Genomic DNA, 57,671 nt, shown 5'->3' with positions numbered 1-57,671 from the left:
CCTGAACCTGGCCGCACCGGACCTGGACGAGGCCTTCGAGCGGATCGTGGCACGGGGCGCCGAGGTCGTGCAGGAGCCCACCGACCAGCCCTACGGCGTCCGCGACTGCGCCTTCCGCGACCCGGCCGGGAACCTGATCAGGATCAAGGAGGACCGTTGACCGTCGGGGAGCCGACCGCGCCGCATCCGGCGGACGTCCACGACCTGATCCGGGTGCACGGCGCGCGGGAGAACAACCTGCGGGACGTGAGCATCGAGCTGCCCAAACGCCGCCTGACGGTGTTCACCGGGGTCTCCGGGTCGGGCAAGAGCTCGCTGGTGTTCGGCACGATCGCCGCCGAGTCCCAGCGGATGGTCAACGAGACCTACAGCAGCTTCGCGCAGGGGTTCATGCCGTCGATGCCCCGCCCCGACGTGGACGTCCTCGACGGGCTGACCACCGCGATCATCGTCGACCAGGAGCGTCTGGGCGCCGACCCGCGCTCCACGGTGGGGACGGCGACCGACGCCAACGCGATGCTGCGCATCCTGTTCAGCCGCCTGGGCCAGCCGCACATCGGCTCTCCGCAGGCGTTCTCCTTCAACGTCGCCTCGGTCCGGGCCAGTGGCGCCATCACGGTGGAGCGCGGCGATCAGAAGACGGTGCGGCAGACCTTCACGCGTACCGGCGGCATGTGCGTCAACTGCGAGGGCCGGGGCAAGGTCACCGACTTCGACCTGCGCGAGCTCTACGACGACTCCAAGTCGCTCTCGGAGGGGGCGTTCACCATCCCCGGCTGGAAGTCGGACGACTGGTGGACGGTGCGCACGTACAAGGCGTCGGGCTTCTTCGACCCGGACAAGCCGATCCGCGAGTACACCGAGCAGGAGAAGCGGGACTTCCTGTACCACGAGCCGGTGAAGGTGAGGGTCGAGAAGTCGAACCTGACCTTCGAGGGCCTCATCCCCAAGCTGCGCAAGTCGTTCCTGTCCAAGGACAAGGAGGCCATGCAGCCGCACATCCGGGCGTTCGTCGAACGCGCGGTGACCTTCACGGACTGCCCCGTGTGCGACGGGACCCGGCTCAGCGAGGCGGCCCGTTCCTCGCGGATCGGCGGGGTGAACATCGCCGAGGTGTGCGCGATGCAGATCAGCGAACTGGCGGCGTGGGTGCGCGACCTGGACGAGCCGTCGGCGGCGCCCCTGCTGGAGGCGCTGGGGCGGACGCTGGAGTCCTTCGTGGAGATCGGGCTGGGCTACCTCTCGCTCGACCGCGCGGCGGGAACGCTCTCGGGCGGCGAGGCCCAGCGCACCAAGATGATCCGCCACCTGGGGTCCTCGCTCACCGACACCACGTACGTCTTCGACGAGCCCACCGCCGGGTTGCACCCGCACGACGTCGAACGGATGAACCGGCTGCTGCTGCGGCTGCGCGACAAGGGCAACACGGTGCTGGTCGTGGAGCACGAACCGGACACCATCGCGATCGCCGACCACGTCGTCGACCTCGGCCCCGGCGCGGGTTCGCAGGGCGGGACCGTCTGCTTCGAGGGCACGGTCGAGGGGTTGCGGAGCAGCGGCACCACCACCGGCCTCCACCTCGACGACCGGGCCGCGCTCAAGGAGGAGGTGCGCGCACCCACCGGGCGCTTCGAGGTCCGCGGCGCGAACACCCACAACCTGCGCGACGTGGACGTGGATATCCCCCTGGGGGTGCTCACGGTGGTCACCGGAGTGGCCGGTTCGGGCAAGAGCTCCCTCGTGCAGGGGTCGCTCGTGGAGGGGGCGGCGGCCGCCGACGCGGGGGTGGTGTCCGTCGACCAGAGCCCGATCCGCGGTTCGCGGCGCAGCAACCCGGCGACCTACACCGGACTGCTCGACCCGGTCCGCAAGGCGTTCGCGAAGGCCAACGGGGTCAAGCCCGCGCTGTTCAGCGCCAACTCCGAGGGCGCCTGCCCGGTCTGCAAGGGCGTGGGCGTGGTCTACACCGACCTCGGGTTCATGGCCAGCATCGCCTCCACCTGCGAGGAGTGCGAGGGTCGGCGGTTCGACCCCTCGGTGTTGGAGTACCGGCTGGGCGGGCGCGACATCAGCGAGGTGCTCGCGATGTCGGTGTCCGAGGCAGCCCTGTTCTTCGGCGCGGGCGAGGCCCGGACCCCGGCCGCGCACCGCGTCCTGGAGCGGCTGTCCGAGGTGGGGCTGGGCTACCTGCGGCTGGGTCAACCGCTCACCACGCTGTCGGGCGGTGAGCGCCAGCGCCTCAAGCTCGCCGTGCACATGGGGGAGAAGGGCGGGGTGTACGTCCTGGACGAGCCGACCACCGGCCTGCACCTGGCCGACGTGGAACACCTGTTGGGCCTGCTGGACCGTCTGGTCGACTCCGGGAAGTCGGTGATCGTGATCGAGCACCACCAGTCGGTGATGGCGCACGCCGACTGGATCATCGACCTCGGCCCGGGGGCGGGCCAGGACGGTGGCCGGGTGGTCTTCGAGGGCACTCCGGCCCAGCTCGTGGCCGACCGTTCCACGCTCACCGGCCAGCACCTGGCGGACTTCGTCGGCGGCTGACGGCGGGGCCGGGGAGCGGCGGGGGCGTCCCGGGTCCGGCGCACGGCCGGCCCGGGGACCGGCCCCCGGCCCGGGGTTCACGAGGAGACCTCCGGGACGCCTGTCTCCAGGAGCGATCGGCCCGCTCAGTCCACCGGCACCGCCCGGTGGTGTCGGCCGAGAGGGAGCATCAGCGGCTTCCCCGAGGTGGGGTCGGTGATGACCTGGCTCTCCATGCCGAACACCGCACGCACCGTCTCCGGGGTGAGCACCCGCTCCGGCGGGCCCGCCGCGTGCAACCCTCCCCCAGCGAGCGCGATCAGGTGGTCGGCGTAGCGCGCCGCCAGGTTGAGGTCGTGCAGGACCAGCACGACCGTGGTCCCGCGCGCGACGTTGAGGTCGGTGAGCAGGTCCAGGACCTCCACCTGGTGGCTCACGTCCAGGAACGTGGTCGGCTCGTCCAACAGGAGCAGGTCAGTGCGCTGGGCCAGCGCCATCGCGATCCACACCCTCTGGCGCTGCCCGCCGGAGAGCTCGTCCACGGGCCGGTCGGCGAGCTCCACCGTCCGCGTCGCCTCCAGGGCCTCGGCGACCGCTTCGTCGTCCCTTCCGCTCCAGCGGGTGAACAACCGCTGGTGGGGGTGGCGTCCGCGACCCACGAGGTCGCTCACCGTGATGCCCTCCGGGGCCACCGGCGACTGCGGGAGCAGGCCCAGGGTCCGCGCGACCTCCTTGGGCGGCATGAGGTGCACCTCCCTGCCGTCCAGCAGGACCCGGCCGGAGCGCGGCGCCAACAGCCGCGACATCGAGCGCAGCAGGGTGGACTTGCCGCACGCGTTGGCGCCGACGATCGCGGTGATCCGGCCCGGCGGCACGGCCAGGTCCAGGGAGTCGATGACGTCGCGGTCCTTGTACCCGAGTGTCAGGTCCTCGACGAGGAGCGAGTGGTCCGTGGTCACAGGGAGCCTCCCACGCGGTTGCTGCGGATGATGAGGTAGACGAGGTAGGGGGCGCCGAGCACGCCGGTGACGACCCCGACCGGGAAGCGGGTCCCGAAGGCGAACTGGCCGCAGAAGTCGGCGACCAGGACCAACAGGGCGCCCACCAGGGCGGAGGGCACCAGCAGCGAACCGTCCGAACCCACCAGGCGGGCGGCGATCGGCCCGGCCAGGAAGGCCACGAACGCGATCGGCCCGGACGCGGCGGTGGCGAAGGCGATGAGCCCGACCGCTCCGACGACCACCAGGAGCCGGGTGCGGTCCACCCGGACCCCCAGGGCCGAGGCGGTGTCGTCGCCCAGTTGCAGCGCCGCCAGGTTGTCGGACTGCGCCAGGAGCAGCGGTGTGATCAGGACCAGGGCGGCCACCACCGGAAGCGTCTGGTTCCATCCGGCTCCGTTGAGGCTGCCGGTGAGCCAGCGCATCGCCTCCTGGTGGTCCCAGGTGGCCGCGCGGTCCAGGATGTGGGAGGTGATGCTGTGGAGCATGGCCGCGACGCCGATCCCGATCAGGATGAGCCGGGTGCCCGAGACCCCGTCCTTGTACGACAGCAGGTAGATCACCAGCGCCACTCCGAGCCCGGCGACGATCGCGAAGACCGACACTCCGGCCCCGTCCAGCGAGAGCACCACGATCGCGAAGGTCGCCGCCGCGCTCGCCCCGGCACTGATACCGATGATGTCCGGGCTGGCCAGGGGGTTGCGCAGCATGGTCTGGAAGGTGACTCCGGCGAGCCCGAAGCACGCCCCGGCGGCGATCGCGAGCACGGCGCGGGGCAGGCGGAGCCGTCCGACCGTGAAGGAGGCGCCGGGGACGTCCTGGCCGAGGACCACCCGGACGACGTCGCCCGGCGGGTAGAAGGTCTGTCCCACCATGAGCGTGACGGAGAAGCCGACCACGAGCAGGAGGGCGAGGACGACGATCACGGCGTTCCGTCGGCGCGCCCGGCGCGCGCGACCGCGCGTGACGGTCGCGACGGTGGAGATGGTCACAGGGAACGAACCTTCTGACGTCGGACGATGTAGATGAAGAAGGGGGCGCCCACGAGTGCGGTCACGATCCCCACATCGATCTGCCCCGGGCGGGCCACCACGCGGCCGACCACGTCGGCGGCGGTCAGCAGCGAGGCGCCGGTCAGGGCCGAGAACGGCAGCAGCCAGCGGTGGTCGACGCCCACGAGCAGGCGGCACACGTGCGGGATCACGAGACCGACGAACCCGATCGGGCCGGTGACGGCGGTGCTGGCGCCGCACAGCACGACGGAGCCGACCGAGGCGGTGACCCGCGAGATCGCGACGCGCTCGCCCAGGCCCGCGGCGAGGTCGTCGCCCAGCGCCAGGAGGTTGAGGCCCCGGGCGGAGAGCAGGCACACGACGAACCCGACCACCAGGAAGGGCAGCACGTGGGAGATGGACGCGAACGTGCCGCCGCCCACACCGCCGATCTGCCAGGAGCGGACCCCGTCGGCGATGTCGTTGCGGGGCAGCACGACGGCGCTGATGAACGAGGACAACGCGGCGGAGGTGGCGGCACCGGCCAGGGCCAGCTTCAGCGGACTCGCGCCGCCCCGGCCCAGGGAGCCGATGACGTGCACGAACAGGGCCGTGACGGCCGCGCCGACGATACCGGCCCAGATGAAGCCGGTGGCCGTGGCCAGACCGAGGTGGGCCATGCCGATGACGACGGCCAGCGAGGCGCCCATGTTGACGCCCAGGATGCCGGGGTCGGCCAGCGGGTTGCGGGTCACGCCCTGCATGACCGCGCCGGAGACCCCGAGCGCCGCTCCCACGAGCACGGCGAGCAGGGTCCGGGGGATGCGCTTGGCCACGGCCGCCTCGTCGAAGCCCTCGACCGATCCGCCGAAGGCCGCCACGATGTCGGCCCACTGGACGTCGCGGGAGCCGACCGACACGGAGAGGAACATCAGGGCCAACAGGACGGCCAGGACCAACAGGAGCCAGAGGGGTCGGCCCCGGCGCGGGGACCGCACGGTGGCGGTCCCCGCCTCGGGGGTTGCGGTTCGGGTGGTCACTTCGCTCCGTCAGCGGCCTCGGCCAGGAGCGACAGGTAGTCGTCGAGAATCCACGAGATCGACAGCGGGGTCGGGTTGGCGGCGGTGCCGAGCGGGCTGTCGCCGGGCAGGTTGACCACGGCCCCGTTCTCGACGGCGGGCATCTGCGACAGCAGCGGGTCGCCCTCCAGCGCCTCGACCAGCTCCTCGCCGCCATAGGTGACGATGATCTCGACGTCGTCGAAGGCGTCGGCCCGCTCGGCGCTGTGGGTGAGGGAGAACTGGTCGGTCTCGGCGGATGCGGTGGCGACGCTCTCGGGGGTGACCATGCCGATGTCCTCGAAGAACAGCGCCCGGGTGTCGTGGGTGGTGTAGAAGCTGACCTCGCTGAGGTCGGTGGTGTCCACGTGCGTCATGAACATCGCCGCCGCGCCCGCGATCTGCGGGTACTCGGCGACCGCGGCGTCGATCCCGGCCTCCAGGTCGGCGATGAGCTCCGCGCCCTCGTCGGCCTTGCCGATGGCGGTGCTGTTGAGCTCGATGGTGTCGCGCCAGGAGGTGCCCCAGGCGGTCTCCGGGTAGGCGACGACGGGGGCGATCTCGCTCAGGGTGTCGTAGTCCTCCTGGGTGAGACCGGAGTAGGCGGCGAGGATGACGTCGGGCCGGGTGTCGGCGACGGCCTCGAAGTCGATGCCGTCGGTCTCGTCGAAGAGGACGGGTGTCTCGGCGTCCAGGTCCTCGAGCTTCTCCTCGACCCACGGGAGCACGCCGTTGCCGTCGTCGTCACCGAAGGTGGCGGCGGCCATGCCGACCGGGACGACGCCCAGGGCGAGCGGGACCTCGTGGTTGGCCCAGTTGACCGTGGCGACGCGTTCCGGCTCGGAGTCGATGGTGGTCGTGCCGAGGGCGTGCTCGACGGTGACGGGGGTCCAGTCTCCCGAGTCGGTGCCGCTCCCACCGGAGGGCGTGGAGGAGCAGGCGGCGAGGGTGAGGGGGATGAGGGCGGCGGTGGCGATCGCGGCCAGCCGTGGGGCGCGGGTCATGGTGTCCTTCCGGTGGTGACCAACCCCGGAAACCGGGAGTTAGGTTTGCCTAACCGAATTTAGGGTGCACTCACCTGGTTCGCAATCGCGCAAAAGGGACACCGAACCTCGCGAAACGGACAGGTCGCCGCTCGTCACTGGAGACGGAACCGACCCGGACTCGTGCCCGTCACCCTCCGGAAGACCGCGCCGAAGGCGCTCGCCGAGCGGTAACCGACCCGCTCGGCGACCTCCTCGATCTCCTCCCCCACCGCCAGCAGCCCGATCGCGTGCTGCACCCGGGCGGCCGCCACCCACTGACTGAACCCCAGACCGGTCTGCGCGCGGAAGGCCCGGGTGACGGTCCGGGGGCTCACTTCAAGCCGGGCGGCCCACGCGGCCAGGGTCGTGCCGTCGGCGGGGTCCTCGCGCACGGCGGCGACGATCGGCTCCAGGAGCGCGGCGTCGGGAACGCGCAGCAGCAGCTCGACCGGGGACGGGGCCAACAGGTCGAGGACCACCGCCTCGGTGCGGGCGCGCGCGGCCCCGTCCAGTTCCTCGGTGGCGAGCCGGTCCAGCAGCAGGCGCAGCAGCGGCGTGACCTCGACCGCGACGGTGGTGTCGGCCAGGGCCGGGACCGCGCGCACGCTGAACTGCGCCGCGTGGTGCCACGTGCCCGCCGGCGTCCACCCCGAGTGCGGGGTACCGGCCGGAATCCACAGGCCGACCGACGGGGTGATGGTCCACACGCGCGCCCCGGTCGTGGCCGTGGACGCGCCCCTCCGGTTCCAGAGCAGCTCGTGCGTGGGGTGGGAGTGCTCCTCCCAGTAGGTGTCGCGGGCGATCACCTCGCCGGTACCGCGCACCACGAAGGGGACGTCGATCTCGCCCGCCCCGTAGGAGGGCAGGCTGCGGTTCTCCGCCGCGCCCGAGCGTACGCCCCGTCGGCGCCGCGTCCTGTCCTGTTCGACCACGTCGCACAGGCTATGCCGGAACACCACCATGAACCAAGGTGAGCCTGCCCTTACCCACACCGTGCGCGCAGTCGGCCCCGCGCCGAGCCGGGGGGAGTCACGCGCCCGGTTCGACCTCCGCACCCGTGTCCAGCGCCCGCCGCACGCGGGAATCCCGGCACGGTCGGGAGACGGGAACCGGCGACCGGCCTGGCTCGCGAGCACACCCGGCGGTCACCGGCCGGGCTCGCGAGCACACCCGGCGGTCACGGGGCGGGCGCGACCACGCGGCCCGACTCCAGGGCGATGACGTGGTCGGCGTCCTCGGCCTCCTCCGCGACGTGGGTCGCGTGCACGACCGTGACACCCTCGGCCGCGACCTCGGCGACCAGCGCCCGCATCCGCTTCATGGAACTCCGGTCGAGTCCCGCCGAGGGCTCGTCCAGCAGCAGCGACGCCGCCTCCTGCGCCAGCCCCTGGGCGATCAGGGCGCGTTGGCGCTGACCCCCCGAGAGCTCCCCCAGCCTCCGTTGGGCCAGGTCGGCCACGCCGGTGCGCTCCATGCAGGCGTCGACCACCGCGTGGTCGCGGCGGGTGAGCGGGCGCCACCAGCCCCGGTGCGCCCACCGCCCCATGGCGACGGTGGCCCGCACGGTGAGCGGCAGCGCGTCCGGCACCGCGCTGCGCTGCACGACGAACGCGGGCCGCCCGACCCGGGGCGTCACCGTTCCGCTCCGCGGCCGGACCGTGCCCGCCAGCACCCCGAGCAACGTGGACTTGCCCGCCCCGTTGGCCCCCACCAGGGCGGTGACGGCTCCCTCGGGGACCTCGGCGGTGACGCCTCGCAGGACGTCCGTCCCGCCGTAGCCCGCGTACAGGTTGTCCAGTCTCATGCCCGACCCCCGGTTCCGGTGTCCGGGTCGGCACGATCCGACCCGATGTGAAAACGATAATGGTTATCGTTATAGAGTGTCCCATCATGGAAGCACTGATCGAACCCTTCGGGGTCACGTTCGTCCAGCGTGCGCTCTGGGCGGGGCTGCTGGTCTCGGCCGTCTGCGCCATCGCCGGCACCTGGGTGGTCCTGCGGGGCATGGCCTTCCTCGGGGACGCGATGTCGCACGGCATGCTGCCCGGGGTCGCCCTGGCCGCACTGTTCGGACAGAGCCTGTTCGTGGGCGCCGCCCTGGCGGCCGGGGCCATGGCCGCCGGAGTCACGGCCCTGAGCCGCTCCCCCCGGCTGTCGCAGGACACCAGCATCGGGCTGCTGTTCGTGGGCATGCTCTCGGTGGGCGTGATCCTGGTGTCGCACTCGGCGTCCTTCGCCGTCGACCTCACCGCCTTCCTCTTCGGTGACGTCCTCGCCGTGCGCGAACGCGACCTGCTCCACCTGGGGCTCTCCCTCGCGGCCGCGCTGGTGGTCGCGGCCGTCGGGCACCGGGCGTTCGTCGCCCTGGCCTTCGACCCCCGCAAGGCGCACACCCTGGGGCTGGCGCCGCGTGTGGCACACGCCGCGCTGCTGGGCCTGGTCACCCTCGCCGTCGTCGCGTCGTTCCACGTGGTCGGCACGCTCCTGGTGTTCGGACTGCTCATCGCCCCGCCCGCGGCGGCGCTGCTGTGGGCCCGCAGCATCCCGGGGATCATGCTCACCGCCGCCCTGCTGGGCGGCGCCGCCACCTACGTCGGCCTGCTCGTCTCCTGGCACTGGGAAACCGCCGCCGGGGCGACCATCGCGGCCACGGCCGTGGCGTTCTTCTTCGTCTCGGCCCTGGCCTCCGGGCTGCGCTCACGCGGGTTCGCCGGACGACGCCCACCGACCGACGCGTGCCCCGCCGACCACGCGACCCCGATCACCACCCTGGAAGGAACGGTGACACCGTGACCCGCCGACACCGCACCGCCGCCCTGGGAGCGGCCACCCTGATCACCCTGCTGGCCGGCTGCTCCGGCGGCGGCACCGCCGCCGAACCCGAGCCCGAGGAGGAGACGCCCCACGGGTACGTCGAGGGAGCCGAGGAAGCGGCCGAGCCACAGCTCCGGTTGGTCGTGGCCGACACCGACACCGGCCGGGTGCGACTCCTCGACCTGATCACCGAGGAGGTCACGGAGCTGGGCGAGGTTCCGGGAGTGGACGGCGTCATGGGCGACGGCCGCTTCGCCTACCTGAGCTCATCCGACGAAGGGACCACCGAGGTCTTCGACAGCGGGGTGTGGACCGTGGACCACGGAGACCACAACCACTACTACCGGACCGCCTCCGGAGACGTCGGGGCCCTGGACCTGTCCGACCCCGCGCACGTGGTCACCGACACCGCGCTCACCTCGGTCACCACTGGCCGGGGCGCGTCACTGCTGCTGGAGAGGGCGGAGCTGGAGGACGGGACGGTCGCCACCGCGGGCGTCCGTGTCGACGAGGGGACCACCGTCCTGCCCTACCAGGGGGCGCTGGTCGCCGTGGACGCCGACGGGACCGTCCGTGCGCTCGACCGCGACGGCGAACCCCAGGCCGACCCGGGCGCGACCTGCACCGACCCCGACGGTGCCGCCCTCACCCGCCGGGGCCTGGTGGTCGGCTGCTCGGAGGGGACCCTCCACGTCACCGAGGAGGACGGCGACCTGACCGCCTCGACCCTCCCCCACCCGGGTGAGGGACGCGGCGGCCCCTTCCTCCACCGTTCCGGGTCCGCCGTCCTGGCCGCGCTTCCCGACGACGACACCCTGTGGGTCCTGGACCTGGCCGTCCCCGAGTGGCGGGCCCACGACCAGCCCGGCACCGTCGCCGCGACGACGACCGGCGAGGAGGGACCGGTCCTGGCCCTGGCCGACGACGGAACCCTGCGCGCGCTCGACCCGCGAACCGGCGAGGAGGAGGCCGCCACCGCCCTGCTGGACACGGTGGACCCCGAGCACCCGCCCACACTCGCGGCCGACACCTCCCGCGCCTACGTCAGCGACCCCGGCGCCGGGGTCGTCCACGAGATCGACTACGCCGACGACCTCCGTGTGGCCCGCACCCTCGAACCGGGGATCGCGCCGCACCTGATGATCCAGACCGGACGGTGACCACCATGCTGCCCCGACGCCCCCTCGCCGCACTCGCCGCCGCCTCCCTCACCCTCATGGTGGTCTCCTGTTCCCCGGAGGAGGCCGGTACCGGGATCGTGGTGACCACCAACATCCTCGGCGACGTCACCGCGCGGATCGTCGGTGACCAGGTCCCGGTCACCGTGCTGATGCCGCCCGACACCGACCCGCACTCCTTCGCGATCTCGGCCCGCGAGGCCGCGACCCTGGAGAACGCCGACCTGGTGGTCCACAACGGCCTCGGCCTGGAGGAGGGTGTCGCCCGCAACGTGGCGGCCGCCGAGGAGGCGGGGGTGCCCGCCCTGGAGGTCGGCTCGGGCGTCGACCCGCTGCCCTACACCTCCGACGAGAGCGAGGGCGAGCCCGACCCACACTTTTGGACCGACCCGGCACGGGTCCTCACGGCCGTCGACCTGATCACCGAACGGGTCATCGAGGAGGTCGACGGGGTCGACGCGGACACCGTGCGGGCCAACGCCGAGACCTACGCGGCCGAGCTGGACGAGCTCGACGCGTGGATGGGCGAGGAGTTCGCCGCCCTGCCCGCCGAGAACCGCAGGCTCGTCACCAACCACCACGTCTTCGGCTACCTCGCCGACCGCTACGACTTCGAGGTGATCGGCGCCGTGATCCCCAGCGGGACCACCCTGGCCTCGCCCAGCACCTCCGACCTCAAGGACCTCTCCGACGCCGTCGCGGAGGCGGGCGTCGCCGCCGTCTTCGCGGACTCCTCCCAGCCCGACCGGCTGGCCACCGTGATGGCCGAGGAGGCCGGGGTGGAGATCGAGGTGGTCCCGCTCTTCACCGAGTCCCTGAGCGCGGAGGGCGGCGGCGCCGAAACCTACCTGGAGATGATGCGCGCCAACACCGAGGCGATCACCGCCGGGCTCCGGGACGACTGAGTCCCGCCCCACTGGGCCCCGCCCCTTCGATCCCGCCCCCCGACCCCCCGCACCACCCATCCCTGAGAGAGAAGAAGCATGCGTTCGAACCGCACCATCCGCGCGGCGGCCCTGCCCGCCCTGCTCTCCGCCGGTCTCCTCCTGACCGCCTGCGGAACCGGAACCGACGACGGCGCCGCGGGCGCCGACGAGGAGGAGGCCACAGCCGAGACCGTGGCCACGGAGCCCCTCGTCACCACCTACGACGGCGGCCTGTACGTCCTGGACGGCCAGACCCTGGAGGTGGTCGCCGACCTCCCCCTGGAGGGCTTCAACCGGATCAATCCCGCCGGGGACGACCGGCACGTGTTCGTCTCCACGTCGGAGGGCTTCCAGGTCCTGGACGCCGCCGGGGCCGAACTCACCGACACCCTCTTCGAGGCCGACACCCCCGGCCACGTGGTGCGCCACGGCGGCCGGACCGTCCTGTTCGCCGACGGCACCGGAGAGGTCACCGCCTTCGACACCGACGCACTGGGCTCGGGCCTGCCCGAGGAGACCGACGTCCACACCACCGAGGAGGCGCACCACGGGGTGGCGGTCGAGCTGGAGAACGGCGAGATGCTGCTCACCCTCGGCAACGAGGAGGAGCGTGTCGGCGCGCTGGTCCTGGACGCCGACGGGGAGGAGATCGCCCGCAGCGAGGACTGCCCGGGCGTGCACGGAGAGAGCGCGGCCCAGGGCGGAGCCGTGGCCATCGGATGCCAGGACGGCGCGCTGATCTACCAGGACGGCGCGTTCACCAAGGTCACGAGCCCGGACGACTACGGGCGGATCGGCAACCAGGCCGGTTCGGACGCCTCGCCGGTCATCCTGGGCGACTACAAGAGCGACCCCGACGCCGAACTGGAGCGCCCCGAGCGCGTCGCCCTGGTCGACACCGCCGGGGGCGACCTGGAACTGGTCGACCTGCCCTCCAGCTACACCTTCCGTTCCCTGGGCCGGGGACCGGCCGGTGAGGCCCTGGTGCTGGGCACCGACGGCGCGCTGCACGAGATCGACCCCGACTCGGGCGAGCTCACCCGCAGCATCGAGCTGATGGACTCCTGGGAGGAGCCCGTGGAGTGGCAGGACCCCCGGCCCGCGCTGTTCGTGCGCGGGGGCACCGCCTACGTGAGCGACCCGTCCACCAGCGAGGTGCACGCGGTGGACCTGGCCTCCGGTGAGGTCACCGGCTCGGTGACGCTGGACGAGGCCCCCAACGAGCTGAGCGGCGTCGCCCACTAGCGATCGTTCGGCTCCGCCGCCCGGCGGACGGATGGCCACGGCTCGGGTGCCCAGGCGCGAACGCGCGGGCGCCCGGGCCGTTCCCCGTCCCCCGCCTCCGTGATGGGACGGGGCGGTCGGCCCCAGCCTCCGGCCAGGGCCTCAGGGCGCCGCCGGTCCCGTGGAGTCGCGGATCACCAGATGCGCGGGCAGCACCACCCTCTGCGGGGCGGGGTGCGCCGTGGAGAGCGAGCCCTTCCGGAGCAGGAGTTCGACCGCCACCCGGCCCGCCTCGTCCTCGGGGCCCGCCAGGGTGGTCAGGGCGGGTACGCAGAGGTCGGCACCGAAGATGTCGTCGTATCCGACCACGCTCACCCGGCCGGGGACCCCGACGCCGCGTTCGGCGAGGCGGCGCAGGACACCGATCGCGAGCAGGTCGTTGTGGGCCACCAGCGCGGTCGCCCCGGACACGAGGGCGGCGTCGGCCGCGGCGCCCCCACCGCTGACCTTGGGCGGGAACGGGCCGAGGCGGGCGATGGTGATCCCGCGCCGTTCGGCGGCCGACCTGAGCGCCTTCCAGCGCTCGTTGGCGAGCCAGGACTGGTGCGGGCCGGAGAGGTAGACGACGGACCTGTGCCCGAGCGAGGCCAGGTGCTCGACGATCTGCCAGCTGCCCGGGCCGCTGTCGACGACCACGCCGGGGAGGCCGTCGACCTCGCGGTTGACCAGCGCCAGGTTGTGGCTCTGGGCGATCCCCACGGTCGTCTCGTCGCTCATGCGGCTGGCCGCCAGCACGAAGCCGTCCACCGAGTGGTCCAGTCGTTCGATCTGGTTGCGTTCGTTGGCGGCCGACTCCTCGGTGTTGCCGAGGATGAAGGTAACCCCAGCCTCGCTCGCGCGGCGTTCCGCGCCGCGGATCGTCCCGAAGAAGTGCGGGTTGGTGATGTCGGGGACCAACATCGCGATGGTCGCCTTGTGCCCGGACTGTAGGGCCGTGGCCAGGGGGCTGGGCCGGTAACCGAGCCGTTCGGCGACCCGCAGGACGTGCTCGCGCGTGGTCGCGTTCACCCTGCGGGGGTTGCCGAAGGTCCGGGAGACCGTGGAGGGGGCCACCCCCGCCTCGGCCGCGACGTCGTAGATGGTGGTGCGCCTCGGAGTGTTCATCTCGCCCCCTTCCTACCGGGTTGTGACAACTTTTGGCAATCGCTTGCCATTGCTGTGAACGGAAACCTAGAGTTCACAAAAGTGTGACAACCACCATGTCCACGGCTCGCTGATCTGCGCAAAGCCGTGTCCTCCCGACTGGAGCGACTGGGATGACCCAACCCCCCGACCCGAACGACACCGGGCCCCCGAGTCCCGCACGGAGGGTGGTCCGCTGCCTGGAAAGGGCCGAACTCGCCGTCGGCGCCCTGCTGCTCACCCTCGTCTTCGCCCTGATGCTGGTCCAGGCGACCCAGCGCCACCTGCCGGTCGCGGGCTGGGTCTGGACCGGCGAACTCGCCCGGTTCGGCCTGGTGTGGCTGACCTTCTCCCTGGTCGGATACCTGGTGGGCCGCGACGAGCACATCACCCTGAAGCTCGTCGACCACGTCGCCCGCGGTCGGGTCCTGCGCGGGGTGTGGGTCCTGGCCAACGTCGTCGTCGCGGCGGTCTCCTTCGGGTTCGTGCTCGAAGCGGCCTCGCTGGTCTTCGGCGGCTCGCCGCAGTCCACTCCCGCCCTCGACATCCCCCTGTCCTGGACCTACGTCATCCCCATGATCGGACTCTCCCTGGCCGCGCTGCGCGCACTGGCCAACACCCTCCTCCCCGCGCCTCCCGCCCTGGAGTCCTCCCCCGGGGAGCGTGTCGAATGAGCGCGGCACTGATCGTCACCGGGATTCTCGTCCTCCTGCTGCTCCGGGTCCCCGTGGCCTTCGCGATCCTCGGTCCGACCCTGCTCTACATGCTCGTCACGGACCAGTCGACCGGGCTGAGCCTGCGCACCGCGGCCCAGGAGGTCAACAGCTTCCCGCTGCTCGCCGTCCCCCTGTTCGTCCTACTCGGGGTGGTCGCCAACCACACGGGGATCGCGGACCGCATCTTCGCCTTCGCCCAGGTGCTGTTCGGCCGGGTGCGCGCCAGCCTGGGCTACGTGAACATCGGCGTCAGCGTCGGCTTCTCGTGGATCAGCGGCACCGCCCTGGCCGACGTCGCGGGCATGGGCAAGATGCTCGTCCCGGCCATGACCAGCCGGGGCTACCCCCGGCGTTTCGCCCTGGGGCTGACCGCCTCCTCCAGCCTCATCAGCCCGGTGATGCCGCCGAGCATCCCCGCCATCGTCTACGCCTCGGTGGCCGCGGTCTCCACCGCCGCCCTGTTCGCCGCCGCGGTCGTCCCGGCGGTGCTCATCGCGGGCGGACTGGCGCTGTACGTGTTCGTCTGGAGCCGCAGACAGCCCCAGCTCGCCGGACGGCGCTCGGCACCCGGGGAGTTCCGCTCCGCGGCCCTGCGCGTCATCGGCCCCCTGGGGGCGCCGGCCCTGCTCCTCGGCGGCATCCTCAGCGGCCTGTTCACCCCGACCGAGGCGGCCGCCGTCGGCGTCGCCTACGTCCTCGTCCTCGGGTTCTGCTACCGGCGCCTCACCCTGCGCTCGCTGTGGGGCATCGCGGTGGAGACCATCACCACGGCGGCGTCCATCACCCTCATCCTGGCCGCCTCGGGGCTGCTGGGCTGGGTCCTGGCCCGTGAGCGGGTCCCGCAGGAGATCGCCGCGTTCCTGCTCGGTTTCACCGACAACCCCGTCGTGTTCCTGCTGCTGGTGAACGTGGCGCTGATCCTCATCGGCACCATCCTGGAGCCCATCGCGGCCCTGGTCATCACGGTGCCCGTGCTCCTGCCCATCGCCGTGCAGTTCGGCGTCGACCCGGTCCACTTCGGGGTGATCGCCATCGTGAACCTGATGATCGGCCTGCTCACCCCGCCCATCGGCGGCGTGCTGTTCGTCCTGGGATCGGCCACCCGGACACCCATGCACGAGGTGTTCCGCGGCACCGCGCCGTTCCTGATCCCGCTCCTGGCGGTCCTCGGCCTGCTCACCGTGGCGCCCGAGCTCGTCCTGTTCCTCCCCGGCCGACTCGGCCTGTAGGGCGCCGTCCCCCGGACGGCGCCCCCGTCCCCCGACCACACCCTCTCCCCTCGCCCCACCGAAAGGCCCCACCATGAACACCGGCCTCCGCGCCGCCGCGCTCCTGCCAGCGGCCGCGCTGCTCCTCACCGCCTGCGGCACGGGCGGCGACGACACCGACGGCCCCGTCCTCACCTTCTCCAACAGCTACACCGACGAACACCCGCACACCCGATGCGGCATCGACCTGGTGGCAGCACACGTCGAGGAGGCCGACGCCGGGTTCCGTGTGGACACCTTCCCCGGCAGTCAGCTGGGGGACAACACCGAGACCTTCGCGTCGGTGATGTCCGGCGACATCGACATGGACGTGCAGGGCTCGGCGGCCCTGGGCTCCGCCCACCAGCCGATCGGTGTCTTCGACGCCGCGTACGCCTTCGACGACGCCGACCACATGTTCTCCTTCTTCGACTCCGAGGCCGCCGAAGCCGTGAAGCAGGGTTTCGAGGAGGCCACCGGGGCGAAGATCCTCGACGTCTGGTACTTCGGGGACCGACACTTCACCGCCAACCAGCCGATCCGCACGCCCGCCGACCTCTCCGGCCTGCGGATGCGGTTCCCCGACTCCCCCATCTACCTCGCCAACGCCGAGGCCATGGGAGCCTCCCCCACGACGGTCGCCTTCGAGGAGGTCTACATGGCGCTCCAGCAGGGGACCGTGGACGGCCAGGAGAACCCGATCGCGACCGTGGACGCCGACAACTACTCCGAGGTGCAGTCCCACCTCAGCCTCTCCGGGCACCAGATCGGCTCCCAGATGATCGTGGTCTCCGGACAGACCTGGGAACGGCTCTCCGAAACACAGCAGGAGGTGCTCCAGGAGGCGGTCAGCCAGGTGCGTGAGGAGAACCGCGCCTGCATCGAGGAGGCGGAGGCGGAGGTCCTCTCCGTGTGGGAGGCCGACGGAGCCATGGAGGTCGTCGACGACGTGGACGTGGAGGCCTTCCGCGCCCGGGCCCACGAGCACTTCCTGTCCACGCTGGAGGGCGAGGAACTGGAGCTGTACGAGGCCTTCCGCGAGTCCGCCTGACCCGGGGCCGGTTGGTACCCGAACACCACCGGCCCCGCCCCCTTGCATCCCCCACCGGGTCGGCAACGGTCCGGCGTGAACCCGCCCTCCCCGAGCACGGAAACGGAGCCTGAAGGACATGCGGCGATCCATCGCCACGGTCTCCCTCAGCGGAACCCTGGAAGAGAAACTGAACGCGGCCGCCCGGGTCGGCTTCGACGGCGTGGAGATCTTCGAGAACGACCTCCTCTCCTCGCCCCTGGCCCCGCGCGAGATCCGCGCCCTGGCCAGGGAGCTCGGCCTGACCATCGACCTCTACCAGCCCTTCCGCGACTTCGAGGGCGTGGACGACACACGGTGGGCGGCCAACCTGCGGCGGGCCGAGACCAAGTTCGCGCTCATGGTCGAACTCGGGGTGGACACCCTGCTCGTCTGTTCCAACGCGACGGCCTCGGCCCTCGACGACGACGCCCTGGCCGCGGCCCAGCTGCGTTCCCTGGCCGAGACCGCCGAGCCCTACGGGGTGCGCGTCGCCTACGAGGCACTCGCCTGGGGACGCCGTGTCTCGACCTACGCGCACTCCTGGCGGATCGTCGAAGCCGCCGACCACCCCTCGCTCGGCCTGTGCCTGGACAGCTTCCACATCCTCTCCAGGGGTGACGACCCCTCGGGCATCCGGGACATCCCCGCCGAGAAGATCCTCTTCCTCCAGCTGGCCGACGCTCCGCGCATGGACATGGACGTGCTCCAGTGGAGCCGCCACCACCGCTGCTTCCCCGGGCAGGGCGGCTTCGACCTGACGGAGTTCACCGGTCACGTGATCGCCGCCGGGTACCGGGGGCCGCTGTCCCTGGAGGTGTTCAACGACGTCTTCCGCGCCTCCGACCCGGACCGGACGGCGGCGGACGCCCTGCGCTCGCTGACCGCCCTGGAGGACGCGCTCGCCCGGGCTCGGGAGTCCGAGGACGCGGGACACCCCCGGGACCGGAGCACGGACGCCTCCGTGCACCTGAACCGGCTTCCCGACCCGGTACCACCCCGGAACCTGGCGTTCGTCGAGGTCGCGGCCGCCGACCCCGTCGCGGGGCGCGCCCGCTCGGTGCTGTCGGCGCTGGGGTTCGCGCACACCCGCGACCACCGGTCCAAACCCGTCGAACTCTGGGAGCACGGGCGCACCCGCGTCCTGCTCAACTCCGCCGACCCCCGGCTGGGACACACCTGGACCGGGGACGCGGCCGTGACCGCGCTGGGTGTCGAGGTCTCCGACCCGGCGCGTGCCGCGGCCAGGGCGGAGGCGCTCTCGGCCCCGGCCCTGTCCCGCCGCCGCGACCCCTCGGAGGCACGGATGCACGCGGTCGCCGCCCCCGACGGCACCGCCGTTTTCCTCTGCGCCCCCGAGAGGCCCGACGCGCCGGACTGGACGCGGGACTTCTCGGCACCTGCGGTGGACCACCGGACCGACGGGGCCCCGACCCCGGTCACCGGTGTCGACCACGTCGGGCTGCACCAGCCCTTCGACCACTTCGACGAGGCCTCCCTGTTCTACCGGACCCTGTTCGAGCTCTCCCCGTCGGAGAACACCGACCTCTCCTCTCCCGACGGGCTGGTCCGGAGCCGTGTCCTGACGCGGCCGGACCCGGGCTCGGGTCCGCGCATCGCGCTGAACGTGTCCGTCCTGGGACGGGGCCCCCGGGCCGACGCCGCAGGAGGGTCCCAGCACATCGCCCTGGCCTGTGACGACATCGTCGCCGTCGCCCGCGCGATGGTCGCCGCCGGAGAGCCCCCGATCCGGGTCCCCGACAACCACTACGACGACCTCGCCGCGAGGACGGATCTGTCCCCGGCCCGGATCGCCCTCATGCGCGACCTGGGCATCCTCCACGACAGCGACGGCGCGGGCGAGTTCTGGCACCTCTACACGCCCCTGCTGGGCGGCCGACTGTTCTTCGAGGTCGTGCAGCGCGTGAACGGTTATGAGGGGTACGGGGCGGCCAACACCCCGGTGCGGATGGCGGCGCACCGCGCCGGGCACCGTTCGGAGCAGCACACGTGAGGGGCCCGACGAGTGACGACGGGGACGCGCGGCCTCCGGCCCCCGCCTCCGACTCCCCCTCCTTCCTCGTGGGACTGATCGGTTCCGGGATCGGCCCCTCCCTGACACCGGCCATGCACGAGACGGAGGCCGCCGCGCTCGGTCGCCGCCTGGTCTACCGCCGGATCGACCTCGACACCTGGGACCTGCCCGCGTCGTCGGTCGGTGAACTGGTCCGCTCGGCCCCCCGCTACGGTTTCGACGGACTGAACATCACCCACCCCTGCAAGCAGCTCGTCCTCCCCCACCTGGACGAGCTCACCCCCGACGCGGCGGCGCTCGGCGCGGTGAACACGGTGGTGTTCGACGGCGCTCGTTCGGTCGGGCACAACACGGACTGGTCGGCGTTCGCGCGCTCCCTGGACCTGGGACTGCCCGCCGCGCCCCGGAACAGCGTGGTCCTGCTGGGCGCGGGCGGAGCGGGCGCGGCGGTCGCCCACGCCCTGATGACCGCCGGGGTGCGGGACCTGGCGGTGGTGGACACCGACCACGACCGGGCGAGCGGCCTCACCGGTGACCTCTCGGCCCGCTTTCCGGGGCGTCGGTGCCGGGCGGTGCCTCCCCCGGAGGTACCCGGGCTCCTCGGCGGGGCCGACGGGCTGGTGAACGCCACCCCGGCGGGGATGGCCCACCACCCGGACCCGCCGGTGGCCCCGGAGATCCTGCGACCCCACCTGTGGGTGGCCGACGTGGTCTACCGTCCGTTGCGCACCGCGCTGCTCGCCGAGGCCCAGAGGATCGGGTGCGCCACCCTGGACGGCGGCGGCATGGCGGTGTTCCAGGCCGCCCAGGCGTTGGAGCTGATCACGGGGCTGGTTCCGGACCACGACCGGATGGTGGCGCACTTCGCCGCCTCCGCTCGGGGCTGAGCACCGTACGGTCGACGGGGTGCGCGGGAGTCCCGGGCGCCCCGTCGACCGTACCGGTCCGCGAGCCGATCCGGGCCTCACCTCGGCCACGCGGCGGCCGGGGCCGGAGGACGGCGAGGGGTTCGCGCGTAGGCTCGTGCCCACCGGTGTCCGCGCCCCGGACCCCACCTCCCGGAAAGGAGCCCCCGTGCTCCCCCACGTCACCGAGCCCGACGCCGTCGCGGCCCTGACCTTCGGCGAACGTACGCTGTCCTACCCGGAGCTGTCCGGCGCGGCCTCCCTGGTGGCGGCCGCGCTCCCCCGCGAGGGGCGGGTGGCGGTGTGGGCGACCCCCACACTCGAAACCTGTGTGGCGGTCACCGCCGCGCTCCTGGCCGGGGTCGCGGTCGTCCCGCTCAACCCGCGTTCCGGCGAAGCGGAGCTGCGGCACGTACTCGACGACAGCGTCCCCGTGCTCGTGCTGTGCGCGCCCGACGACGCCCTGCCCGCCGCCGTGGGCGCGCTCCCCCGTCTGGACGTGGACGCCTCCCCCGCCCCGGAGGCGCCCCCGTTCTCACGCGAGGTGGACCCCGAGGCCACCGCCCTGGTCGTCTACACCTCCGGTACCACGGGCCCTCCCAAGGGCGTGCTGCTCTCACGGCGCGCCGTGGCCGCCACGCTGGACTCCCTGGCCACGACCTGGGAGTGGACCGACGAGGACGTCCTGGTGCACGCCCTGCCCCTGTTCCACGTGCACGGACTCGTCCTGGGCGTCCTCGGGCCCCTGTACCTGGGCGCCCACCTGGTCCACCTGGGCCGGTTCGAGGTCCGCGCGCTCATCCGGGCCCTGGAGGCGGGCGCGACCATGCTCTTCGGCGTCCCCACCATGTACCACCGGCTCGCCTCGGCCGTCGAGGACGACCCCGCCCTGGTCGCGGCGCTGGCCGGGGCCCGACTGCTGGTGTCCGGCTCGGCCCCGCTACCGCTGCCCGACCACGAACGGCTGACCGCCGCCACCGGGCGCCGGGTGATCGAGCGCTACGGCATGACCGAGACCCTCATGAACACCAGCGTCCGCCCGGACGACTCCGGCGGCACCGGCACCGTGGGCCCGCCGCTGGACGGCGTGGACCTGCGTCTGGTCGACGACACGGGCGCGGAGCTACCTCCCGGCTCGGAGGAGATCGGCGAGGTCCAGGTCCGCGGACCGAACCTGTTCTGCGGGTACCTCAACCGGCCCGACGCCACCAACGAGGCGATGGACGGCGACTGGTTCCGCTCCGGGGACATGGCCGTGCGCGACACGCGCGGACGCGTCCGGCTGGTCGGCCGCGCCAGCACCGACCTCATCAAGAGCGGCGGATACAAGATCGGTGCCGGAGAGGTCGAGAACGCGCTGCTGACGCACCCCGGGGTGGCCGAGGCGGCCGTGACCGGCGAGCCCGACCCGGACCTGGGCGAGCGCGTGGTCGCGTGGGTGGTGGTGGCCGGACCGGTCCCGCCGACCCTGGCGGAGCTCGCGGACCTGGTCGGCGCGCGGTTGGCGCCGCACAAGCGCCCCCGCCGCCTGCGCCTGGTGGAGGCGCTGCCCCGCAACGACATGGGCAAGGTCCTCAAACGGGAGCTCGGCCGCTGAGGCCGCTGACCGCGGCCGGGGCGGTGCCCGCGCGAACCGCCCGACAGCGTCCGGGCCCCAGGGGTTTCACCCGGGGCCCGGGCCCGGCTCAGAGCCGCACGTCCTCACCGAACCACGGCTCGACGATCCGGTCGTAGGTGCCGTCGTTCAGCGCCATGGTCAGCCAGTGGTCCACGTACTGCTTGAACACGTCGTCGCCCCGGGGCAGCATGAACGCCTTCTCGAAGAAGTCGAACGGCTCCTCGGGGTTGACCGCGCACAGCTCCTCGTACTCGTTGGCCACCCACAGCACCTCGGAGGCGTCGGTCGTCATCACGTCGGCGCGGCCCGCGACGATCTCGTCGAAGATGGTGTTGTTGTCGTGCGTGAGGAGCTCGCCGTCCGGGTAGTGCTCCTCGGCGAACACCTGGTTGGTGCCCCCGCTGGGCATGATCGAGCGCACCCCGGGCTGGTTGATCTGCTCGATGGTGCGGTAGTCGTCGACGTTCTCGCACAGGGTGATCGGCGTCTTGCCGTCCTCCATGAGCGGCGCGGAGAAGTACGCCTGCCGTGCGCGCTCGGTGCTGATCGAGATGCCGCCGACCGCGACGTCGCACCCGGCGAGGAAGTCCTCCATCAGGTCGTCCCAGGTGGTGCGGGTCCACTCGATCTCCACACCGAGGTCCTCGGCGAGGTCGCGCGCCATGTCGACGTCGATGCCGGTGAACTCGTCCGGGTCGGCCTCCAGGAAGGTGAAGGGCCGGTAGTCGCCGGTCGTGCACACCTGGAGCGAGCCGCGCTCCAGGACTGTGTCGAGCCTGCTCTCCCCCGCGTCGGCGACGTCCGGGTGCGCCGAGCCGTCGGGGTCGGTCCCCGAGCACGCGGCGGTCAGGGACACCGTCAACGCGACGGCGGCGGTACGGAGGCGGCGCGACTGGGCTGGCTCTGGTGACACGTGCGGACTCCCCGGCTTCTGTCGAGTGATCCGGGTCATACTAGCCACGGCCGGTCGCGGGCGGCACCGGCGGGCCCGGGTACGCGGAACGGCCCCGCCGGAGCGGGGCCGTTCATCGGAGCGGTCGTTACCGGGGCGAACCGGCCGGGGCATCGGCCTCGCGGGCCCCACCGCCGTCCGTACCGCTCTCGGGGCCGCCGGTCTCCCCACCATCGCGGGTGCCCTCACCGGGCACCGGGGCGGCGGGGGCGAGCCGGTCGCCCTCGATGTCCACGTTCGGCAGCAGACGGTCCAGCCAGCGCGGCAGCCACCAGGTGGCCCGTCCGAAGAGCGCCATGATCGCCGGGCCGAGCGTCATCCGGATCAGGAAGGCGTCGATGAGGATGCCCACGGCCAGCACGAACGCGATCGGCTTGAGCATCTCCACGTGGCCGAACACGAACGACGCGAACACGCTGATCATGATCGCGGCGGCCGCCGTGACCACACGCGCCCCCTGCGTGAAGCCGGTGGAGATCGCCGCCATCGGCTCGGCGCCGTGCACGTGGTCCTCCCGCATACGCGAGACCAGGAAGACCTCGTAGTCCATGGCCAGACCGAAGAGGATGCCGATCATCAGGGTCGGCATGAACGCCAGGAGCGGCCCCGGCTCCACACCGAACAGCCCGGCCCCGTACCCCCACTGGAAGACGACCACGGTCAGGCCCAGGGAGGCGCCCGCGCTGAGCACGAACCCCAGCGCGGCCTTGACCGGCACCAGGATCGAGCGGAACACGACCGTCATGAGCACCAGGGCCAGGCCGATCACCACGGCGGCGAACACCGGCAGGGCGTCGGCGAGGCGTTCGGAGACGTCGATGGCCATGGCCGCGGCACCGGCCACCACGATCTTCGCGCCGGTCTCGTCCTCGATCTCGCCCCGCAGGTCGCGCACGTCGTGCAGCACGTCCTCGGTGGCGGTGTCCGAGGGGCCGGTCTCGGGGATGACCACGATGATCGCGGTGTCCCGCACGTCGCTGAGCTGGGGCGGGAACACCTCCGCGACCCCGTCGACCTCCTCCATGCGCTCGGCCACCTCGTCGGCGGCGGCGGGCATGTCCGGCAGCCCGGTCAGGTCGGCCACCACGGCGAGCTGTGCGGTGTGTCCGGGACCGAACTCCTCGCTGATGATCTCGAAGGCCTGGCGCTGCGTGGTGTCGGTCGAGCTGGTCTCGTCGCTGGGCAGGCCCAGGTGCATACTGCCCAGGGGGAGCAGGAGCGCCCCGAGGACGGCGGTCACGCCCACGATCGCGATGATGGGACGCTTGATGACCATGCCGATCCACCGCGCGCTCATGGTGCGCTCGGAGACCATGGCCCGCTCGGCGCGGCGGCCCAGCACCGGCAGGCGCCCAGCGGTGACCCGGTGGCCGATGAACCCGAGCAGGGCCGGGAGCAGCGTGATCGCGACGAGCACCGCGACCGCGACCGTGACCATCGCGGCCACGCCCATGAGGGTCAGGAACGGGATCTGGACCACCGACAGCCCGAGCAGCGCGATCACGACCGTGATCCCCGCGAAGACCACGGCGCTGCCGGCCGTGCCGATGGCGCGGGCCGCCGACTCGGCGGGGTCCCAGCCCTGCGCCACCTGCTTGCGGTGGCGGGAGAGCACGAACAGTGAGTAGTCGATGCCCACGGCGATGCCCAGCATGAGCGCCAGGATCGGGGCCGTACTGGTGAGTTCGATCAGGCTGGACGAGGCGTAGAGCAGCAGCATGCCCACACCCACGCCGATCAGGGCGAGCAGGATGGGCAGACCGGCGGTGACCAGGGCGCCGAAGTTGATGATGAGGACCACGAGGGCGGCGACCAGGCCGACGACCTCGCTCGGGCCCATGATGGCGGGCACCTGCTGGGTGATGGAGGGACCGCTGAACTCGACGTCCATCCCGGCGGCGCGGGCCTGGTCACCCGTGTCGAGGATGGCCTCGACGGTCTCGGAGGGGACCTCGCCGTTGCGGAACTCCAGCTGGACCTGGATCATCACGCTGTCACGGGTGTTGGAGAGCTGCGGCACCTGGTCGAGGATCTCCTCCTCGTCGAAGTCGGGTGCCTGCTCGGCGACGGCGGCGAGCGCCTGGGCCTCGGCCTCGACCATCAGGTCCTCCACGACCTGGTCGCGGTCGGGCGTCTCCGGCGGGACCAGACCCTCGACCTGTTCGCGGGCGGCCTCCAGGGCCTCCTCCTCGCCCTCGGCGATCCCGTCGTCGTACTGCTGCCGGGCGTCCTCCAGAATCCCGTGCGGGCTGAAGACCTCGTCGACGCCCGGAACCAGCGCCAGTTCGTCGGCGGTGGCCCGCACGGCGTCGGCGTACTGGTCGTCCTCGATGACGTCGGAGCCGTCGGGAGCGCGCAGCACGGCGGTGACGGACTCACCCGTGGTGGAGAACCGCGCCTCCATCAGGTCGGTGGCCTGTTCCGACTCGGTGCCGGGGATGCTGAGCGCGTCGTTGAGCGGGGCGCGGAACACCAGCGCCGCACCGCCCGCGAGCACCAGGACCAGCAACCACGAGAACACGACCAGCCATCGTCGTCGGTAGGCGAACCCACCCAGACGATAGAGCAGCCCAGCCATACTCATTCCCCTCAACCCCGACGTACGCTTCCGTTCCAGCTCATACGACGCCGATGAGGCGAACTGCCGAAAACCATGAGAGTTCGATGAGAACGGCGCGCCGCCGGTGAGATCGTCGTCACGTCGACCGGTGTCCGCGCCGCCGTCCGGGGCGGGACGGGACGGGAAGCGCAGGATGACCGTGGTGCCCCCCGCCGCGGTGGAGGAGAACTCGGCCTCGCCCCCATGGGCCCGCATGACGGCCCGGACGATGGGCAGTCCCAGCCCGCTGCCGGGGCGTCCGGTGGCCGCCGAGGCCCGGTAGAAGCGCTCGAACACGAACGCCGCGTTCTCCTCGGGGACCCCGGGGCCCTCGTCGGCCACCTCCAGGACCACGCGTCCGTCCGTGCGGTACAGCCGGACGGTCGCCGGCCTGTCGGCCGGGGTGTGCACGCGCACGTTGGCCAGCAGGTTGGAGACGGCCTGGCGCAGTTCCGGTTCGTCGCCGACCACGAGCCCGTCCGCGGTGACGTCGGTGCGCCACTCGCGTTCGGGCTGGGCGGCGCGGGCGTCGGAGACGCTGTCGGCCACCACGCGGCCCAGCGCGACGACCTCGTACCGGGGCGCGGGCCGTTCGTCGAGACGGGCCAGGTAGAGGAGGTTGTCCACGATCGCGGCCATGCGCTCCGACTCCTGCTGGGAGCGAGTGATGACGTCCGGGCGCCGGGCGACGTCGACCACCCCCTGGGCCACGAGCTGGAGGTAGCCGCGGATCGACGTGAGCGGGGTGCGCAGTTCGTGCGAGGCGTCCGAGACGAACCGGCGCAGCCGCTCCTCGGACCTCTCGTGGGCGTGGAGGGCGCCGCGCAGACGCGCGAGCATACGGTTGATGGACAGCGTGAGGCGGCTGATCTCGTCGGCCGTCCCCGGGGCGGGCTCGGGGACGCGGCGTTCGAGGTCGCCCCGGGCGATCGCCTCGGCCGTCTCCACGACGTCGTCCAGCGGGCGCAGGCCCCTGCGGATGACGGCGGTCCCGGCGGCCAGCGCGAACCCGAGCATGACCAGACCGACCACCACCTGGATCGCGACGAGCCGGTGCACGGTGGCGATGACCGGGCGCAGGGGTTCGCCCAGCAGGACGACGGCGTCCTGCTCGGGCAGTCGCAGCACCTTGACCCGGTACTCGTCCCCCTCCCGTTCGACCGTGAACACGCCCTCGGGGGCGCTGTCGGTGTCGATGTCGCGGACCAGCGTGGGCCCCGAACCCTGGAGGCGGTGCACCTTGGGGTGGCTGTCGCCCGGCACCCGGGTGACGAACTCGGCGATGAAGTCGCCGGGGGCGCGGATCTGTTCGACGAGCTGGTCGGGGCTCTTGGTGAAGATCTCGTCCTGGTTGGCGCGAACGAACGACGCGCTGGTCTCGATCCGCTCGTCCAGCCGGTCGACCAGGTAGGAGCCGAGGAAGGTCGAGCTCGCCACCGCCACCACGCTCAGCGCGAGCAGCATCAGGACGGCGTTGACCACCACCATCCGGCCGCGCAGGGTCCGCCACGGGGCCCTCACTCGGGATCGCCCTCGCGCAGCGCGTAGCCGAAGCCCCGCTGGGTGCGGATGAGGTTCGGGCCGTGGGCGCCGAGCTTGCGCCGCAGGTACCCGACGTAGGTGTCGACGATGTTGGAGCCGCCCGTGTAGCCCTCGCTCCACACCTCGTCGATGATCTGCGGGCGCGAGAGCACCCGTCCGCTGTTGAGCATCAGGTAGCGGAGCAGGTCGAACTCGGTGCGCGAGAGCGGCACGGGGTGACCGGCCCTGCGCACCACGCAGGCACGCTCGTCCAGTTCGACGTCCGCGAAGCGCAGGACGCCGTCGCCGGGGTCGGGGGCGTTCCCCGGGCGCGTGCGACGCAGGACCGCCCGCACCCGCGCCACCAGTTCGTCGGTGTTGAACGGTTTGGTGACGTAGTCGTCGCCGCCGTAGGTCAGACCCGCGACGCGCTCGCTGTGGGCGTCCTTCGCGGTGAGGAAGACGATGCCCAGGCCGGGCCGGGAGCGCCGCAGCGCGCGACACACGTCGAACCCGTCCCCGTCGGGGAGCATGACGTCCAGTACGACCAGGTCCGGCCCGAAGAGGTGGGCGGCGGTGTGCGCCTCGGCCGCCGTGGCGGCGGTCCGCACCTCGAATCCGTGGAACTCCAGCACGGTCGCGACCATGTCGAGGATGTTGGGTTCGTCGTCGACGACGAGGATCTTGGCTTGCATGATCGGTCCATCACAGCCGAAGGGGATGAGAGAGCGATGAGAGCCCAGGTCACGGGCTTGTCGTCGCCCGCACCCGGGCCCGATGGTAACCCCGCGGCCCGACCGGGACGGCCATCCGGCGGTTGCCCCCGCCTTCGACCCAAGGCAGAGTAGGAAAAAACCTAGGAAGGTTAGGAACATCATGCCGCGTGTGGGACTCACCCGGGACACCCTGGTGTCCGCCGCCGCCGACGTCGCCGACGAGATCGGGTTCGACCGCCTGTCTCTGGCTGTCCTCGCCGAGCGGTTCGGCGTGCGTGACGCCAGTCTCTACACGCACGTGAAGAGCCTGGCCGACCTCAAGGAGAGCGTCGCGCTCCTGGCCCACGACGAGTGGGCCGACACCCTCGGGCGTGCGGTGGCCGGCCGCTCCGGGCACACGGCGCTGCGGGCCTTCGCGGACGCCTACCGAGCGTTCGCGACCGGCCATCCGGGCCGCTACGCCGCCACCCGCCACCCCGTCCCACCCGAACGGCTCGACGCGTCCACCGGGGTGACACGCATCATCGACACCTGCTTCGCCCTGCTGCGCGGCTACGAGCTGACCGGGCAGGACGCCACCGACGCGGTCCGCCTGCTACGCAGCACCTGCCACGGATTCAGCGACCTCGAGGCGGTCGGCGGCTTCACCGCCGACCGCGACCTGGACGCGTCGTGGCGGCGCTCGATCGACGCTCTCCACCACGTTCTGACCACCTGGTCAAAGCCCTGAAACCGAAGAGGAGCCCCCCATCGACACGCTCACCCTCGACGACTCCACCGTCGGCTACGACCGCAGCGGCACCGGCCCCGGCCTGCTCCTCGTCCCCGGAGGAGCCGGACACGGCGGCGTCCTGGAGCGGTTCGCCCTCCGCCTGGCCGACCACCACGACGTCGTCACCATGACCACCCGCGCCGCCTCCGCGCAGCGGGGCGGGACCGCGGGCAACCAGTCCCCCACCGCCCACGCGCAGGACGCGATCGGCCTGATCGACCACCTCTTCGACACGCCTCCGATCGTGTTCGGCTTCAGTTCCGGGGCGGTCACGGCCCTCGAACTCCTGGCCCGCCGTCCCGACCGCGTCCGCCGGGCCGTCGTCCACGAGCCTCCGCTGGTGAACCTGCTCCCGAACGCCCCGGCCTACCGCGCCGCCCTCGAAGCGGTCCGTGACGCCGCCCTCGCCGGGGACCGCGCCAAGGCCGATGAGCTCATGAACGCCGCCATGACCGCCCCGGTCCCCAACGACACCGCACCCCCCGAGGTCCGCCACACCGGCACCTGGACCGAGGGCTACGCCGACACCGCTCCCGAACCCCCCTCCCCCGCGCTCCTGGAGCTCTTCGCGAGGACCGAGGGCCTCCACCGACTCATGCTGGAGCACATCCTGGTGCCGTTCGCCTCCCACGAACCCGATCCGGCCGTGCTCCGTGCGCACGGGGATCAGCTCGTTCCGGTGGCCGGTGTCGACTCCCGGGGTCAACTCCCCCATCGCGCCGTGTCCGCCCTGGCGGCGGGGCTCGGCCTTCCCCTAACCGAACTCCCCGGCGGCCACCTGGGCCCGGTCGAGCGCCCCACCCAGTTCGCGGCCGCCTTCACCGAGCTGTTGGCGACCCTCTGACCCCGGTGCGCCGGGGGCGCTCGCCCTGGGGCGGTGCGGAGCCCTAGTCGAGGGCGCACCGCGTCCCGGGCGCGGGCAGCGCCCCGTCGACGAAGTACCGGTTCGCGTGCCCGACCACACACGTGTTGGTCTCGAAGAAGTACAGGCCGTGGCCCCGGCCCTCCACGGTCACCACCACCGATCCCGGCACGTGGTCGGCCACCGGGGCCGTGTAGGGGTACTCCAGCTCCGATGCGGCGACCAGGAACGGCGGCACACCCTCCGCGTCGATGGGCCCGGGCGGGTTGACCCCCTGCTCCGGCCAGGCCGCGCACGGCAGGTGGTGCAGGCTCCGGCCGTGGCCGAAGTTCTCCGAGACCGCGACGGCGCGGTCGGTGGCCTCCCGGTACCCGGCGAAGTCGTCGAAGGGCGCCCAGTCACCGCAGATGTCGGCGACGACCGTGTTCGGCTCGAACATCGGCCCTCCCAGGATCTCCAGGAAGGGGGTGGCGTCCCCGCGCTCCAGGGTCCGGGCGACCGTCTCGGCCAAGCGCGGCCACACCGCTTCGGAGCGCAGCAGCGCGGCTCCGGCCAGGGACAGCTCCGCGCGCCCGAACCGGGCCCGCCCCGCGTGCAGCGGCTCCTCGGCCGCCGTGTCAAGGAGGGTGCTCCAGCGCTCCTGGACGTCCTCTCCGTGCAGGGCGCACCCCGGGTCGTCGGCGCACCAGCGCCCGAACCCGGCGAACAGCTCCTCCTGGCCCAGCAGAAGCCGTTCCTCGATGACCGCCGGGTCGCTCACGTGGTCCACGGTGCTGTCCATGAAGACGGCCCGGAGACGCTCGGGGTACCGCTCGGCGTAGGCGGTGGCCCGCACCCCTCCGTAGGACTGCGCGTAGAGGCTGAGCCGCTCCTCGCCCAGGGCCACCCGCAGGGCCTCCATGTCCCCGACGTGCTGGGAGGTGTCCATGCTGGCGAACATCACCGGGTCGCGGTCGCGGCACTGGTCCATGACGGCGCGGTACTCGTCCATCCTCTCGTCGAACTCCTCCTCCGAGCCGACGTCCCGGTAGACGGGACCCAGGTCGCCGCAGACCTCGTGCGGGAGGAGCCCGGCGGTGGCGCCGACGGTGCCGCGCGGGTTCCACGCGACCACGTCGAAGTCCGCCCTCAGGTCGGTGAGGGTCTCCCGTTCGAAGGCCAGGTCCTGGACTCCCCCGGCTCCGGGCCCTCCGGCCACGTACAGGACCGTGCCCCGGCTGGCGCCGTCACCGGTGTGGGGCAGGGTGCCCACCTGGAGGGACGTGGAGCGCCCGGCCGGGTCGCCGTGGTCCACCGGAACCTCGATCCCGGCGCACCACAGGTCCTGCGGGATCTCCAAGGGGGGCGCCTCCACACCCTCCGGAGGCGGCGGGAGGAGGTCATCCACGGTGCACTCTCGCCACTCGGGCCCCGTCATGGGCGGGCCCCCGGCGTCGGCGCCGGGGTCCGCCTCGGCCCGCCCCGTGAGGGCGGTGACGGACGCGGTGAGCAGTCCGAGGGCCGCCACGGCGCAGGCGACGGCGGTCAGGCGCCTTCTCCCGGTTCTTCCGGGGGCCGGACCCTGCGGGGGGTCGGAGGCGCGGGGGTCGGGGATCGGCACGGAACTCGGCATCGCTGGGCCTTCCGGTCGGTGGTTCGGAGTGGCCAACGTAGGAGGCCGGTCACGCGCCGGTCGTCTGCCGAACCGCATAGGGACCGCGAGGAAACACGTCGAACGGGGACCGCGAGAGCACATGGGAGCGTTCCCAAATACTCTCCGAAACCCCCTTGTGACACCCCGGAGCGCGACCGTACAGTCACCTCACACCCTCCAGCGGGGCGTGCCGACCCCCTCGGACCCGCGCGAGACCCGCTAGCCCGCGCGTGCCGACGGACCCGGCTCCGCCCCCCGACCCCGGGAGCACCCATGAGCCGACGACCGACCACGAGCGCCGCCGCCGTGCGCCGCACCGTGACCACCACCGTGGGGCTGGGAGCGGCCACCGCCCTCCTCGCCACCGCCCTGACCTGGACAGAGAACAACGTGACCGACCACAGCGAACTGACCTCCACCGACACCGCACAGGCCGCGCTGGTGTGGTCCGACGAGTTCGACGGCGCGGCGGGCCAGGCCCCCGACCCCGCCTACTGGAACCACGAGACCGGCGACCACGGCTGGGGCAACGAGGAACTCCAGAACTACACCACCAGCCGGGACAACTCCGCCCTGGACGGCGAGGGCAACCTCGTCATCACCGCCCGCCAGGAGGCCGACGGCGGCTTCACCTCCGCCCGCATGACCACCCAGAACAAGGTCGAGCACGCCCACGGCCGGGTGGAGGCCCGGATCAAGGTGCCGACCGGACAGGGCGTGTGGCCCGCCTTCTGGATGCTCGGGGCCGACTTCCCGGACACCCCCTGGCCCGACTCCGGCGAGATCGACGTCATGGAGCACATCGGCAGCGAACCCGGGACCGTCCACGGCACCGTGCACGGCCCCGGCTACTCGGGCGGCGACGGCGTGGGCGGCTCCTACGACCACCCGGACGGCGGCGCCTTCCCCGACGACTTCCACGTGTACGCGGTGGACTGGGCCCCCGGCTCCATCACCTGGTCCGTGGACGGCGTGCCCTTCCAGACCGTCACCCCCGCCGACGTCAGCGGCGACTGGGTGTTCGACCAGGAGTTCTTCCTCATCCTGAACGTCGCCGTGGGCGGCCAGTGGCCCGGCTACCCGGACGAGACCACCTCCTTCCCCCAGGAGATGGTCGTGGACTACGTCCGCGTCTACGACACCGAGTAGCGCCCTCGCCGTCCGAACGGGCGGGGTCCACGGCGCTGTGGACCCCGCCCCCGTGCACCGACCCGCGGCTCCGGCCCCGGCCCCGGCGCACGGTTCGATACCCACGGGTATCCGACACCCGCGGCCATGCTAGGTTCGCCCGGTGGACACACCGCGCCGACCCGCCTCCCGCCTACCCCGCGCGCAGGTGCGCGGCCGCCTGCTCACCGCCGCCGCGCGCGTGTTCTCCGAGCGGGGCTACGCCCACAGCCGCGTGGACGACGCGGCGCGCGCGGCCGGGTTCACCAAGGGCGCCGTCCACTCCGACTTCGGCGGCAAACAGGACCTCTTCGCCGCCGTCCTGAGCGAGCGTTCCGAACAGAGTCCGCCTCGACCACCGTCCTGGCCGGATTCGCGGCCCGCCTCCAGCACGAGGAGACCCATGAACCCGCCGACCACCCGCACCGCGCTCGCCGCCGGAGGCGCCCTGCTCTCCCTCGGCCTGATCACCGGGTGCGGTGAGATCACCGGTCTCGGCCAGCCCGAACTCGGCGATCCGGAGGAGAAGACCTACGACGACGTGCCCACGCTCCTCATCGTCGAGGTCGACAACTCCTCGGTGGAGATCGTCCCCGACGACACCGAACAGGTCCGGGTGGTGCGCAGGGACTCGGGCAACGCGGGCGGGGACTGGGAGCTGACCGGCGACACCCTCTCCCTGGAGATGACGTGCGGCGCCGTCTCCGACTGCCAGGTCCGCTACCAGGTCTTCGTCCCCGCCGACACCGCCCTGGCCGTGGAGACCGACAACGGGCCCGTCTCCGTGTCCGGCTTCACCGCACCGGTCGAGCTCACCTCGGCCAACGGCACGCTCGACGTCGCCGACACGACCGGCCCCCTCACCCTGACCTCCGACAACGGCGACATGAACCTCACCGGGATCGGCTCGGACACCCTGAGCGCCGCCACCGACAACGGCAGCATCGAAGCGGTCTTCACCGCACCGCCCACCGAGGTGGAGGTCAGTACCAACAACGGCGACGCGACGGTCACGCTGCCCGGCGGCCCCTACGCGGTGTTCGAGACCGTCGACAACGGCGTGATCGACAACGACCTCCCCTCGGACGACTCCAGCGACAGCACGGTCACCGCACGGACCGACAACGGGACCATCACCCTGCTCACGGCAGACTGAGCCGCCCGATGGCCGACGCGCCGCGCGCGGAGGTACCGGGAGCGGGAGCGCCGACCGCACACCCCGGCCCTCCGGGGCGCCGCACGCTCACAGCACACTCCACCGGGCTTCGAGGCGGCGCAGGAACACGCACAGGGGAAACGCGTCGAACCGCATCCGCCCCACGCTCTGTCCGGGGGTGAAGCGGGCCGCGAACTCGTCCAGGACCTCCGCGATCACCAGGGCGTACGCGGGCGACAACACCAGCCTCCGAGGCCTCTGGATCGGCCAGGACGAGGACTGGTAGTCCTCCAGCGCATCCCATTCGTCCGGTTTCTGAGGGGCCTCCTGTCGCCCGAACCGATCCCGGAGCCTCCGGCCCTGCTCCTCCAAGGACACGACCATGGCGGCATCACGCACTTGATCAACGGAGGGTTCCACCCCCTCCGTGGGCTCCACCCACGCGGGTTCCGGGCTGCCCTCCAGAATCCGCGACACCCTCCGGGCCACGTCCGCCACCGTCACCGAGACGCTCATCTCCCGATCGGCGATGATCTCCTCCCGCGAGGGCACCGCCTCGGCCGCGGCCCCGGCCAGCTCACACAACCTCCGGTAGTCGGCCTCGGACACCGCCCGCTCCCGTGTGGGCGTGTCGGCGGCCACCGGCTCCGCCACCGCGCGACCCGGAGCCCCGTCCCCCAGGGGAGCGCGCAACTGGGCGGCCAGGTCGCGGTAGGCCTCCGCCAGTTCCCGGCTCTGGGGGCCGAAGGTCACCGCCGGACGCCCCGGAGCCAGACGGGAGTCGAACTCCCCCCTGAACATGAACCCGAACATCATGTGCCAACCGGTCGTGAGGATCACCGCGCTCCCCGGGGCCAGACTCGGATACCCCGACGGACCGATCACCGGCGCGATCTTCGGCCCCCGGGTGATGCGCTGGTGCCAGTCCTCGGCCGCGTCCCTCAACGTGATCGGCTGCCCCTGAGGCCCCCGCCGCGACAACAGGTGATGGGCGGGGTCGAAACCCTCCAGCGCCGCGACGTCCTCCTCCGCCAGACGCTCCAGCTCCCTCTCCAGCTCCGACCACGCCCGACGCAGGTGCGGGGGCCACTCCTCACCCAGCCAGGGATAGATGTCGTCCTGTGCCCACATCATCTGTGAGGCGGCGGTACGGACACGACGAAAATGCTCGGCGCGCTGCTCGTTCACACACTCTCCAAGGGGAATCCGGAACGGCCGTGCCCCTCCCGTCCCACGGGTCCCGGCGCCGCGCCGTCACCCGGGAGGCGTCACGCCATGACCCACGGAACCCCGGACTCGGAGGGGCGCGGTTCGGTGGGGAGTGCCGCGGGGCGCGCCCCGGGGACTCGACGAGCCAGGACGCAGGGGCTCCGGGGACGAACGGTAGCGGCTCCACGGGCGCAGGGTCCGTCCCCGGACCGCGGCCCGCGGACGGCCGCGGCCCGGGGGCCCGCGCGTCGACCTAGTCGACCGGGAACACCGGACCGGTGCGGAATCCGGTGGCACGCACCGACTGGGTGACCTCGATGTCGTGGTTCTCCGCCAGGGAGGCGAAGAACGCCTGCGCGGCCGCCTCCAGGTCCTCCGTCAGACTGGACGCCTCCACGGTCAGCTTGATCACCTCGGTCGGGGCCTGCCCCTGGTCGACGAGGATCTGGTAGGTGGTCGCGAGGTCGTTCCGGTACTCGTACACGTGACTCCTTCGTGCGCGTGGGGGGATCACACCCGGCCGGGGGCCGGCGCCTGGGGCACGCCGGAGCCCGAACCGGGTTCCGTTCGCGGAGGACCTGACGGGCGACCACGCGGCGGCCTTCCCCAGGGAAGGCGGCGGGGGCGCCGTGGAACGCCGTCCTCCACAGGCCCATCCAACCAGCCGCCGGAACGATCGTGACGGCGCCCCCTCCCCCGCACGTAGGCGGGCGCGCCCCTGCGGGTGGCCCCGGGTCCGGGCGCACACCATTTCATGCCCTAGAATCTCCCCCATGTCCGGTCCCTCCCGTTTTCTGCGCATGGCTCTCATCTCCATGTCGCTGACGAGCACCGATGACGGCCTCTGTCGCCGCCGGTGCCGTCCACGCGTGCGCTGACCGACCCGTTCCTCCGCGCCCGACGCGGCACCGGTGTGCTTCCGACGACCCCGCGACCACACGTCGCTCCACCCCGTCACGTCTGGACACGTCCCTGTGACCGCAACACCCACCCAATCGACCGACAATCCCGACTCCGGGGTCTCGCCCGCCCTGGCCCTGAAGTGGAACCCCACCCTCTCGGTTCCGCCGCCGCGCGCTCCCGCCGCCGAACCGGTGCGCTGGTGGCCGCTGGGGGTCGCCCTGATCGGCGCCCTCGGCCTGGCCGCCTTCGTCTGGTCCGAACACGGCCCTCTGCCCGCCGTCCTGCTGCTCCTGGGCACCGGTCTCGGCTTCACCCTGTTCCACTCCCGGTTCGGGTTCACCTCCGCCTGGCGCCAGTTCCTCGCGGTGGGCAACGGCACCGGGCTGCGCGCCCACGCCGTCCTGCTCGGCACCACCGCCACACTGTTCGCGCTGGTCATCGGCACCGGAACCGGGCTGTTCGGCAATGAGCCCGCCCCCTCGGCGGGTCCGATCGGCATCGCCCTGTTCGCGGGGGCGTTCCTGTTCGGCATCGGCATGCAGCTCGGCGGCGCCTGCGCCTCCGGCACGCTCTTCGCCGTCGGCTCCGGACAGTCCGCCATTCTCGTCACACTCTTCGGGTTCATCGTCGGCTCCCAGCTGTACAGCCTCGCCTGGCCCCTGGTGTCCGACCTGCCCGCGATCCCGCCGGTACTGCTCTCCGACCACGTCGGCTGGGGCGGCTCCTGGCTCCTCACCATCGCGGCCCTGGTCGCCGTGGTGGTCATCACCCGCTTCGTGCAGAACCGCCGCGTCCCGCCGCCCGTGGGAGCACCGCCCTCCGCCGAGGGTGTCGCGCGCGTCGTGCGCGGCAGCTGGCCCCTGGTGGCGGGCGCCCTGGTCCTGGCCGCCCTGGGCACCGCCGTGCTGGTCGTCTCCGGCGGCGCCTGGGGCATCACCTCGGCGTTCAACCTGTGGGGAGCCAAGGCCCTCCAGCTGGTCGGGGCCCAGCCCGAGACCTGGGCGTTCTGGTCCCAGCCCGGCCAGGCCGAGCAGCTCGCGGGGCCCGTCCTCCAGGACAAGAACAGCCTCACCAACATCGGCATCATCCTGGGCGCGGCCGTGGCCGCCGGGGCCGCCGGCACCTGGAAGTGGCACACCGGACTGAGCTGGAAACTGGTGGCCGCCGGGCTGGTGGGCGGTGTCCTGATGGGCATCGGCGCCCGACTCGCGGGCGGGTGCAACATCGGCGCCTACCTGGCCGGGATCGGTTCGGGCAGCCTGCACGGGTGGCTGTGGGCCGTCTTCGCCCTGGCCGGAACCTGGGTGGGCCTGCGGGCCCGCACCCTCTTCGGGCTGGGCGTGCCCAAGCCCGGCGACAGCGTCTGCTGACCCCGCGCCGCTCCGCCGCCGTAGGGTGCTCCTGACACGCGACGGCGGCGGAGGGAGCGGTGTGGGAGCGAACGCGCGCGGGGAACTGACCGAGGAGGTCCGCCGACGGGCCCGGATCGTCTGGGACTACCAGCGGCTGGGCCGGGAACCGCGACCGTGCGACGTGGCGGTGGTCCTGGGCAGCCACGACCTGGGAGTGGCCACCACCGCCGCCGACCTGTACCGGCGCGGGTTCTTCCCCCGCATGGTGATCAGCGGTGCCAACAGCCCCACCACCCTGGCCCGGTTCCCCAGGGGCGAGGCCGTGCACTACCGCGAACACGTCCTGAGCCTGGGGGTACCCGACCAGGCGGTCCTGACCGAGACCCGGGCCACCAACACCGGCGAGAACCTGAGCCGCTCCCGCGCTCTGCTCGCCGACGCGGGGATCGCCGTCCGCTCGGTGATGTTCGTGTGCAAGCCCTACATGGAGCGCCGCGCGTACGCCACCGCGCGCCGGATCTGGCCCGAGGTGGAGGCGGTGTGCGCGTCGGCCCGGACCGGGTTCGACTCCTACCTGGGCACCGTGGGCGACGACCGGCTCGTCATGGACACCATGGTGGGCGACCTGCAACGGGTGATGGAGTACCCGGCACGGGGGTTCTCCGTACCGCAGGAGGTCCCCGAGCGGGTCCGCTCCGCCTACGCGTACCTGGTGGGGGCCGGGTTCGACGGCCACCTCATCGCGGACTGAGACGCGGGCACGGAACCGCCGAACACGCGGGCGGGGTCCCCTCCGATAGCCTGCGGCCGAGAACGACGAGGGGAACGACATGGACCAGCTCCAGGACCTGCCCGAACGCAGCCGCGAGGTCGCACACGCCCTTGAGGCCAGCGGAGTCCAGGGACGGATACGCGCGCTTCCAGCGTCCACACGGACCGCCGCGGAGGCCGCACAGGCCCTGGACTGCGAGGTCGGCGCCATCGCCAACAGCCTGGTCTTCATGGCCGACGGGGCGCCCCTGCTGGTGATGACCAGCGGTCGACACAGGGTCGACGTCGACCTGCTGGCCCAGCGCCTGGGCAAGGGCACGATCCGGCGCGCACGCCCCGAAGAGGTACGTCAGGCCACGGGCCAGGCCATCGGGGGCGTCGCCCCCCTCGGCCATCCCGCTCCCGTGGAGACCGTGGTGGACCCCGCCCTCGCCGAGCACCCGTGCCTGTGGGCGGCGGGCGGTACTCCGCACACCGTCTTCCCCACCGACCACACCGAACTGCTCCGCATCACCGGCGGCTCCTCCGTCGCGGTCAACTGACCCGGCCGACCGCACTCCACCCCCGGACCGGGCCGGCGTCCGCGAGCGCGACCACGCCTCGCGGACACCGGCCCTCGGCGCGCCCGGCTCCGGCGCGGGTCAGGAGGTAGGGGCCGCTCTGGCCACGCACCGGCCCACGCCCCAGGCGGCCGCACCGCTGACCGCCCCGACCAGGGTCCCGGTGACGACACTGCTCACCGCCGCGAAGCCGCGCGTGATCACCGCGTGCGCGACCGGCGGCAGGTCACTGAGGTTGCCCCCCAGGGTCGGCGGATCGCCGTCCCAGGCCGTGGTCCACAGCAGCTGGTGGCCGAGCATCAGGAACACCCCGTACACCACCCCCACCACCAGCAGGGTCAGGAACGGGTTCGGCACCCTCCGCCACACCACCACGGCGATCCACACCAACGGCGGCACGAACACGAAGAGGGCGTTGACGAGGGTGCCCTCCTGAAGCACCCCGAGGTCGTGCAGGACCACCCGAGGCGCGGCCAGCAGGGCCAGGGCGACGACGGCCGGGAACGGTAGGCCCAGCCCGGTCCGGCGGGACGGGGCGGGGCGGTCGGTGGAATTCATGCCCCCACGCTAGGAAGCCCGGGCCCGCGACGCGTCAGCTCACGGTCTCGACCCCCTACGTCCACAGGCGTCACCCGGCCGGGCACCGGACCGGGCATGACCCGGCCCCGGCCCCGACCCGGCCCCGACCGTCCTCGCACCGCCACCGCCACCGCGCCCGGGAGCGCGTACGGTACGGTCACCCTGAGCCTCGGGCCGCGCGCCCGCCCCGGGAAGGGACGCCCCCGCATGACCAGAACCGGCTGGATCGTCACCGTGATCAGCACCGTGGTCGCCCTGGCCGTCGGGTTCGGGGCCGGATGGTGGGCCCGGGAACCGGTCTCCGCGCCCGCCCCGGCCCCGCCCACCGCCAGAGGGTCCCACCCCGACGGCGTCGAGGACCAAGAGGACCGACCCGAGACCGGGTTCGACCCGGTCGTGGTCGGCCTCGACCAGACCCACGACTTCGGCGACGGCCTCTCCATCGGCGTGGGAGGGTTCGCCCGCGGCGTGGAGGAGGGCGGAGTCCACCCCTCCACCGGGGAGGAGGCCGACCTGCCCTACCTGTCGTGGACGGTGGAGGTCACCAACGAGGGTTCCGAGGCCGTACCGACCGGCCTGGTGACCCGCTCGTGCTCGGTGGGCGACCCCCTGCGCGAGTCCGGTTCCCCGGCCCTGGGCGACAACGTCAATCCGCCCGAGAGCCTGGGCCCGGGCCAGTCCGCCACCTGGGACGAGGACTGCTGGGCCGACGCGCGGGACCACCAGGTCCAGTACACGGTCGAGTTCCACGACCAGGACTTCACGCCCCTCTACCCACCGGTCACCTTCGTGGGCACGGTCGACTGAGACCGACCGCGTCCCCCGGCGGGCGTCTCCCCCGGTGGCAGCCCCCGCCCGCCCGCTAGCCGGTGAACAGGGCGGCCGCCTTGATCGCGGTGTTCACCACCCCGTAGGCCAACGCGAGCACCACCACCACCCACAGCAACAGCGCCGCCGCCTTCGACACCCGGTCGCCCGTCCCCTGATCCATCGCCCTCTCCTCCACCGGCTCCGACGGGGGCCGTCCCCCCGACTGCTCCGCGCCCGTGTGGGCGCCCCCGCTCACACACGCTCCCTGGAGGGGTCGGCGGGCTCGTCGGACGACGCCCCGGAGTCCTCGGGCAGCGCACGCACCAGGGCGTTGGCCGCGAACCCGACCACCATCACCGCCGCCATGAGGTACAGCGAGACGGTGTACAGGTCAGCGCCCGAACGGCCCGCGGCCAACTGCTGGTCGGCGACCACGTTCACGATCAGCGGCCCGGCCAGGCCCGCGCACGACCAGGCGGTGAGCAGGCGCCCGTGGATGGCGCCGACGTTGAACGTCCCGAACAGGTCCTTCAGGTACGCGGGAACGGTCGCGAACCCCCCGCCGTAGAAGGACAGGATCACACCGGTCACCGCCACGAAGAGCACCACCGAACCGGTCCCCGCCACGGCGATCAACGCGTACAGCAGGGCGCCGATCCCCAGGTAGCCGATATAGGTGCGCTTGCGGCCCAGGAGGTCGGAGGTCGAGGACCACACGAAACGGCCGAGCATGTTGCACAGCGACAGGAAGCCGACGTAGCCCGCCGCCTCGGCGGGACCGACCCCGGCGAAGAAGTCCTGCACCATCGGCGCGGCCTGTTCGAGGATGCCGATCCCCGCGGTGACGTTGCAGAACAGCACGATCCACAGCAGCCAGAACTGGCGGGTGCGAAACGCCCGCTCCACGCTCACGCCCTCCGACGCCGGTTCCGCGACACGCGCTCCCCCGGCCGGGACCGGGGGCTCCCACCCGTCCGGCCGCCATCCCGGCGGCGGAACCCTGACCGTCGCCGCGCCGAGCATCATGGCCGTGAAGTAGACGGCGCCCAGGATGAGGAACGCCGGCACGATGGCGTCGGCGGGGGTCTGCCCGAACCGGTCCAGGAGCGCCGCCGACAGCGGCGAGGCGATCAGCGCGCCGCCACCGAACCCCATGATCGCCAGACCGGTGGCCATACCGGGCCGGTCCGGGAACCACTTGATGAGCGTGGACACCGGCGAGATGTACCCGATACCCAGGCCGATCCCGCCCAGCACCCCGTAGCCGAGGTAGAGCAGCCACAGCTGCCCGGTGGCCACCCCGAGGGCCCCGACCAGGAAACCGCCACCCCAGCACAGCCCCGAGACGAACATGGCCTTACGGGGCCCGTTGGCCTCCACCCACTTGCCGCCGAAGGCCGCCGACAGCCCCAGCATCACGATGGAGATGCTGAAGACCACACCGATCGCCGTGAGCGAGGTGTCGAAGCGCTCCACCAACGCGGTCTTGAAGACGCTGAACGCGTACACCTGGCCGATGGACAGGTGGACCGCGAGCGCGGCCGGGGGAATGAACCACCGGCTGTATCCGGGCGGCGCCACACTCCTGGCACGATCGAGAAACGACAGCACTACCCAACCTCACGATTGTATTCCGACCCGAATAGGCGTCCGCTTTCCCGGCTATTGCCGGATGTGCGTCCGCGAGCATGGGACATCGTCACACCTCATGTGACGAGAATCAAATACACGTTCATTGTCGGGCGATAACGTCCGCTTATCGAGCCCGCCGCGACCCGGCTCAGAGAGCGGAGCCGGGGACCGGCCGCGCCTCGGCGGGCTCACTCGGTTGCGGACCCGAGGGGTGGTACAGGTCCAACCGCGCCTGGAGGTCGGCGCCCGCCACCGTGTCCATGAGGGCGCGGGCCAGCACGGGTTCGGGGTCGCGGTCCGCGACGACCAGCCCGATCTCCTTGCTGACCTCGGGTTCCACCAGGGGGATGGCGCGCATGCCCTCGGGCACCGCGTGCAGCGCCAGCCAGGCGTGCGGCATCACCGCCGACCAGCGGGTCTCGTGGACGTACGAGCACAGCGCGCTCACCGAGTTGGTCTCCACCCTGGGCACCGCCTCGACCCCCGCCCGCCGGAACGCCCGGTCGACGATGCGGCGGTTCTGCATGTCCGGGGAGAGCAGGCACAGCGGCACCTCGGCGGCCTCGGCCCAGGTGAGGGTGTCGCGCCCGTTGAGCAGCCCCCGCTCGTCGGTGAGCAGGGCGTAGCGCTCTCGGTAGACGGACTGCCGACGCACGTTCTCCAGGGGTTCGTTGTCGACGTAGGTCAGTCCCACGTCGATCTGGTAGTCGACCAGCGCCCGCTCGATCTCCTGGGAGGTCATGGACACCACCGACAGGGTCACCAGCGGGTGGAGCTCACAAAAGGCCCTGGTGATGAGGGATATGGAGCTCAGGGTCGTGGGGATGGCACCGATACGCAGGCGCCCGCTCAGCCCCTCCCGCAGGCTGCGGACGTTCTCCACCAGGGTGTCGTGCTCGGCCAGGACGCGCTGGGCCCAGGCCACGATCCGCTCCCCCTCGTGGGTGAACCCGATGAACCGGTTGCTCCGCCTGACGATGGGGACCCGGAACTCGGCCTCCAACCGACGGATGGCCGTGGACAGCGCGGGCTGGGACACGTGACACGCCTGGGCCGCACGGGCGAAATGCCGTTCCTTGGCCAGCGCGGTCAGGTACTTCAGCTGGCTCAGCAACATCGCGCAAGAATACACGCGCCGGACCCCCGCAACAACAACGCCCGGGTCCTTGATATCGTTCGCCCCATTCGGAGACAAAACTATTCGGGACCTCTGGACAGAGGGCGACTCGGTGAGAGAATTCGGACTGTGACACACCACGACTCGGACATGCCCGACCCCGCCCAGGACACGCCGGAGGTCGGGCCTCCCAAGGAGAGCGCGGCGGGCGTCCCCGCGGTCATCAACAGCGTGCGGCACGTCAACGACCAGGCCGGGGTGCGGCGCGGCCTGCCCGCGATGCTCGCCGTGAACCAGAAGAAGGGGTTCGACTGCCCCGGGTGCGCCTGGCCCGAGCCCGGCAAACGCCACCGGGCGGAGTTCTGCGAGAACGGCGCCAAGGCCGTCGCCGAGGAGGCCACCCGCCGGACCGTCGGCGCGGACTTCTTCGCCCGGCACCCGGTCGCTGACCTGTTCGAGCGCTCCGGGTACTGGCTGGGCCAGCAGGGCCGCCTGACCGAACCGGTGTACCTGGCCGAGGGCGCCACCCACTACACGCCGATCCCCTGGGACCAGGCCCTCGACATGATCGCCGAGGAACTGCGCGGGCTCGACTCGCCCGACGGCGCGGTGTTCTACACCTCGGGCCGCACCAGCAACGAGGCGGCCTTCGCCTACCAGCTGTTCGCCCGCCAGCTCGGCACCAACAACATGCCCGACTGCTCCAACATGTGCCACGAGTCGTCCGGCTCGGCACTCACCGAGACGCTGGGCGTGGGCAAGGGCAGCGTGTCCCTGGAGGACCTCTACGAGGCCGACCTCATCATCGTCGCCGGGCAGAACCCGGGCACCAACCACCCCCGGATGCTGTCCGCGCTGGAGAAGGCCAAGCGCGGCGGAACCCGGATCGTCACGGTGAACCCGCTGCCCGAAGCCGGCATGAAGACGTTCCGCAACCCGCAGTACGCCCGGGGCCTGATGGGGCGCGGCACCGACCTCACCGACCTGTTCATGCAGGTCCGGGTCGGCGGCGACCTGGCCCTGTTCTCGGCGGTCAACCGGCTCCTGCTGGAGGCCGACCGGCGCGGCGAGGACGTCCTGGACCACGCGTTCGTGACCACCCACACACACGGGTACGAGGCGTTCTCCCAGGCCCTGCTGGCCGAACCCGACGACACCTTCTGGGCCCGGACCGAACGGGACACCGGACTCTCCCGGGCACTGATCGAGGAACTCACCGCGATGGTGGTGGCCTCCGAACGCGTCGTGGTGTGCTGGGCCATGGGCCTGACCCAGCACAAGCACTCGGTACCGACCATCCGCGAGGTGGTCAACTTCCTGCTCCTGCGCGGCAACGTCGGCCGCCCCGGCGCGGGCGTGTGCCCGGTACGCGGCCACTCCAACGTCCAGGGCGACCGCACGATGGGCATCTTCGAACGCCCCGACGACTCCTTCCTGGACGCCCTGGGCGCGGAGTTCGGCATCGAACCACCGCGTGAGCACGGACACGACACCGTGAACGCGATCCGGGCGATGGCCCGCGGCGAGGTGGGCGTGTTCCTCGCGATGGGCGGCAACTTCGTGGCGGCCTCACCCGACACCGGGGTCACCGAGGACGCCATGCGCCGCGTGGGACTGACGGTGCACGTGTCCACCAAGCTGAACCGTTCGCACGTGGTCACCGGGACCCGGGCCCTCATCCTGCCCGCCCTGGCCCGCAGCGACCGCGACCACTGGCAGGGCCGCGACCGCTGGGTGACGGTGGAGGACTCCATGGGGCTCGTCCACGCCTCACACGGGGTGCTGCGCCCCCTCTCCGAAGGAATGCGCTCGGAGGTCGACATCGTCCGCGAACTCGGCCGCAGACTGTTCGGGAACACCCCGGTCGACTGGGACCGCATGGCCGACTACGACCGGGTACGCGACCACGTGGCCGGGGTCGTCCCGGGGTTCGAGGACTTCAACGCACGCGCACGGCGACCCGGCGGGTTCGCGCTGCCGCACGCCCCGCGCGACGAACGCAGGTTCCCGACCGCCACCGGACTCGCCAACTTCACGGCCAACGGCACCTACGCGCCCCAGGTCCCCCAAGGACGGCTGCTGCTCCAGACCCTGCGCTCCCACGACCAGTACAACACGACCATCTACGGCCTCGACGACCGCTACCGGGGCATCAAGGACGGCCGCCGAGTGGTGCTGGTCAACGCCGAGGACGCCACCGAACTGGGCCTGGCCGACGGAGCGTACACCGACCTGGTGGGCGAGTGGACGGACGGCGTCGAACGCCGCGCACCGCACTTTCGCGTGGTGCACTACCCGACCGCGCGGGGCAGCGCCGCCGCCTACTACCCGGAGACCAACGTGCTGGTACCGCTGGACTCCACCGCGGACGTGAGCAACACCCCCACCTCCAAGTCGGTGGTGGTGCGCTTCGAACCGTCCTCACGACGGAACTGAGCCGGAACCGGGCTGGAGCGGGAACCGGGCTCTGAGTACGGGTACGCGGGCGGGTTCCTGAGTACCCGTACTCAGGAGCCCGCCGAGCCGGTGCGGCACCCTGGTGACACCTCGGAACCAGGGAGCATCGTGCGCCATATCCTCGCCGCCTCGATTGACAACCGAGCCTCTCGCGTCTACCTCGCCCTCACCACCACCCTCCTCACCGCGGCGGTCGTCATCCACCTCGGCCCCGGCTTCGGCTCGGGCATGCCCGAGCTGGCCCTCGCGGTGTGGCTGCTTCCGTGCAGCGTGCTCTCGGTCCTGACGTTCGCGGCCCTCGACACGGCCGGCATGCCCGTCGACGCGCAGGCTCCCGTGTTCCTGGTCCTGTACGTGCTGGGCGCGTACGGGAACGCGCTCCTCCTCGGCCTCGCCGTGCGCGGGGTCCGCTCCCTGGCCGGCAGACGCCGCGCCGCCCGTCACTGACCCCCCGGACGGCGCCACGGGAGACGCACCCGGACCGGCCGCCACCGGGGGCGCCAGCTCAGCCACGGCAACCACGGCTCGCCCTGCGGGTGCGGGACGGTGGGGTCCTCCAGATCGCCCTGGAGGACGTCCTCGATCTCCTCGAACCTGATCCCCGCGAACACCATGATGTCGGTGGCGACCATCTCCACCGCCAGATGGGTGGCGTGCGTGACGGGGTCGTCGTCGGGCGTGCCCGCCCCATAGGCGCGCGCGGCCGTCAGCGCCCGCTCCACCGCCTCCTCACGGGCCTCACGGCTGCTGAGGTCGTCGGCGAGGATGGTCAGGACGTCGGCCATGTCGGTCACGATCGGCGCCAGTTCCCGCTGCTCCTCCACACCCATGGCGGTGGTGGTGCGGGCCAGGAACAGACAGCTCTCACCCAGCAGGATCAACCGCTCGATGACCTCGTCCTCCTCCAACACCGGCTCGGGGTTCCCCCAACGGATGGTGGACAGCCGCACCGTGGACCTGCTGCTCTCGCGCGCCTTGCTCAACTCGGCCATGGGCCGGCTCAGATCCCCCAACCGGTTGACCAGCTGCTCGCTGGAGTCCTCCCCGTCCTCCCCCAGGGAACGACCGACCAGCGCGAGCATGCTCGCCATCTCGTTGAGCGCGTCCTCCTCGATCCGGCGGAGCAGGGCCACCAACCGGGCGGGAAAGAACAACTGGCTGAAGGCGAGGGCCACACCGGCGCCGATCAGGGCGTCCACGAGCCGGTCCGTGCCCGGACTGGCACCACCGACGAAGATCGTGGTGAGGATGGCGCTCGCCGCCGCCTGACCGATGATGATGCGCTCGGCGTTGATCGCCGCGGCCACCGTCATGGCACACGCCGTGGCCAGCACCATGGCCACCACGTTGTAGTCGGTGATCCACAGGCTGAACTCACCCGCGAGGATGCCGATGAACACACCCATCAGCAGCCGAAGCGCCTGGGCGCCGCGCTCCCCGCCCGAGACGTTGAGAGCGATGACCGCGGCGATGGGCGCGAAGAAGGGCTGGTGGTCCTGGACGAGACCCCCCGCGATGGTCCACGCCAGCGTGGCGGCGATGACCGCGAGCACGATCAGGGCGGCGTTGGCGCCCACCCGGGCGCGCACCTCCTTCGCCACGGCCCGCGACCGCGCCCACCAGGTACGACCCTCAAGGGGCAGCTCTGCCATGATCTCCTCACCGGCGAAGGGACACGCCTTCGGGGGTGGGGGGCCGCCGGTTCCATTGATACCGGCCGGAGGAGGGATGTGTCGGTACCGCGCCCGGTGTTTCGCGCCGACGGTTCGGTGCCGCCCGGGCTCGCGACGCGTGCTCCTTCGCTCCGCGCCCGGCCCACCACCGACCGGGGCGGGCGGGGCGCTCACCCCGCCGGACGACCCGCGCGCCCGTGTGCGGGGCCCGACAGAGCAGGGCATCCTGGAGGGCATGACCGAACACCCCGCCCACGACACCGGCCCCATCCCGGGTTCCGTCCCCCTCCCGGGCTTCGGCCCCGTCCCCCGGGTCCAACCCGACCAGGACACCGAGCCCTACCCGGGCTCCATCCCGCTACCCGGCTTCGAACCGGCCCCACGGTCCCGCACCGCCGACGAGCCAGCCCGGGAGGGCGGCTCCACCCTTGAGGACGACGCGGCCCGGGGCGACGCGGCCTCAGAAGGCGCGACCCCACCGGGACACGCCCCGGAGGTCGAGCACCTGGCCGCCACCCTGCGCCGCCGCCGCGCCGAACTGGCCGAGGCCAAGGCCGCGCGGATCGGCGACGGAAGCATCGTCCACGAACTCACCACGCGCGTCTGGGTGGGCGTGGAGATCCCGGCCGTGGTGTGCGCGGCCGCCGACGACCCCATGCGCCTGCGCCCCTCCACCCACCCGGTCACCTGCCTGCGGTGCAGGTCGCGGCGCTCGGGCTCCGGCGCGGAGCAGATGCCCGGCCAGGAACTCCTCTGGCACTGAGCGCCCGGGGGGCGCCGGGCCCCGGGCGGGGGGTCACCCCCGCGAGAACCGGGAACGACGGAGCGCCCCGCTCAGCGAACCGGGGACCGGCCGGGCGGGCCGCTCCGGGGCGTCTCGCACCGCGAACGGGGCCGCTCCCTCCGCCCCTCACCGAACGGTCCGGCAGCAGGGGCGGCCCTCAGCCCTCCGGCCGGGCGGCCCGCTCCGCCGCGCGGGAGAGTACCGCGCGCAGACCGAGCTCGTAGCCGAGCACCCCGCACCCCGCCACGTACCCGGCGGCGACCGGCGCGGTGACGGAGGTGTGGCGGAACTCCTCACGGGCGTACACGTTGGAGATGTGCACCTCCACCACCGGCGCCTCGATCGCGTCCACGGCGTCCCGCAGCGCGATGCTGTAGTGGGCGTAGGCGCCGGGGTTCATCACCACACCCGCGTAGTCGCGGGCCGCGTGGACGTGGTCGACCATGCCGCCCTCGCTGTTGGACTGCGCACAGACCACCTCCACCCCCATCTCCAACCCCAGGGCGGCCACCCGGGCCTCGACCTCGGCGAGGGTGGTGCTCCCGTACTGCTCGGGGTCGCGCGTGCCCAACAGGTTGAGGTTGGGGCCGTTCAGCAACAGGACGGTGGGCGTCTTCTCGGTCATACGGGGCTTCCTGGTTCCGAGTCGGGCTGGAGACACCAGCGTAGACCCGCACACCAGGGTGGTTCCCCGCGCACCGAACCGGTATCATACCGACCAGTCGGTCCAACTCTTCGGGAGGCAACCCGTGACGTCCACCCTGCTGTCCAGGCGCGACCTCCGGTTCCTGCTCTACGAATGGCTCGACGCCCAGGCCCTCACCCGGCGCCCCCGGTACGCCGACCACTCCCAAGAGACCCTGGACGGCGCCCTCGACCTGGCCGAACGCGTGGCCACCGACCACTTCGCCCCGCACAACAAAACCAACGACGCCCACGAACCCCGCTTCGACGGCGAACGCGTGCACGTCATCCCCGAGGTGGGCCGGGCCCTCAGGGCACACGCCGAGACCGGACTGTCCTCCCTCGCCCTGGACGCCTCCGTGGGCGGCGGCCAGCTCCCCCGCGTGGTCTCCAGCGCCTGCGACGCCTACTTCCAGGCCGCCAACCCCGGCACCGCCGCCTACCCCTTCCTCACCGCCGCCAACGCCAAGCTCCTGCTGGCACACGGCTCCCCCGAACAGGTCGACACGTTCGTGCGCCCCATGGTGGAGGGACGCTTCACCGGCACCATGTGCCTGTCCGAACCACAGGCGGGCAGCTCGCTCGCCGACATCACCACCCGGGCCGAACCCGCCGAGGACGGCACCCACCGGCTCTTCGGCAACAAGACGTGGATCTCCGGCGGCGACCACGAACTCTCCGAGAACATCGTCCACCTGGTGCTGGCCCGCATCCCCGGAGGCCCGCCCGGGGTCCGGGGGATCTCGCTGTTCGTCGTACCCAAGCACCTCGTCCGCGAGGACGGCGCGCTCGGCGAACGCAACGACGTCGTCACCGCCGGGCTCAACCACAAGATGGGCTACCGGGGCACCGTCAACGCCCTGCTCAACTTCGGCGAGGGCCGCCACACTCCCGGCGGGGTCCCCGGCGCGGTCGGCTACCTCGTCGGCCCGCCCCACCAGGGTCTGCGGCAGATGTTCCACATGATGAACGGCGCCCGCATCGGAGTGGGAGCGGGCGCGACGGCGGTCGGCTACACCGGTTACCTGAAGTCGCTCCGCTACGCCCGCGAACGCCTCCAGGGCCGCCCCCTCGGCGCGAAGGACCCCGAACACCCCCCGGTACCGATCATCGAGCACACCGACGTGCGCCGGATGCTGCTCGCGCAGAAGAGCTACGTGGAGGGCGCCCTCGCGCTGGTCCTGTACTGCGCCCGCCTGGTGGACGAGGAGGCCAGCGCCGAGGACCCGGCACACGCCGAGCGGGCACACCTGCTGCTGGACGCCCTCACCCCGATCGCGAAGAGCTGGCCCTCCCAGTGGTGCCTGGAGGCCAACAGCCTCGCCATCCAGGTACACGGCGGCTACGGATACACCCGTGAGTACGACGTGGAACAGCACTACCGGGACAACCGGCTCAACGCCATCCACGAGGGAACCCACGGCATCCAGGCCTTGGACCTGCTCGGACGCAAGGCGGTGCTCGACCACGGCGCGCGCCTCTCCCTCCTCCTGGAGACCGCCCGCGCCACCGTGGAGCGCGCCCGCGCCCTGGGCGGCCAGGAAGCCGCGTACGCCGAACTGCTCGCCGCCGCCCTTGACCGCACCGCCCGGGCGACGGCCGACGCCTGGTCCGACGGCGACCCGTCCGTGGCCCTGGCCAACGCGACCCCGTACCTGGAGGCCACCGGCCACGTCGTCATCGCCTGGATGTGGCTGGAACAGCTCACCGCCGCCCACGGCAAGCAGGGCACCTTCTACGAGGGCAAGCGCGCCGCCGCCTCGTACTTCTTCCGCTACGAGCTGCCCCGCACCGAAGCCTGGTTCGCCCTGGTCGCCTCCCGTGACCGCACGGTCCTGGACACTCCCCCCGAGGTCCTCTAGGGCGTGTTTTGTGGATCATTCCGCGCTCGCGTGGCCAGGCTGCCTCTCGCTGCGCCGATGGAGCTCGGACAGCCAAACCCGGGCTGACCGTCGCTCATCGTCTTGCGAGAGATGGCCTGGCGGCCGCTCGCGGTGCTGGCGGCTCCGCCGCCAGAAGGCGAAAGCATCCACAAAACACCCCCTAAGGCCCGAAGCCCTCGAAGGCCCCACCGACACCCCGGTGCCCGTCCACCCCCGGTCGCCCTGCGGACCCGCCGGACGCCCTCCGGTTCAACCGGCGCGCAACCGCCCGGGCTCGGGAACGTCCAGGACGAACACGTGGCCGATGTCCGCCTCCTCGTATCCGTAGTCGGCGTTGGCCACCCGCATCCGCTCCGGGGTGACCTCGACGATCCGGACCGTGACCGGTTCCGCCCGGCCCGGCAGGGTCAACAGCCACGGCTCGGCCAGATAGGCCAGGCCCAGGGAGTCCAACGCGGACCGGGCCTCGGCCTCCTCCACCGCACCGTGCACGGGGTGGCCGAACGGGTTCACCGGGACGTAGCCCGCCCCCTCGGGGCGTAGGTAGCCCAGGATCTCGTCGTCCTCCTCGCGCCGGTGCGGTCTCCACGACCGGGGAATCACGTTTCCCGCCCCTGCGCGCCCAGGCGCTGCTCGGCGAAGACCTCCATGGCCTCGCGCTGGTAGTCGGCCAACCCCGGCTCGATCCGTTCGTACACCTCACGCCAGGGGCCCTCCTGCGCGTACACCCGCCCCAGCTGGGCGAAGGCCTGCGCGTCCGGGGTCCACATGCGGCTGACCTGCTGGAAGTGGCCCTCGATCTCCACCTGCACCGGTGGAGCCTCGGCGGGTGTGCCCGCACGCAGGTACGCGGCCATCCGCCGCATCCCCTCCACCGACTCGGCGCGCATCCGCTCGGCCTCCTCGGGAGCCATCTCCTCCCCCGCCCGCCGGGCCTGTTCCCACTGCTCGGGCCAGTCGGCACGCGCCCGCTGGGCGTAGTGGGCGGTGTCGAAGCCCTCGAAGAGCTCCTCGGGTCTACTGGTCACGTCGGTGCCCTCCAGTGAGTCCACCGTGCGGCGCACGGTGTCGACCAGGACGCTGAGGCGGTCCCGTTCGGCTTCGAGGTCGTGCAGGTGCTGCCGCAGGGCCGCGACCTCGTCCTGTTCGGAGTCGAGAACCCGGCGGATGTCCGCCAGACCGAGCCCGAGTTCGCGCATCACCAGGATGCGCTGGAGCCTGTGCAGTTCGCGCTGGCCGTAGTGGCGTAACCCGCCCGGCCCGGTGCTCTCCGGGAGCAACAGGCCGACGTGGTGGTAGTGGCGCAGCGTCCGGGAGGTCACCCCGCTCATCCGGCAGACCCCACCCATGGACCATGACATCCCGTCTCCCCTCCGGCCGGGGAGTCCGGCCTCAGAGACGACGCTAGATGTTGACGCAACGTCAACCGCAACCCCTGCCCCGAGGCCTCTTCCTCGGGAACACCCGTGTCCGGTCCTTCCCACCCGGCCCGGGCGGGCGCCCCCAGAGATGGCCGCCGGAGACGGCCGACGAGCGGTCCCCCTCGCCCCGCCCCCGCGCACGGCGCGGTCTCCCACGTCCAGCCCGTTCGCACTCGGGCTCGGGCCCGGGCCACGCGACTCCGCCGGGAGGGCCCCCGCGCGGACACACCCGCCAGTGACCTGTTGTGGCCAAGCGCAGCGGAGAGTCACCGCCGGATGGTACCCAGGTTCGGTTCCCTTTCCCCTGACTCGGAGGCTCCCGTGGCCGCACGCAACTTCAAGGGCCAGTATTCGGACTGGCCGTGGACCGCAGCCGTCATCATCTGCCTGTTCATCCTGGCCGCGGCCGTCACCCGCTGACAGGAAGCGGAGACGGCGCCTCCCGGGCGTTCGTCCCGGGAGGCGGGAACACCATGGCTCCGCTCCCCTCCGCGCGGCAGCGAAAACGAAGGACACCGGCCTTTACGTCGTAGATTTTCTACTGCCCCCCAGACCCCCGACCCCGACGACAACACCGTTCGCCACGGGCCCACCCACCGCCCCGACCCACTCCGTGCACGGAGAAACGGCGCGTCTTCGCAGCTCAGAGGATGCGCCATTGGACATCATCGGATACAGTCATCGAACTGATGTTCGAACGGTGGCTCTTCCCCTGCCGCTCCGCAGGAGGGGAGGAATGTAGGCCGTGCACCTGCGCGCCGCGTCGTCGTTCTCCTTCCGGCACGGCACCGCGCCGCCCGCCGCCCTGGTCGAGCGGGCGGCGCTCGACGGCCAGACGGTGATGGCCCTCACCGACCGGGACGGCCTCTTCGGCGTCGCCGAGCACATCCGGACCTGCGAGCGGACCGGGGTGCGCCCCGCCCTGGGCGTCGACCTCGCCCTCTCCTCCCCCGAGGGCGGCCGCGTCGTGGTCCTGGCCCGGGGCGCCCGGGGCTGGGCCAGCCTCTGCCGCCTGGTCACCGACGTCCACCGCGCCCCCTCCCCCGTGGCCGTACGACCCGACCAGCTCACCGAACACGCCGACGGACTGGTCGTCCTGCTCGGGCCCGACTCCGACGTGGGCCGCGCCGTCGCCCAGGACCGCCCCCTGCACGCCCGGGCCCTGGTGTCCGCCTGGCGGGGGGTGGGTGTGGAGATCGCCCTGGCCCCGCACGACCACGGCGCCTCCGGCCAGCGCCGCGCCGCACGGGACATGGTGCGCCTGGCCGACGAGGAGCACCTCCTCGCGGTGCTGACCAACGCCGTGCGCTACCCGACCCCGGACGGTGCCGGGGTGGCGCTCGCCCTCGACCGCATCCGCCAGCACGCCCCGGGCGGCTACCACCCCGCCCCGCGCACCGAGAGCGCCCACATGGCCACCGCCGAGGAGATGTCCCGGACCGCCGTCGCCGTGTGCGGCGGCGACCGCACGCGCGCCCGACGCCTGATCGCGCACACCCTCGCCCTGGGCAGCTCCTGCGCCCTGGACCCCGCCGCCGACCTGGGCTGGGGCCGTCTCCACCTGCCCGCCCGCGCCGAGGCCACCGCCGAGCTGCGCGACCGCGTCGCGGGAGGGGCCGCCCTGCTGGGCCTGGACCGCGACCGCCGCGCGGACGAACGGGCCCGGCGTGAGCTGGAGGTCATCTCCCGCCTGGGCCTGGAGAGCTACTTCCTGACCGTGGCCGACGCCGCCCGGGCCGTCCGGGACAAGAGCATCCGCTGTTTCGCGCGGGGGTCGGCGGTGGGCAGCCTCGTCGTGCACCTGTTGGGCATCTCCGCGATCAACCCCCTGGACCACGGTCTGCTGTTCGAACGGTTCTGCACTCCAAGCCGTCCCGGCCTGCCCGACATCGACCTGGACGTGGAGTCCGACCGCCGGTTGGAGGCCTACGACGCGGTCATCGCCTCCCACCCCGGGGCCAGCGCCACGGTGGCCATGATGGAGACCTACCGCGCCCGCAGTGCCCTGCGGGACGCCGGTGCGGCGCTGTCGCTGCCCTCCGTGGAGGTGGACCGCATCGCCTCGGTGTTCCCCCGGGTCCGGGCCTCCCGCATCAGCGAGACCGCCCGCGAGCTCCCCGAGCTGCGGAACCTGGACGGGCTGGACAGCGAGCACGTGCGCAGGCTCTTCTCCCTCGCGGAGCGGCTGTCGGGCCTGCCCCGGCACGTGGCGATGCACCCCTGCGGGCTGGTGCTGTCCGACCACGCCATGGGCGACCGGGTGCCCACCCAGCCCTCCGGGGCGGGCTACCCGATGGTGCAGGCCGACAAGGAGGACGTGGAACACCTGGGGCTGCTCAAGCTCGACGTCCTCGGGGTGCGGATGCAGTCGGCGCTCGCGCACACCCTGGACGAGATCGACCGCACCGAGGGGGCGAGCCCGGACCTGGAGGCCCTGGCCGACGACGACCACGCCACCGCGCACATGGTCGCGGCCTCCAACACCCTGGGCTGCTTCCAGATCGAGAGCCCGGGCCAGCGCGAGCTGGTGTCCCGGCTGCGGCCGCGCGGGGTCCCCGACCTGATCGCGGACATCTCCCTGTTCCGGCCCGGGCCCATGGGCACCGACATGGTCTCGGCCTACCTCGGGGCCAGGGAGGGTTCCGAGCCGCCCCGGCTGCCCCACCCCGACCTCGCGCCGGTACTGGCCGAGACCGGCGGGGCGCTGCTCTTCCACGAACAGCTGCTGCACACCATCGACACCATGACCGGGTGCGGGCTGGACCGTGCCGAGGCCATGCGCAGGGCCCTGGGCACCGAGGAGGGGCGCCGCGAGGTGGAGACACAGGTGCGCTCGCTGATGGCCGAACGCGGACACGACGGCCGGACCGTCGAGGACACCTGGCGGCTGGTGGCGGCGTTCGGCAACTTCGGTTTCTGCAAGGCTCACGCGGCCGCGTTCGCCCTGCCCACCTACCAGAGCGCGTGGCTCAAGCGGCACTTCCCCGCCGCGTTCTTCGCGGGGGTGATGACCCACGACCCCGGCATGTATCCGCGCCGGGTGCTCCTCAACGATGCCCGGCGCATGGGTGTGCGGGTGCTCGGTCTGGACGTGAACGCCTCCTGGCGGTACTGGCGGGTGGAGCCGGTCGGGGAGGGCAGGTGGGGGCTGCGGCCGTCCCTGGCCGATCTCGGGGCCCTCACCGGGGCCGAACTCGACCGCCTGTTGGCCCGGCGCCCCTTCACCGGGCTGCGGGACCTGGTGGCGCGGGGGTCCCTGTCCCGTGAGGCGTTGGACAACCTGGTCCTGGCCGGGGGGCTGGATTCCCTGACCGGGGTCACCGGAGCCCCCGGCGCCCCGGACCGGCGCGACGTCCTCGTGCACGCGCACGCCCTGGCGCAGGAGGGTCCGCGTCCCGAGGACTCCCCCGGGCAGCTCTCCCTGGAGGAATCGGAGTCGGAGTCAATCGAGACCGTGCCGGTGGGGACGGCCGCCCCGATGACCCACACCGACCGGGTCGCCGAGGAGTCGCGTGCCCTCGGCTACGAGATCTCCGGGCACCTGTTGGACCGGTACGTGGACCGGTTGGCGGACCTGGCCGCCCGCCACGGGCTCGTCACCGCCCAGAGGCTGCCCCGGGTTCCGGACGGGACCCGGGTCACGGTGGCGGGGGTGAGGGTGAGCGTGCAGACGCCGCCCACCAGGTCCGGTAGGAGGGTGATCTTCGCCAGTGTCGAGGACCGCACCGGTGTCGTCGAGGTCGCCCTGTTCGGGAACGTCCAGGAGCACTCCGCCAGGGCGGTGTTCGACTCGAGGCTGCTCGTGGTCCAGGGCCGGGTCCGCCGTTCCAGCCCGGAGGCACTGCCCACGCTGACCGTTTCCAGGGTCTGGCCGTTGGACCCGGGTCCGAAGAAGCCCTGAGCCGGGGAAGGGACGTCACCCGCCCTCCCCCTGCGGCGGTGCCCGGAGGGACGCGGTGGTCACGGGCACAGGGCCCCTCTGGAGGAGGGGGTTGGGGCAACCGGGCCCGGGCGGAGAGTAGCCCGCGCGGGTGTCGGGGTGGTGGGGGTTGGCCGGTTCCAGCCAAACCCGTCATGGAACAACCACACCGAGTTACTGTTCAGGGGTTGACCCCCAGCGGAAACGGAGCGTGACGTGGGCAGGCACGAGAACCCGGACGTACCCACCGACAGCGGCACCGGTGGCAGCGCGGGCGGGGACGGCAAGGACCCCAACAAGCACGGCGCGGAACCCATCCCGCCCCAGTCCGGGGATGGGCAGGACCCGAACCGGTGACCGGACACCCTGGAGCCCCGTTGGCTCGAACGCTCACCTCCACTGGCCAGATCACCGACCCCCTGTGGCACCGGGCCGTCCTGGGCACCGACCGGGCCGGGTTCATCCCCGACACCGTGTGGGTCACCTCCCGGACCCACCCCGGGTACTTCCGGCCGGTGACCCGTGACGACCCCGACCACGCCCGGTGGGCTCACGAGGACTTCGCGCTCGCCGTCCAGGTCGATGACGGCACCCCGGCCGGTGGCCCCCACGGGGAACCCGGGTGGGGTCGATTGCGCACGTCCAGCATTTCGCAGCCGTCGTTGGTCGTGGAGATGCTCCAGGCCCTGGATGCTCGGGAGGGGCACCGGGTGTTGGAGATCGGCACCGGTACCGGCTACAACACGGCGCTGTTGTGCCACGCTCTCGGAGAGGAGGCCGTGGTGTCGGTGGAGATCGATCCGCGGCTGGCAGAGATCGCGGTGAAGAACCTCGCGCAGGCTGGCCACTCCCCCAGGGTCGTGACGGCCGACGCGGCCGGGCGCCCGGCGGCGGGCGAGGGCGAGTTCGATCGGGTGTTGTCGACAGTCGCGGCGCGTGGCGAGGTTCCGTGGTCGTGGGTGGAGCAGAGCGCGCGGCACGGGGTCATCGTGACCCCGTTCGAGGTGGGCAACACTCCGGGGGTCCTGCTGAAACTCCGGGTTCACGGGGACGGGAGCGCCACCGGACACTTCATCGGGGACGCGCCGTTCATGGTGCTGCGGTCACAGCGGGCGGACATGCGCCGGGCCCGTGAGCTGGTGGACGAGGACGACCCGGAGGCGACGGACGGTCTGATCGAACTCAACCCGAGAGTGGTCGCCTACCGCAACTCCGGGTGGCAGCTCGCGTTGGGGCACCTCGTGCCGGACCTGCGGTACGCGGTGTACGAAGCCGCGGAGGACCGGCCGGAGTGGGCTGGGGAGGCGACGGTGTACGTGGCGACCCTGGACGGGTCCTGGGCGCTCGGCGAGTACACCCCGGCGGGCAGCCCTTTCGAGGCACGCCGGGGTGGACCCCGGGATCTGTGGGCCGAGATCCGCGCCGCGTGGGACGCGTGGGTGAAGTTCGACTCTCCGGGCCGTGACCAGCTGGGGGTGACCGTGGACGAGCGGGGGACGCACCTGTGGGTGGGGAATCCGGCGACGGAGGTCGGCCGCGATCAGCGTTCCCGGCTGTGAGGTTCCAGCTAGCGGCAACCAGCGCCGATGCTCTGACCCGGTACACCGAAACCGGACCCCGCCAGTTCGCTTGGCGGGACCCGTTCATCTGGGGTGTTACTTGGAGCGAACTGCGTCAACCACCCCAAGCCCGCAACACGATCACCGCTGGCAAGAAGGGGGACGACGAGGACGACGGTCATGTCTTCGTCCCGTGCCGTCCAGACGATGACGGGTGCCGCCCGGGCGTCCCGCCGACCCATTGCCCTCCCCGCAACTAACGGAAGCATCCTCGATGCACGAGCAGATCAAGCAGCTCATCACTCCTCACACCGGTCAGATCAGCGAGGTGGTTCCGACCAGTGGGTGCAGCGCCGCCATCACCGCCGTGGTCACCTGCGAACACGGAAGGGTCTTCGTCAAGGCCGTCCCGGACAGGCCGGGCGGGCTCCTGGAAGAGGTCCGCCGAGAGGGCCAGATCAACCCCCACCTGGGCGGATTGGCACCTCACCTGCTGTGGCAGGCACGGGGCGACGGGTGGTTCGTGCTGGGCTTCGAGGTCATCGACGCCCGCCCCACCGACTATTCCCCGGGTTCTGCGGACCTGCCTCGGATCGTGGAGGCCATGGACCGGATCACTGGCCTACCGCTCCCCGACGTGGCCCGTCCATGGGTGGAGGACCGGTGGGACAGGGCGCTTTCCGACGAGGAGATCGGTGTGGTCCGCGGTGACCACCTCACACACGGCGACCTCAACCCGAACAACATCGTCATCGACACGGACGACCGGTTGTGGGTGATCGACTGGGCATGGCCGACCCGGGCGTCGGCGGTGGTGATGCCCTCGGGATTGGCGGTGCAGCTGGTGTCAGCGGGCCTGGAGCCAGCCGATGTGGAGAAGCTCTTCGCGTCCACGTCGTTCTGGGCAGGCCTGGATCAGGGCGCGTTGGCCGTGTTCGCACGAGCGCAGGTACGGATGAACCGGCACTACACGCGGTTGCGCCCGGACGAGGAGTGGTTGGTGGCGATGTTGGACGCGGCGAAGGCATGGCACCAGCGCGTGCGGGGGTGACCAGGGATCTCAGTCCGCGCTCCCTCACGGTCGCGGAGCAGACCAGCGGGCGCGCTGGAGGGGCCTCGCCGGTGCCTGCAATCTGGTGTAGAGCACGTCATACCGGCGTGCGAGAGGTGGGTGCCGTGTGCCTCGACCCGGGCGAGTGGCCGCGACGCAACTGCTTTTGGTCCTAGGTTTCGTCGGGAGGCCGCGGGTATCCTGTCCCGGTACACAGAACCGGACCCCGCCAGCTCCGATGGCGGGGTCCGGTCGTTCGTGGGCTAGGAGGTCGCAGCCTTAACGAACGCTGTCCACTCCGCCGATGAGGCGTCGAGGTGCCCTAGGTGTACTGACCTGAGAGGTTAGGTACGCGGGAGGCGGGAGGGCCGCCAATGGCGGTGTGGAACCGGTGGTGATTGTAGTGGTGCAACCAT

Annotated in this window: 49 protein-coding genes (1 of these 49 running past the window's edge); 28 read left to right on the top strand and 21 right to left on the bottom strand. The window is 72.2% G+C overall.

What is annotated here, in order from left to right; genetic code table 11:
- Positions 1–160: the final stretch of a VOC family protein gene (locus tag ACFYL4_RS07720; RefSeq protein ID WP_357767872.1), read on the top strand. 251 nt of this gene lie to the left of the window's left edge; 160 of the gene's 411 nt are visible here — the last part of the coding sequence; its start codon lies off the left edge, out of view; it ends in the stop codon at positions 158–160.
- Positions 157–2,547 carry an ATP-binding cassette domain-containing protein gene (locus ACFYL4_RS07715; RefSeq protein WP_387517264.1) on the top strand — a complete coding sequence of 797 codons (2,391 nt, stop codon included), beginning with the start codon at positions 157–159 and terminating at the stop codon, positions 2,545–2,547. The genes ACFYL4_RS07720 and ACFYL4_RS07715 overlap by 4 nt, the downstream gene beginning before the upstream one ends.
- Before the next feature lie 125 nt (positions 2,548–2,672).
- On the opposite strand, the gene ACFYL4_RS07710 is transcribed toward ACFYL4_RS07715, so the two are convergent.
- From ACFYL4_RS07710 to aztA, 6 genes are all read right to left on the bottom strand, one after another.
- A complete protein-coding gene (locus ACFYL4_RS07710) occupies positions 2,673–3,485 on the bottom strand; it encodes an ABC transporter ATP-binding protein (RefSeq protein WP_387517262.1) in 813 nt (270 codons plus the stop codon).
- Positions 3,482–4,516, bottom strand: coding sequence for an iron chelate uptake ABC transporter family permease subunit (locus tag ACFYL4_RS07705; RefSeq protein WP_357767864.1), 1,035 nt, complete (start codon positions 4,514–4,516; stop codon positions 3,482–3,484). Before ACFYL4_RS07705 ends, ACFYL4_RS07710 begins: the two co-directional genes overlap by 4 nt.
- Complete coding sequence (locus ACFYL4_RS07700) at positions 4,513–5,556, bottom strand: FecCD family ABC transporter permease (RefSeq protein WP_387517260.1); 1,044 nt, start codon at positions 5,554–5,556, stop codon at positions 4,513–4,515. The genes ACFYL4_RS07705 and ACFYL4_RS07700 overlap by 4 nt, the downstream gene beginning before the upstream one ends.
- Entirely contained in the window at positions 5,553–6,578 is a 1,026-nt protein-coding gene (locus ACFYL4_RS07695; RefSeq protein ID WP_387517258.1) for an iron-siderophore ABC transporter substrate-binding protein, read from the bottom strand. The genes ACFYL4_RS07700 and ACFYL4_RS07695 overlap by 4 nt, the downstream gene beginning before the upstream one ends.
- 134 nt (positions 6,579–6,712) lie before the next feature.
- Positions 6,713–7,531 (bottom strand): helix-turn-helix domain-containing protein, encoded by an 819-nt coding sequence (locus ACFYL4_RS07690; protein ID WP_387517256.1) that lies wholly within the window; start codon positions 7,529–7,531, stop codon positions 6,713–6,715.
- Positions 7,532–7,776: 245 nt separating this feature from the next.
- Positions 7,777–8,403 (bottom strand): zinc ABC transporter ATP-binding protein AztA, encoded by a 627-nt coding sequence (gene aztA / locus ACFYL4_RS07685; RefSeq protein WP_357767852.1) that lies wholly within the window; start codon positions 8,401–8,403, stop codon positions 7,777–7,779.
- Between the two features lie 86 nt (positions 8,404–8,489).
- Here aztA and aztB point away from each other — a divergent pair, with 86 nt between their 5' ends.
- The 4 genes from aztB (at position 8,490) to aztD (ending at position 12,762) form a co-directional block, all read left to right on the top strand.
- A complete protein-coding gene (gene aztB, locus ACFYL4_RS07680; protein ID WP_387517254.1) occupies positions 8,490–9,392 on the top strand; it encodes a zinc ABC transporter permease AztB in 903 nt (300 codons plus the stop codon).
- Positions 9,389–10,573 carry an ABC transporter gene (locus ACFYL4_RS07675; protein ID WP_387517252.1) on the top strand — a complete coding sequence of 395 codons (1,185 nt, stop codon included), beginning with the start codon at positions 9,389–9,391 and terminating at the stop codon, positions 10,571–10,573. The genes aztB and ACFYL4_RS07675 overlap by 4 nt, the downstream gene beginning before the upstream one ends.
- Before the next feature lie 5 nt (positions 10,574–10,578).
- On the top strand, positions 10,579–11,496 hold the full coding sequence (gene aztC, locus ACFYL4_RS07670; RefSeq protein ID WP_357767844.1) for a zinc ABC transporter substrate-binding protein AztC: 918 nt from the start codon (positions 10,579–10,581) through the stop codon (positions 11,494–11,496).
- Between the two features lie 78 nt (positions 11,497–11,574).
- A complete protein-coding gene (gene aztD, locus ACFYL4_RS07665; RefSeq protein WP_387517250.1) occupies positions 11,575–12,762 on the top strand; it encodes a zinc metallochaperone AztD in 1,188 nt (395 codons plus the stop codon).
- Positions 12,763–12,903: 141 nt separating this feature from the next.
- Here the strand turns inward: aztD and ACFYL4_RS07660 are convergent, their stop codons facing one another.
- On the bottom strand, positions 12,904–13,905 hold the full coding sequence (locus ACFYL4_RS07660) for a LacI family DNA-binding transcriptional regulator (protein ID WP_357767839.1): 1,002 nt from the start codon (positions 13,903–13,905) through the stop codon (positions 12,904–12,906).
- Positions 13,906–14,057: 152 nt separating this feature from the next.
- On the opposite strand from ACFYL4_RS07660, the gene ACFYL4_RS07655 reads away from it, so the two are divergent.
- From ACFYL4_RS07655 to ACFYL4_RS07630, 6 genes are all read left to right on the top strand, one after another.
- Entirely contained in the window at positions 14,058–14,597 is a 540-nt protein-coding gene (locus tag ACFYL4_RS07655; protein ID WP_357767835.1) for a TRAP transporter small permease subunit, read from the top strand.
- Positions 14,594–15,868 (top strand): TRAP transporter large permease, encoded by a 1,275-nt coding sequence (locus tag ACFYL4_RS07650; protein ID WP_387517247.1) that lies wholly within the window; start codon positions 14,594–14,596, stop codon positions 15,866–15,868. The genes ACFYL4_RS07655 and ACFYL4_RS07650 overlap by 4 nt, the downstream gene beginning before the upstream one ends.
- 73 nt (positions 15,869–15,941) lie before the next feature.
- Entirely contained in the window at positions 15,942–16,937 is a 996-nt protein-coding gene (locus tag ACFYL4_RS07645) for a DctP family TRAP transporter solute-binding subunit (RefSeq protein ID WP_387517245.1), read from the top strand.
- Positions 16,938–17,055: 118 nt separating this feature from the next.
- The gene (locus ACFYL4_RS07640; RefSeq protein WP_387517243.1) at positions 17,056–18,969 is read left to right on the top strand and encodes a TIM barrel protein; all 1,914 of its coding nucleotides are present in this window, start codon (positions 17,056–17,058) and stop codon (positions 18,967–18,969) included.
- Complete coding sequence (locus ACFYL4_RS07635; protein ID WP_357767825.1) at positions 18,966–19,877, top strand: shikimate dehydrogenase; 912 nt, start codon at positions 18,966–18,968, stop codon at positions 19,875–19,877. Before ACFYL4_RS07640 ends, ACFYL4_RS07635 begins: the two co-directional genes overlap by 4 nt.
- A gap of 187 nt (positions 19,878–20,064) precedes the next feature.
- Positions 20,065–21,492 (top strand): acyl-CoA synthetase, encoded by a 1,428-nt coding sequence (locus ACFYL4_RS07630; RefSeq protein WP_387517241.1) that lies wholly within the window; start codon positions 20,065–20,067, stop codon positions 21,490–21,492.
- Between the two features lie 88 nt (positions 21,493–21,580).
- On the opposite strand, the gene ACFYL4_RS07625 is transcribed toward ACFYL4_RS07630, so the two are convergent.
- The 3 genes from ACFYL4_RS07625 to ACFYL4_RS07615 form a co-directional block, all read right to left on the bottom strand.
- Positions 21,581–22,426, bottom strand: a complete 846-nt coding sequence (locus ACFYL4_RS07625) for a transporter substrate-binding domain-containing protein (RefSeq protein ID WP_387517239.1) — start codon at positions 22,424–22,426, stop codon at positions 21,581–21,583.
- 127 nt (positions 22,427–22,553) lie between these two features.
- Entirely contained in the window at positions 22,554–26,585 is a 4,032-nt protein-coding gene (locus tag ACFYL4_RS07620; RefSeq protein ID WP_387517237.1) for an MMPL family transporter, read from the bottom strand.
- Positions 26,582–27,280 (bottom strand): response regulator transcription factor, encoded by a 699-nt coding sequence (locus ACFYL4_RS07615; protein ID WP_357767814.1) that lies wholly within the window; start codon positions 27,278–27,280, stop codon positions 26,582–26,584. The genes ACFYL4_RS07620 and ACFYL4_RS07615 overlap by 4 nt, the downstream gene beginning before the upstream one ends.
- 181 nt (positions 27,281–27,461) lie before the next feature.
- On the opposite strand from ACFYL4_RS07615, the gene ACFYL4_RS07610 reads away from it, so the two are divergent.
- Both ACFYL4_RS07610 and ACFYL4_RS07605 read left to right on the top strand, forming a co-directional pair.
- Positions 27,462–28,031, top strand: a complete 570-nt coding sequence (locus tag ACFYL4_RS07610; RefSeq protein ID WP_387517235.1) for a TetR/AcrR family transcriptional regulator — start codon at positions 27,462–27,464, stop codon at positions 28,029–28,031.
- A gap of 19 nt (positions 28,032–28,050) precedes the next feature.
- Positions 28,051–28,917: an alpha/beta fold hydrolase gene (locus tag ACFYL4_RS07605; RefSeq protein WP_387517787.1), complete on the top strand. Its 867-nt coding sequence runs from the start codon at positions 28,051–28,053 to the stop codon at positions 28,915–28,917.
- Between the two features lie 43 nt (positions 28,918–28,960).
- Here ACFYL4_RS07605 and ACFYL4_RS07600 read toward each other — a convergent pair whose 3' ends face one another.
- Complete coding sequence (locus ACFYL4_RS07600) at positions 28,961–30,547, bottom strand: alpha/beta hydrolase (RefSeq protein WP_387517232.1); 1,587 nt, start codon at positions 30,545–30,547, stop codon at positions 28,961–28,963.
- A gap of 294 nt (positions 30,548–30,841) precedes the next feature.
- Here ACFYL4_RS07600 and ACFYL4_RS07595 point away from each other — a divergent pair, with 294 nt between their 5' ends.
- Positions 30,842–31,717 (top strand): family 16 glycosylhydrolase, encoded by an 876-nt coding sequence (locus ACFYL4_RS07595; RefSeq protein ID WP_387517229.1) that lies wholly within the window; start codon positions 30,842–30,844, stop codon positions 31,715–31,717.
- 142 nt (positions 31,718–31,859) lie between these two features.
- Positions 31,860–32,891 carry a TetR family transcriptional regulator gene (locus tag ACFYL4_RS07590; protein WP_387517226.1) on the top strand — a complete coding sequence of 344 codons (1,032 nt, stop codon included), beginning with the start codon at positions 31,860–31,862 and terminating at the stop codon, positions 32,889–32,891.
- 87 nt (positions 32,892–32,978) lie between these two features.
- Here ACFYL4_RS07590 and ACFYL4_RS07585 read toward each other — a convergent pair whose 3' ends face one another.
- Both ACFYL4_RS07585 and ACFYL4_RS07580 read right to left on the bottom strand, forming a co-directional pair.
- Complete coding sequence (locus tag ACFYL4_RS07585) at positions 32,979–34,079, bottom strand: hypothetical protein (protein ID WP_357765097.1); 1,101 nt, start codon at positions 34,077–34,079, stop codon at positions 32,979–32,981.
- A 274-nt stretch (positions 34,080–34,353) separates the two neighbouring features.
- Complete coding sequence (locus ACFYL4_RS07580; RefSeq protein ID WP_357765100.1) at positions 34,354–34,584, bottom strand: hypothetical protein; 231 nt, start codon at positions 34,582–34,584, stop codon at positions 34,354–34,356.
- Between the two features lie 490 nt (positions 34,585–35,074).
- Between ACFYL4_RS07580 and ACFYL4_RS07575 the strand changes: the two genes are divergently transcribed.
- The 3 genes from ACFYL4_RS07575 to ACFYL4_RS07565 all read left to right on the top strand — a co-directional run bounded on the left by ACFYL4_RS07575 (position 35,075) and on the right by ACFYL4_RS07565 (position 37,668).
- The gene (locus ACFYL4_RS07575) at positions 35,075–36,373 is read left to right on the top strand and encodes a YeeE/YedE family protein (protein WP_387517223.1); all 1,299 of its coding nucleotides are present in this window, start codon (positions 35,075–35,077) and stop codon (positions 36,371–36,373) included.
- Between the two features lie 61 nt (positions 36,374–36,434).
- On the top strand, positions 36,435–37,106 hold the full coding sequence (locus tag ACFYL4_RS07570) for a YdcF family protein (protein ID WP_387517220.1): 672 nt from the start codon (positions 36,435–36,437) through the stop codon (positions 37,104–37,106).
- A gap of 79 nt (positions 37,107–37,185) precedes the next feature.
- Positions 37,186–37,668, top strand: a complete 483-nt coding sequence (locus tag ACFYL4_RS07565; RefSeq protein WP_357765116.1) for a YbaK/EbsC family protein — start codon at positions 37,186–37,188, stop codon at positions 37,666–37,668.
- Between the two features lie 99 nt (positions 37,669–37,767).
- On the opposite strand, the gene ACFYL4_RS07560 is transcribed toward ACFYL4_RS07565, so the two are convergent.
- Positions 37,768–38,244, bottom strand: coding sequence for a hypothetical protein (locus ACFYL4_RS07560; protein ID WP_387517218.1), 477 nt, complete (start codon positions 38,242–38,244; stop codon positions 37,768–37,770).
- Between the two features lie 228 nt (positions 38,245–38,472).
- On the opposite strand from ACFYL4_RS07560, the gene ACFYL4_RS07555 reads away from it, so the two are divergent.
- Positions 38,473–39,072 (top strand): hypothetical protein, encoded by a 600-nt coding sequence (locus tag ACFYL4_RS07555; RefSeq protein WP_357765122.1) that lies wholly within the window; start codon positions 38,473–38,475, stop codon positions 39,070–39,072.
- 55 nt (positions 39,073–39,127) lie between these two features.
- Here the strand turns inward: ACFYL4_RS07555 and ACFYL4_RS07550 are convergent, their stop codons facing one another.
- The 3 genes from ACFYL4_RS07550 to ACFYL4_RS07540 form a co-directional block, all read right to left on the bottom strand.
- The gene (locus ACFYL4_RS07550; protein WP_357765125.1) at positions 39,128–39,256 is read right to left on the bottom strand and encodes a hypothetical protein; all 129 of its coding nucleotides are present in this window, start codon (positions 39,254–39,256) and stop codon (positions 39,128–39,130) included.
- A gap of 71 nt (positions 39,257–39,327) precedes the next feature.
- Complete coding sequence (locus ACFYL4_RS07545; RefSeq protein WP_357765128.1) at positions 39,328–40,686, bottom strand: OFA family MFS transporter; 1,359 nt, start codon at positions 40,684–40,686, stop codon at positions 39,328–39,330.
- 169 nt (positions 40,687–40,855) lie between these two features.
- On the bottom strand, positions 40,856–41,824 hold the full coding sequence (locus ACFYL4_RS07540) for a LysR family transcriptional regulator (RefSeq protein WP_387517215.1): 969 nt from the start codon (positions 41,822–41,824) through the stop codon (positions 40,856–40,858).
- Between the two features lie 150 nt (positions 41,825–41,974).
- On the opposite strand from ACFYL4_RS07540, the gene ACFYL4_RS07535 reads away from it, so the two are divergent.
- A complete protein-coding gene (locus ACFYL4_RS07535; RefSeq protein ID WP_387517785.1) occupies positions 41,975–44,260 on the top strand; it encodes an FdhF/YdeP family oxidoreductase in 2,286 nt (761 codons plus the stop codon).
- A 129-nt stretch (positions 44,261–44,389) separates the two neighbouring features.
- A complete protein-coding gene (locus tag ACFYL4_RS07530) occupies positions 44,390–44,728 on the top strand; it encodes a hypothetical protein (RefSeq protein ID WP_387517213.1) in 339 nt (112 codons plus the stop codon).
- Here the strand turns inward: ACFYL4_RS07530 and ACFYL4_RS07525 are convergent.
- On the bottom strand, positions 44,722–45,933 hold the full coding sequence (locus tag ACFYL4_RS07525) for an aromatic acid exporter family protein (RefSeq protein WP_387517210.1): 1,212 nt from the start codon (positions 45,931–45,933) through the stop codon (positions 44,722–44,724). The two genes, ACFYL4_RS07530 and ACFYL4_RS07525, sit on opposite strands and share 7 nt — an antisense overlap.
- A 256-nt stretch (positions 45,934–46,189) precedes the next feature.
- Here ACFYL4_RS07525 and ACFYL4_RS07520 point away from each other — a divergent pair, with 256 nt between their 5' ends.
- The gene (locus tag ACFYL4_RS07520; protein ID WP_387517208.1) at positions 46,190–46,717 is read left to right on the top strand and encodes a hypothetical protein; all 528 of its coding nucleotides are present in this window, start codon (positions 46,190–46,192) and stop codon (positions 46,715–46,717) included.
- A gap of 178 nt (positions 46,718–46,895) precedes the next feature.
- Here the strand turns inward: ACFYL4_RS07520 and aroQ are convergent, their stop codons facing one another.
- On the bottom strand, positions 46,896–47,363 hold the full coding sequence (aroQ, locus tag ACFYL4_RS07515) for a type II 3-dehydroquinate dehydratase (RefSeq protein WP_387517206.1): 468 nt from the start codon (positions 47,361–47,363) through the stop codon (positions 46,896–46,898).
- Positions 47,364–47,487: 124 nt separating this feature from the next.
- On the opposite strand from aroQ, the gene ACFYL4_RS07510 reads away from it, so the two are divergent.
- Positions 47,488–49,284: an acyl-CoA dehydrogenase gene (locus tag ACFYL4_RS07510; protein WP_387517204.1), complete on the top strand. Its 1,797-nt coding sequence runs from the start codon at positions 47,488–47,490 to the stop codon at positions 49,282–49,284.
- A 270-nt stretch (positions 49,285–49,554) separates the two neighbouring features.
- Here ACFYL4_RS07510 and ACFYL4_RS07505 read toward each other — a convergent pair whose 3' ends face one another.
- Entirely contained in the window at positions 49,555–49,908 is a 354-nt protein-coding gene (locus tag ACFYL4_RS07505) for a hypothetical protein (protein ID WP_357765148.1), read from the bottom strand.
- Entirely contained in the window at positions 49,905–50,666 is a 762-nt protein-coding gene (locus ACFYL4_RS07500) for a MerR family transcriptional regulator (protein WP_387517201.1), read from the bottom strand. The genes ACFYL4_RS07505 and ACFYL4_RS07500 overlap by 4 nt, the downstream gene beginning before the upstream one ends.
- Before the next feature lie 805 nt (positions 50,667–51,471).
- Between ACFYL4_RS07500 and dnaE the strand changes: the two genes are divergently transcribed.
- From dnaE to ACFYL4_RS07480, 4 genes are all read left to right on the top strand, one after another.
- A complete protein-coding gene (gene dnaE / locus ACFYL4_RS07495) occupies positions 51,472–54,627 on the top strand; it encodes a DNA polymerase III subunit alpha (RefSeq protein WP_387517199.1) in 3,156 nt (1,051 codons plus the stop codon).
- A gap of 234 nt (positions 54,628–54,861) precedes the next feature.
- On the top strand, positions 54,862–55,002 hold the full coding sequence (locus tag ACFYL4_RS07490; RefSeq protein ID WP_387517197.1) for a hypothetical protein: 141 nt from the start codon (positions 54,862–54,864) through the stop codon (positions 55,000–55,002).
- 20 nt (positions 55,003–55,022) lie between these two features.
- Positions 55,023–56,204 (top strand): methyltransferase domain-containing protein, encoded by a 1,182-nt coding sequence (locus tag ACFYL4_RS07485; protein WP_387517195.1) that lies wholly within the window; start codon positions 55,023–55,025, stop codon positions 56,202–56,204.
- A 274-nt stretch (positions 56,205–56,478) separates the two neighbouring features.
- A complete protein-coding gene (locus ACFYL4_RS07480) occupies positions 56,479–57,255 on the top strand; it encodes a protein kinase (RefSeq protein WP_387517192.1) in 777 nt (258 codons plus the stop codon).
- The last annotated feature ends 416 nt before the right edge of the window (positions 57,256–57,671 follow it).

Origin of the sequence: Nocardiopsis sp. NPDC006938, assembly GCF_042869555.1 — a bacterium.
GTDB lineage: Bacteria > Actinomycetota > Actinomycetes > Streptosporangiales > Streptosporangiaceae > Nocardiopsis.
The sequence above is the reverse complement of the archived record's forward strand: the minus strand, read 5'-3'. Positions and strand labels throughout refer to the sequence as shown.

Coding starts and splice junctions, on each gene's coding strand:
- ACFYL4_RS07695 (WP_387517258.1), bottom strand. CDS start 6,578: ATGACCCGCGCCCCACGGCTGGCCGCGATCGCCACCGCCGCCCTCATC.
- aztA (WP_357767852.1), bottom strand. CDS start 8,403: ATGAGACTGGACAACCTGTACGCGGGCTACGGCGGGACGGACGTCCTG.
- aztB (WP_387517254.1), top strand. CDS start 8,490: ATGGAAGCACTGATCGAACCCTTCGGGGTCACGTTCGTCCAGCGTGCG.
- aztC (WP_357767844.1), top strand. CDS start 10,579: ATGCTGCCCCGACGCCCCCTCGCCGCACTCGCCGCCGCCTCCCTCACC.
- aztD (WP_387517250.1), top strand. CDS start 11,575: ATGCGTTCGAACCGCACCATCCGCGCGGCGGCCCTGCCCGCCCTGCTC.
- ACFYL4_RS07660 (WP_357767839.1), bottom strand. CDS start 13,905: ATGAACACTCCGAGGCGCACCACCATCTACGACGTCGCGGCCGAGGCG.
- ACFYL4_RS07655 (WP_357767835.1), top strand. CDS start 14,058: ATGACCCAACCCCCCGACCCGAACGACACCGGGCCCCCGAGTCCCGCA.
- ACFYL4_RS07650 (WP_387517247.1), top strand. CDS start 14,594: ATGAGCGCGGCACTGATCGTCACCGGGATTCTCGTCCTCCTGCTGCTC.
- ACFYL4_RS07645 (WP_387517245.1), top strand. CDS start 15,942: ATGAACACCGGCCTCCGCGCCGCCGCGCTCCTGCCAGCGGCCGCGCTG.
- ACFYL4_RS07640 (WP_387517243.1), top strand. CDS start 17,056: ATGCGGCGATCCATCGCCACGGTCTCCCTCAGCGGAACCCTGGAAGAG.
- ACFYL4_RS07615 (WP_357767814.1), bottom strand. CDS start 27,280: ATGCAAGCCAAGATCCTCGTCGTCGACGACGAACCCAACATCCTCGAC.
- ACFYL4_RS07610 (WP_387517235.1), top strand. CDS start 27,462: ATGCCGCGTGTGGGACTCACCCGGGACACCCTGGTGTCCGCCGCCGCC.
- ACFYL4_RS07600 (WP_387517232.1), bottom strand. CDS start 30,547: ATGCCGAGTTCCGTGCCGATCCCCGACCCCCGCGCCTCCGACCCCCCG.
- ACFYL4_RS07595 (WP_387517229.1), top strand. CDS start 30,842: ATGAGCCGACGACCGACCACGAGCGCCGCCGCCGTGCGCCGCACCGTG.
- ACFYL4_RS07565 (WP_357765116.1), top strand. CDS start 37,186: ATGGACCAGCTCCAGGACCTGCCCGAACGCAGCCGCGAGGTCGCACAC.
- ACFYL4_RS07560 (WP_387517218.1), bottom strand. CDS start 38,244: ATGAATTCCACCGACCGCCCCGCCCCGTCCCGCCGGACCGGGCTGGGC.
- ACFYL4_RS07555 (WP_357765122.1), top strand. CDS start 38,473: ATGACCAGAACCGGCTGGATCGTCACCGTGATCAGCACCGTGGTCGCC.
- ACFYL4_RS07550 (WP_357765125.1), bottom strand. CDS start 39,256: ATGGATCAGGGGACGGGCGACCGGGTGTCGAAGGCGGCGGCGCTGTTG.
- ACFYL4_RS07540 (WP_387517215.1), bottom strand. CDS start 41,824: ATGTTGCTGAGCCAGCTGAAGTACCTGACCGCGCTGGCCAAGGAACGG.
- ACFYL4_RS07535 (WP_387517785.1), top strand. CDS start 41,975: ATGCCCGACCCCGCCCAGGACACGCCGGAGGTCGGGCCTCCCAAGGAG.
- ACFYL4_RS07525 (WP_387517210.1), bottom strand. CDS start 45,933: ATGGCAGAGCTGCCCCTTGAGGGTCGTACCTGGTGGGCGCGGTCGCGG.
- ACFYL4_RS07520 (WP_387517208.1), top strand. CDS start 46,190: ATGACCGAACACCCCGCCCACGACACCGGCCCCATCCCGGGTTCCGTC.
- aroQ (WP_387517206.1), bottom strand. CDS start 47,363: ATGACCGAGAAGACGCCCACCGTCCTGTTGCTGAACGGCCCCAACCTC.
- ACFYL4_RS07500 (WP_387517201.1), bottom strand. CDS start 50,666: ATGTCATGGTCCATGGGTGGGGTCTGCCGGATGAGCGGGGTGACCTCC.
- ACFYL4_RS07480 (WP_387517192.1), top strand. CDS start 56,479: ATGCACGAGCAGATCAAGCAGCTCATCACTCCTCACACCGGTCAGATC.